Below are 56411 nucleotides of genomic sequence, written 5' to 3'. Positions count from 1 at the left end.
GTCGGCCGGCGCCCCGGCGATGGCCGCGCCCAGCAGCAGCGGACGCTCGACCGTGTATTTGGCCGACTTGAAGCGGGCCACCTTGCCCGCCCGCTCGAGCGACGTGTCCGCCGTGGCCTGGGTCAGCACGTCCAGGTATTGCCCCACGGTGACCTCGGTGCGCATCTCGTCGAAGATCGGCCGCCCCCGGGTCAGCTCGGCCGCGCCGACCCCGGAGGTGTGCAGCAGCTCGTCCGACCAGACCAGGGCCAGGTCGCCCAGCAGCACCGCGGCGCTGTCGCCGAACGCCGCCGAGCCGCCCCGCCAGCCGGCCTCCGTGTGCCGGGCCTCGAACCGGCGGTGCACCGACGGCTCGCCGCGCCGGGTGTCCGAGCGGTCCATCAGGTCGTCGTGGATGAGCGCGCTGGCCTGCACCAGCTCCAGCGCCGACACGGCGGCCACGATCTGGTCGGTGTCCGCGCCGCCCGCCCCGCGGTAACCCCAGTAGGCGAAGGCCGGTCGCAGCCGCTTGCCGCCACCCAGCACGAAGTCCTCCAGCGCCTCGGCCACGGCGGCCAGCGCGGGGTCGATGCCGGTGAGCCGGGCCCGCTGCCCGGACAGGAAGGCGGCGAGCGCCTTGTCGACGCGGGCGCGCAGGTCAGCGGCTTCCAGAGGGGAGGTCACGGCACGACGCTAGCGGACGTCCTCGGTACAGTCTTGTTGTGGCTCTCGGACTTCCTTCCCGTCTTCCCGCGACTCCGGCGATCGGCGAGCTCGTCCGGGGGTCCGCGCCCACGTTCTCGTTCGAGTTCTTCCCGCCCAAGACGGCCGAGGGCGAGCGGCTGCTGTGGCGGGCGATCCGCGAGCTCGAGTCGCTGCAGCCCAGCTTCGTCTCGATCACCTACGGCGCGGGCGGCACCACCCGCGACACGACGGTCCAGGTCACCGAGCGGGTCGCGACCGAGACGACGCTGCTGCCGATGGCCCACCTGACAGCGGTCAACCACTCGGTCGCCGAGCTGCGCAACGTGATCGGCCGGCTGGCCGGGGCGGGCATCCGCAACGTGCTGGCGGTGCGGGGCGACCCGCCCGGTGACCCGATGGGCGACTGGGTGCGGCACCCCGAGGGCGTGCTCTACGCCGAGGACCTGGTGCGCCTGCTCAAGGAGTCGGGCGACTTCAACGTCGGGGTGGCCGCGTTCCCCTACAAGCACCCCCGGTCGGCGGACATCGAGACCGACACCGCCCATTTCGTCAGCAAATGCCGCGCGGGCGCCGACTTCGCGATCACCCAGATGTTCTTCGACGCCGACGACTACCTGCGGCTGCGCGACCGGGTCGCGGCGGCCGGGTGTGACACCCCGATCGTGCCCGGCGTCATGCCGGTGACCCGGATGGCCACCATCGAGCGGTCGTCGCAGCTCTCCGGCGCGCCGTTCCCGCCGGCGCTGCTGGCCCGCTTCGACCGGGTGGCCCACGACGAGGCCGCGGTTCGGGACCTCGGGGTCGAGCTGTGCGCCGAGATGTGTGCCCGTCTGCTCGAGGAGGGTGTCCCCGGCATCCACTTCATCACGCTCAACCGCTCGACCGCGACGCGCGAGGTGTGGCAGCTGCTGGCCCCGCCGGACGTGGCCGCGGCCGCCTGACCCCGTGCTCTGGGACGACTACGCCGCGACCTGGTCCGGGCTGCACGGCGGCTTCGACCCCCGGCGGGCCAATGTCCTCGTCCGGGGCTGGGTCCGGATCGCCTACGGCGCCGGCTCCTGGCTGGCCCGGCACCGCATCGGCCCGATGGCCGTGACCACCGCGGGTCTGCTGGTCTGCGCCGCGGTGCCGGTGTCGGTGTGGCTGCTCGACCGGCCCGGCATCTTCCTGGCCGCCGTCCTGGTGCTGGTGGCCGCCCTGGCCGACGGCCTGGACGGCGCCGTCGCGGTGCTCACCGGCAAGACCAGCCGTCTCGGCTACGTCTACGACTCGGTGGCCGACCGCCTGGGCGAGCTGGCCTGGCTGGCCGCGTTCTGGCTGGCCGGCGCCCCCGGCTGGCTGGTGGTCACCGCGGGCGCGGCGAGCTGGCTCCAGGAGTACGCCCGGGCCCGGGCCACCGCGGCCGGCATGTCGGAGATCGGCGTCGTCACGGTCGCCGAGCGCCCCACCCGCGTCCTGACCGCCATCTTCGGCCTGCTGGCGGCGTTCGCCTTCGCGCCGTTGATCACGGCCGCCACCGCCGTCTGGCTGGCCCTGGCCGTGATCGCCGGCGCCCAGCTGACCATCGCCATCCGCCGCGCCCTGCGATGATCGTTAATCGGTTGTGAGCGGGGCGCGACGGATCGTACGGTTGTCCACATCGGAGCCGCCGGGTCGGGCGGCGGGCGGGCACGGGGGCAGGCCCGCCGACCGTCCCGGCCCCGGATCATCCGGTTGCGGATAGTCCGGAGTTAGGCTGGATCGGTGTCCGCCCCCGAACGCACCGAACGTGACGTCACCGGCCTGCTCAACATGGCCGGCCACGCCCTCTCCAACCGGCTGTCGGCCGCCCTGGCCGACGTCGGCCTCACCGCTCGCATGCAGTGTGTGCTGGTGCACGCGCTCGAGCGGGAGCGCACCCAGATCCAGCTGGCCGCCCTGGCCGACCTCGACAAGACCACCATGGTCAGCACGGTCGACGACCTGGAGCGCCGCGGCTTCGCCGAACGCCGTCCCTCGGCCACCGACCGCCGGGCGCGCGTCATCGCGGTCACCGAGAAGGGCCGCCTCGCCGCCGAGGAGGGTCAGCGGATCGTCGACCGGGTCCACGCGGACGCGCTCAGCAGCCTGCCCGACGACGCCCGGGCGGCCTTCGTGCGGGCGCTGAGCCAGCTCGCGGACACCACCCGCGACCCCGGCCCGCAGCCCGTCCGCCGAGCCCGCGGCCGCTGACGTCCCGATCCCCCCGTCGAACAGAAGCCGATCACCCGTCGACACCGACGACGGCCGCGTCCGCCCCGCCCACCAGGTCGCCCGCGGCGTCGCGCCGGGCATGCCGCTGTGAATGCTGAAGCAGGAACAACGTCCGGCACCTTCGATCCGGCCATAGCGGATAGTCCGGTAGCGGATTATCTGTTACGGTCGGGCCATGAGCGCTCCCTGGAACAAGCGCGCGGGTGCCCTGGCGGTTCTCTGCGCGATGTCCTTGATGATCGTCCTGGACAGCACGATCGTGGCCGTCGCGGTGCCGGACATCCAGCGCGACCTCGGCTTCTCCGACGCCGGCATCTCGTGGGTGGTCAACGGCTACCTGATCGCCTTCGCCGGGCTGCTGCTGCTCGCCGGGCGCCTCGGTGATTTGGTCGGGGCATGGCGGGTCTTCCTCGCCGGACTCGCCGTCTTTACCGTGGCCAGCGTGCTGTGCGGGCTCGCGCCGACGGCCGGCGCCCTGATCGCCGGGCGCTTCCTGCAGGGCGCGGGCGGGGCACTGGCCGCGGCCGTCGTGCTCGGCATGATCGTGCGGCTCTTCCCGGAGCCCGCCGAGCAGGCCCGCGCGATGGGCATCTACAGCTTCACGCAGGCCGGCGGGGCCGCGGCCGGATTCGTGCTCGGCGGCCTGCTCACCGACGCGCTCGGCTGGCCGGTGATCTTCCTGATCAACGTGCCGATCGGCCTGGCCGTGGGGCTGGCCGGCCGCCGCCTGCTCCCCCGCGAGGCCGGCCCGGGGCTGAGCCAGGGTCTCGACGTACCCGGTGCTCTGCTGATCACGGCGGGGCTCTCGCTCGGCGTGTACGCGATCGTGCGTACCGCCGAGCCCGAAGCCGGACCCACCGCCGCCGCGACCGGCGCGGCCGCCGCACTCCTGATCCTCGGCTTCCTCCTGCGTCAGCGCCTGGCCCGCCGTCCGCTCATCCCGCTCGGCATCCTCGGGCGCCGCCGGCTGCTGATCACCCATGCCGCGGTGGTCCTGGTCTTCGCGACCGGGATGGGCTTCCAGTTCATCAACGCGCTGTTCGTGCAGCGCGTCATGGGCTACGACGCGCTCGGCACCGGCCTGGCCTTCCTGCCCACACCCATCGTGATCGGCCTGGTCTCACTCTTCGTGGCGCCCCGCCTGACCGGCCGTCTCGGTCCGCGACCGGTGCTCATCACCGGCCTGTCGCTGCTCCTGGCCGGTCTGCTGCTGCTCGGCCGCCTGCCCGCGACCCCGTCCTACTGGTCCGACATGCTGCCCGCCCTGACCGTGATGGGCCTCGGAGTCGGTGTCACCGTCCCGTCGATCATCATGCTGGCCATGGCCGGCGCCGCCCCGGCCGACACTGGCCTGGTCTCGGGCTTCACCAACACCGCCCAGCAGGCCGGCGGCGCCCTCGGCCTCTCCGTGCTGGCCGCCGCGGCCGCCGGCCACACCGCCGCGCAGACCGGCGTCCCCGAGGCGGTGGCTCTGCACGCCGGCTACACCCGGGCATTCCTGGTCGCGGCCGGCTTCGTGCTCACCGCCCTGCTGATCACCGGGCTGGCCCTGCGCAAGCGACCCCGAGCGACTCCGCCGACACCGGCCCCGAGCCCGGGCCGCCGGCCCGGTCCGCTGACCGACCTTCCGGGCTCACTCGTTGCCGAACAACTTCTCGGCAGTTTCCCGGCATTCACGGGAAACGAAGAACTCGTACCGCAAGGTCACCACGATGTCGCCGGAAGAGAGGCGGAGACTCTCGCGGGTCGACACGTCGAAGAAGACAGTGGTGCCGTCGGCCTTGCCGAGATAGAGCAGACACGAACGACCCTTTAGTCCCACCGCCTTCTCGCTGTCGGCGTCCTTCCAGGCGACCGAGGCCGGCACAGCTTGAACAGCCAAAACCGGCAGATACGGAACGCCGATGAAGTAGACGTTCCGCACGGTCTGCCCGGCCTGCGCGAGACCACCCTGCCACCAGGCCAACGAGGGCAGGCTGACGAACACAACAATCGCGGCGGCCACGACGCTCCGGCCGACGATGCGGCGTAGAGTGCGTCTCCCGACGGCTTGGCGCAGGTCGCGAAGGGCTGGTCGCTTCCGCCGCCGCAGAGTGGGCAGCACGATCCGAGCCACTGTGTAGACGGCCGTGGCGGCGGCGATCAGTGCGGCCCCGATGACAATCAGCTCCACCGCACCGACGACCGACTCGGAGATGATGCGGGTGTACGTGTAACCGACCTCTTCCGGTGTCGTCCTCAAACGGAGATAAAAGAAGAGATAGGCCAGCCGGAACAGTCCGTAGAGCACAACGCCCACGGCCCCGATAGCCGGCAGGTAATCTCTGATGAAAAGCGTCAACTTCTTATGCGTTTCATTTTCGCCGGCCGGCGCGGAACTCATTTCGTGAACTCGACGCAGGCGGATCCACCGTCGTCCCGTACGGCGCAGGGCGCCTTCAACCAGATGCCGTAGAGACCGGGCAGGTCTTTCGGGCGAAGAGCCACCGAGTATCTCGCCTCGCCGTGCTTGTCGGCGGCAGCCACCGGCAGTGCCCGCACGAATCGCAACGATGCTCGGGCGTCGGCCCGGGGCCCGTAAAGGAAGATGTTGACCGGCTTGCCGCCAGGAAACCCGGCCAGCTCGAGGACCGTCCCGGCCGTCGCCGACGGACCACGGTCGGACACCTGGTGGACGGTCGGAGTGGTGGGCCGGGTGACCCGGATCGTCGCGGTGGCCGGCTCCACTCCGGGCCCGGAGACCCGGACGGCCCACCGCCCGAGCGGCATGCCAAGGCGGAAGATCAACGGGAGGTTCGACTCGGTGGTGCGATGAGTGCGGACCTCGCCCCCGGGGCCGCTCAGTCGCACCGTCACGGTCTCGCCGTCCGGGAAATCGAGGAAGCAGATCGTCATCGGTTCGAGTCGCTGCGCCTCGATGGGCGTCGTCAGATGAAGCCCGGGCCTCAGGATGCTGTCGAACCGGCAGTTGTGGCCCGGCGTCGACCTGAAGAGACCACCGGGATGATCGCCCGTCGACAACGGAGTGCCCGCGGGGACGGCACTCGTCGTGGGCGATCCGGCCGGGGTGTCGGGTTCGGCGTCCCCTCGTCCGGGCTCCGTACCGTCCGGGGTTTCACCCGGCTCGGACGCGGACGTTTCCTCGGTCCGCCGGGCCGGGGACACCGACGGAACTCCGGTCGGCTTCGCACTGAGCTCAGGTTGCGGGCTCCCAGGAGCGCTCGGCGTCGCCGCGGGCGCCTCCCTGTCCGGGGGAGCTTCGCCGGCACCGGACGTCCGAGTGCACCCGGCGCCGACGCACAGGACGCCGGCCAGCACGCCACTCAGAACTGCGGCAGCCGAATTCCGGCCGCCTCTTCTCACAATGTTGATCATAGGATTGTTTTCCGCGAAGAGGAGCAGCCGGAGGGGCTGAAGATCGAATAGGATCGAACTGATCGCCACATCGTGAACTACGCGGTCAAGAGCGGCAACTCCGACCGCGCGCATTGGCACGCGGTATTCACTGAAGCGCCGGACGGCTCCCACCCGAAGCACAATGAGGAAAAGAAACAGCGTCGATCACGTCTCATTTGCAGAATTCGATCTTCAAATACCGTAGCCGCCGGGCCGGGGCCTTCCGACCGGATGCCATATCCGGACCTTCCGGCCCATGGCAGCCACCGCGTCCCACCCCGTGATCCTCTTCATCGAGAGGTCACCGGCTATCCTTCTCCGGCTCGCGGCTTCGCGATGGCGTGTGTGTCGCACCGTCCAGGCCGCGGCACGGACGGCGAGGAGAGGCGGAGATCGCGGTGGCCCAGCTGCACTTCCGGTACGCGGCGATGAACAGTGGCAAAAGCACGATGGTGCTGCAATACCGGCACACCTACGCCGCGTGTGGGCGGAACGGGCTGCTCATGACCCGGCTCGACCGGGCCGGTGAAGGCATCGTCTCGTCGCGCATCGGGATCAGCGCCGACGCCATCGAGTTCGGCGCGGAGACCGACCTCGGCCACGTCGTGCTGGCCCACCCCGGCGCCCGGGTCGACCACGTCATCCTCGACGAGGCCCAGTTCCTCTCGGCCGAGCAGGTCGATCAGCTGGCCTGGCTGGTCGACGACCACGACATCGACGTGTTCACCTTCGGCCTGCTGTCGGATTTCCGCGGCGAGCAGTTCCCCGGCTCGGCCCGGCTGGTCGTGCTGGCCGACGTCGTCGAGTCGCTCCAGGTCTATCCGATGTGCTGGTGCGGCCAGCCGGCCCGGATGAACGCCCGGGTCGCCGACGGCGTCATGGTCCGCGACGGCGACACCGTCGTGGTGGGCAACACCGACGCCGACGCCGAGGTGCGTTACGTCGTCCTGTGCCGTCGCCATCACCGCGCCGGCCGGCCCTATGCCCCGGCGCCGGTGGTCAGCTTGGCGGCATGATCAGGGGCACCTCGGGTGGGCCGTCGCGCAGCAACGCCGGCAGGAGCGCGGGCAGGTCGCGTGGCCCGAACAGGTCCCTCGACGCGGCCATTTCCGGAGCGCTCCACCAGCGGAACTCGCCGACGTTCTCGGCGGCCAGCTGCTCGGCGGTCAGCGTGCCCCGCGCGGCGAAGGCGGGCACCCGCACCAGGAAGTAGTCGTTGATGGCACCGTCGTAGCCGGGCAGGTAGCCGACCCCGTGCGTCTCCCGATGCCAGACGTGCGGCGGCGTGCCGGTCAGCTCCAGGCCCGTCTCCTCGGCCAGCTCCCGCCGCAACGCGTCCAGCAGCGTCTCGCCCGCCTCGATCCCGCCGCCGGGCGGCACCCAGAGGGTGGCCTCGCCCAGCGGCGTCGCATAGAGCAGCAGCCGGTCGTCCGGGTCGAGAACCAGCCCGCGGACGGAATGACGCAGCCTCATGCCGTGCGCAGCCTCATGCCGTGCGCAGCAGCCCGCCGAGCACGTCGATCGCCTGGTCCACCCCGGCGTCGTCCACGTCCAGGTGGATGATCACCCGGGCGATCGACGGCAGCATCGGCGAGATCAGCACGCCCTGCTCGGCGGCCCGGGCGGTCAGGGCGGGCGCGTCGAGCCCGGTCTTGGACAGGTCGAGCAGCACGATGTTGGTGCGGACGGCGGCCGGGTCGACCACGCCGAACGGGGCGAGTGCCTCGGCCAGCCGGCGAGCGCGGGCGTGGTCGTCGGCCAGCCGGTCGATGTGGTTCTCGAGCGCGTGCAGCCCGGCCGCGGCCAGGATGCCGACCTGCCGCATGCCGCCGCCCAGCCGCTTGCGCAGCACCCGGGCCCGCGCCATGTTGTCGCGGCTGCCGATGATCAGCGAGCCGACCGGGGCGCCGAGCCCCTTGGACAGGCACACCGACAAGGTGTCGAACAACGCACCGTACGAGGAAAGGGGAACCCCGTCGGCCACGGCCGCGTGCCAGATCCGCGCGCCGTCACAGTGCAGACCGACGCCCGCTTCCTCCGACGCCTCCCGCAGCGCCCGCAGCACCGGCAGCGGCACCACCGTGCCACCACCGAGATTGTGCGTCTGCTCGACGGCGATCGCCCGCGTCGCCACCGACGGGTAGCCGGCCGGCCGGATCATCGCGGCGATCTGCTCGACGTCGAGCTCGGCCCCGACCGAGGGCCACGTCCGCGTCGAGATGCCACCGAGCGCGGCGGCCCCGCCCAGCTCGTAGGTAACGACGTGCGCGTCCGCTCCGGCCAGCAGCTCACCGCCGACCGGCACGTGCAGCTGCAGCGCGATCTGGTTGGCCATCGTGCCCGAGGGGGCGAACAGCGCCGCCTCGTGCCCGAACATCTCGGCCGCGCGCGCCTCGAGCCGCAGCACTGTCGGGTCGTCCCCGAAGACGTCATCGCCCACCTCGGCGTACGCCATGGCCTCGCGCATCGAAGGCGTCGGCCGGGTGACGGTGTCGGAGCGTAGATCAACCACGAAGCATCTCCGCGACGAGGAACGCGAGCTCGAGGCTCTGCTGGGTGTTGAGCCGGGGGTCGCAGGCCGTCTCGTAACGGCCGGGCAGGTCGAGATCCTCGATGCCCTGCGCGCCGCCCAGGCACTCGGTCACATCCTCGCCGGTCAGCTCGATGTGGATGCCGCCCGGGTGGGTGCCGAGACCGCGGTGCACCTCGAAGTAGCCGAGCACCTCGTCGACGATGCGGTCGAAGTGGCGGGTCTTGTAGCCGTTGGACGACTCGTGCGTGTTGCCGTGCATCGGGTCGCACTGCCAGACGACCTTGGCGCCGGCCGCGGTGACCTTCTCGACGATCGGCGGCAGCGCGTCGCGCACCTTGCCGTTGCCCATCCGGCTGATCAGCGTGAGCCGGCCCGGGATGTTGTGCGGGTTGAGTTTCTCGCACAGCTCGATGGCCGTCTCGGGCGACGTGCCGGGGCCGAGCTTGACCCCGATCGGGTTGGCGATCCGGCTGATGAAGTCGATGTGCGCGTGGTCGAGCTGGCGGGTGCGCTCGCCGATCCACAGGAAGTGCCCGCTCAACCCGTACGCCTTGCCGTCGCTCACCCGGGTGAGGGCGCGGTCGTACTCGAGCGCCAGCGCCTCGTGCGAGCAGTAGAGGCTGACCGTCCGCAGGGCCTCGTTGTCGGTCATGCCGCAGGCGCGGATGAAGTCGAGGGCGCGGTCGATCTCGCGGGCGATGGCGTCGTAGCGCTCGCCGGCCGGCGAGGCCCGCACGAAGTCCTTGTTCCAGTCGTGCAGCCCGTGCAGGTCGGCCAGGCCGCCGGCCAGATAGGCCCGGAGCATGTTCATCGCCGCGGCCGAGTTCGCGTACGCCCGGATCATGCGCTGCGGGTCGGCCACGCGGGCCGCCTCGTCGGCGTCCAGCGAGTTGATCAGGTCGCCGCGGTAGGCCGGGAGGCCGAGCGAGTCGGTCGGCGCGGAGCGCGGCTTGGTGTACTGCCCGGCGACGCGGGCGACCTTGACGACGGGCATCGAGGCCCCGTACGTCAGCACGACCGCCATCTGCAGCAGCGTGCGCGCGTTGGCCAGCAGGTGGCTCTCGGTGTTGTCGGCGAACGTCTCGGCGCAGTCACCGCCCTGGAGCAGGAACGCCCGCCCCTCGCACACGTCGGCCAGCTTGACCCGCAGCTGGTCGACCTCGTAGGGCGCGACGATCGACGGCACGTTGTCGAGGACCTGGCAGACCGAGGCCACCTCGTCCAGGTCGGCCCACGGCGGCATCTGCACCCGGGGCAGGTCGCGCCACCGGTCGAGGCCGAGCGCCTCGTCCTCGGCCGAGTCGGTCGACGGGCGGGAGGTCTGCAGGGCCGGGTTGCCCACCCCCGGGTAGCTGAGCTGATGCCACTCTCGCTGCATGGGGAAAGCGTACGGAAGCGGGGCACCGAGCTTGCGCCCGGTGCCCCGCTTCACTGAGGAGAAGAAGGATCAGAGGTTGTTCTTGATGGCCGAGATCAGCTCGCCGTTGCTGGTGTCACCGGAGAACTCCCAGAAGAAGGCTCCGCCGAGACCCTGCTGCTTCACGTAGGACATCTTCCCGGCGATGGTCGACGGGGTGTCGTAGCTCCACCAGTTGCTGCCGCACTTGGCGTACGCGGTGCCCGCGATCGTGCCCGTGGCCGGGCAGCTGTTCTTGAGCACCTTGTAGTCCTCGATGCCGGCCTCGTAGGTGCCCGGCGCCGCACCGCTGGCCGAGCCGCCCGGGGTGGCCTGGGTGACGCCGGTCCAGCCGCGGCCGTAGAAGCCGATGCCCAGGAGCATCTTGCTGGCCGGGACGCCCTTGCTCTTGAGCTTCTGGATCGCCGCGTCGGACCAGAACCCCTGGTTCGGGATGCCGGCGTACGAGGTGAGCGGCGAGTGCGGGGCGGTCGGGCCCTGCGCGGCGAAGGCGCCGTAGTAGTCGTAGGTCATCGGGAAGACCAGGTTCAGCTTCGAGATGCCGGAGGCGTAGTCGGCCGCGTCGAGCTTGCCGCCGTTCGAGCCGTCGGCCGAGATGGCCGAGGTGACCAGGAAGTTCTGGCCGAACTTGGTGCGCAGCGCGCTGATCACCTTGTTGTACGAGTCGGGGCCGGACGCGTCGCAGCTCAGGCCGCAGGCGTTCGGGTACTCCCAGTCGACGTCGATGCCGTCGAAGACGTCGGCCCAGCGGGAGTCCTTGACCAGGTTGTAGCAGGAGTTGGCGAACGCGGTCGGGTTGGCCGCGGCCTGGGTGAAGCCGCCGGACCAGGTCCAGCCGCCGAACGACCAGATCACCTTGATGTTGGGGTACTGCTTCTTGAGCTTGCGCAGCTGGTTGAACGAGCCGCGCAGCGCGCCGGCGTCCCAGGTGTCGGCCACGCCGTCCACACTGTTGGCCGCGGTGTAGGCCTGGTCGTAGTCGGCGTAGGCGTCACCGATGGAGCACTGGCCGCCGGTGGTGTTGCCGAACGCGTACAGGATGTGCGTCAGCTTGGCCGCGGAACCCGAGGTGACCAGGTTCTTCACGAAGTACTGCCGGCCGTAGACGCCCCACTCGGCGAAGTAGCCGACGACGTTCTTGCCACTGGCGCCCGGCGGAGTCGTCGTCGGAGGCGTGGTGGTGGGGGGCGTGGTGGTGGGGGGCGTGGTGGTCGGGGGTGTCGTGGGCGGTGTGGTCGGCGGGGTGGTGGGGCCACCGCCGCAGACGCCGTTGTCGATCCAGACGGCCCACTGGCTGCTGTTCGTGGCCGGCGACTCGTTCTGAGTCCACCACTTGGCGGTGTAGTTGTGGCCGCTCTGCGATGCGACGTTGTCCTTGACGTAAACGGCGCTGGAGGACCACGCGGGGGCACAGGCCGCAGCTGCCGAGGCCTGTGTCGCCGGGATCGCGGCGGTGGCGGCCACCAGCACGATCGCCGACGCCCAGGTGGCGCGGCGGAGGGATTTCTGCACTGGGTCTCCTCATGGAACAGTTAGGAAACTTTCCAAAAAGTTCGTTGAGGGTGACGGTAGTCATAGGGATTCACGGACGTCAAGATGTCCAGCTGGGAATACGCAAACGCTTTACTTTGCCACCCGGTCCGCTACGGGGTGCACACTTACGGACACAGCGCGTAGTCTGCGAACATGACCATCTCCAACGCTGTAGTCACTGAGGCCACACGCTGCCGATGAGCATCCGGGTGATTGGAGTCGATGCGTACGCGCTCGGCTGGGTCGGAGTGGAGCTGCGGGACGGCTCGTTCGGCCGGGCCGTGCTGGCCTCCACGTTGTACGAGATCGTGGCCGGCAGTTCGGGCGCCTCGGTCATCGGGGTGGACATCCCGCTGGGCATGCTCCCCGACCGATGGCGGGCCGCCGACACCCTCGCCGCCGACCAGCTGGGTCCCCGTCGCGGCAGCGTCTTCCGGGTGCCGCCCCGCGCGGTCTGGCAGGAGGCCGATTTCACCACGGCCAACCGGCTCTGCCGCGAGCTGACCGGGGCCGGGCTGAGCCGGCAGTCCTGGGCCCTGCGGCCCAAGCTGCTCGAGGCCAACGCGATCTGGGAACGACATCCCGGTCTGCTCTTCGAGGCCCACCCCGAGGTCTCCTTCCGCACGATGGCGGGCGAGCCCCTGCAGTACGCCAAGAAGACCTGGACCGGTCAGGCCCGGCGCCGCGAGCTGCTGGCCCGCAACGGCATCGTGCTGCCCGACCAGCTCGGTCCGGCCGGCCAGGCCCCGCCCGACGACATCCTGGACGCGGCCGCCGTGGCCTGGTCGGCCCACCGGATGGCGACCGGGACGGCGCTCAGCCACCCCAGCCCGCCGGAGGAGAACAACGGCTCGAAGATCGCTATCTGGTACTAGCAGCGATCTCCCGGGCGCGGTCGCGGGCGGCCTCCAGCGCGTTGAGGAAGGACGCCCGCACGCCACCGGCCTCCAGTTCCCGCAGGGCCGCGGCGGTGGTGCCGGCCGGCGAGGTGACCGACTCGCGCAGCTTGGCCGGGTGCTCCCCCGAGTCGCGCAGCATGACCGCCGAGCCGACCGCGGTCTGCACGGCCAGGTCGTGGGCCACCGTGCGGGGCAGCCCGAGCAGGACGCCGGCCTCGATCATCGCCTCGACCACCAGATAGAGATACGCCGGGCCGGAGCCGGAGAGCGCGGTGACCGCGTCCTGCTGGTGTTCCGGGACGCGCAGCGTGCGGCCGATCGGCCGGAAGATCTCCTCGGCCGCGGTCAGGTGCTCCTCGCCGGCGTGCGCCCCCGGGGAGAGCACCGACATCGCCTGGTCGACCAGGGCCGGGGTATTGGTCATGACCCGGACGACCGGGACGCCGGCCGGCAGCCGCTCGGCGAAGAAGCTGGTGGGCAGCCCGGCGCAGAGCGACACGACGAGCTTGTCGGCCGTCACCTTGGCCCCCACCTCGTCGAGCAGCTTGCCCGCGTCCTGCGGCTTCACGCCGACGACGAGCACGTCGGCCCGGGCCACGGCGGCCTCGTTGGACACCGGGCGGATGCCGTAGCGCTCGGCCAGCTCGGCCGCGCGCTCGGGACGCCGCGCGGTGGCCAGCACCTGCTCGACCGGCCGGCCCGAGCGCAGCAGTCCGGCCAGGACCAGCTCGCCGAGCTTGCCCGCCCCCATCACGGCGACGTTCATGTCCGCCCCTTTCGACCAGTAAGGGGCGACCATCGTGGTCGCCCCTTACAGCACGCAGATGACAGATCAGCTGCCGAAGAAGACCTCAGCCTCTTCGTACCGCGACAGCGGCACGGTCTTGAGCTCGCCGGTGCCCTCGAGCAGCGGCACGCGCACGATGTCGGTGCCCCGCAGCGCCATCATCTTACCGAAGTCGCCCTCGTGGACGGCGTCGATCGCCTGCAGGCCGAACCGGGTGGCGAGCACCCGGTCGAACGCGGTCGGGGTGCCACCGCGCTGGATGTGGCCCAGGACGACCGTCCGGGCCTCCTTGCCGGTCTTCTCCTCGAGCTGCTCGGCCAGCCACTGGCCGATGCCGCCCAGCCGGACGTGGCCGAACGAGTCGAGCTCCTTGCTCTGCAGCGACATCTGGCCGTCGAGCGGCTGCGCGCCCTCGGAGACCACGACGATCGGCGCGTACTCGACCTGGAAGCGCTTGGTCACATAAGTCGCGACCTGCTCGACGTCGAACGGGCGCTCGGGCAGCAGGATCACGTTGGCGCCACCGGCCAGGCCGGCGTGCAGGGCGATCCAGCCCGCGTGGCGGCCCATGACCTCGACGACCAGCGTGCGGTGGTGCGACTCGGCCGTGGTGTGCAGCCGGTCGATGGCCTCCATCGCGATGTTGACCGCGGTGTCGAAACCGAACGTGTAGTCGGTCGCGTTCAGGTCGTTGTCGATCGTCTTGGGCACGCCGACCACGTTGACGCCGAGGTCGTTGAGCTTGGTGGCGACGCCGAGGGTGTCCTCGCCGCCGATCGCCACCAGCGCGTCGACGCCCTGCTCGGCCAGGTTGGCCTTGATCTTCTCGACGCCACCCTCGATCTTGAAGGGGTTGGTGCGCGAGGAGCCCAGGATGGTGCCGCCACGGGGCAGGATGCCGCGGACCTCGGCGATGCCGAGCGGCTTCGTCAGACCCTCGAGCGGGCCCTTCCAGCCGTCCCGGAAGCCGACGAACTCGTGACCGTAAGCGGCGACGCCCTTGCGGACCACCGCCCGGATCACCGCGTTGAGACCGGGGCAGTCGCCGCCGCCGGTGAGCACGCCGATACGCATGTTGCTCGTCCTCCCTGTACCGGGTTTGCGAGAAGCTGTTGAGCCCGTCGAGCCCCAGGGAGAATCAGAGTCGGCATCTTTGCCGGGCCCGGGGCGGGCGCGACCCGAACTTTAGTCGCCGCCCGCCGCCCGGACGCAGCCGCCCCGCTAAAGCTTCACGGTTTCGTTCTCGCCCGCGTCCGGGGTCTTACCGGTCACCGCCGCCTTGGCCGCGCCGAGCAGCGTGATGACCTTCGAACTGTGCGCGGCCTCCCAGTACTCGGCCGTGTCGGCGTGCACCTTGACCAGGGTGAGGTTGGGCGTCTCGAGGCCCTCCGGGAACCAGGCCTTGAGGAGGGGGTTCCACAGCTCCTTGGCCTTGGCCGGGTTGTCCGTGCGCACCGCCTGACCGGCGATGGAGATCCAGTTGTTCTGCTTCTGGTCGCTGAACGACACGTTCACCTCGGGGTGCACGGCGATCTGCTCGACCAGGTCGGAGTCGGAATACGTGAAGAACCACAGGTCGCCGTCGAACTCGACGTCCTGCAGGGCCATCGGCCGGCTCACGTGCTTCCCGTCCGCCGTCATCGTGGTCAGCATGCTGATCCGAGCATCCTTGACCATTTCCTTGACCTTGTCGCGGCGTTCCTGCTCGGTGTTCGTCATGCCTGGTCAACTTCCCGGGAAACGACCGGCCAAACCGGGGCCTCAGCCGCCCATGGCACGCCAGCGGGCCAGGTTGTGCCGGGCGTCGACCAGCGCGTCGTGCCGGCCCGACATGGTCGGCAGCGTGGGGCGGCCCTTGTCGTCCCAGAGCTGGCGCAGATCCTTGGTGAAGCGCGGGATGTCGCGCGGCAGGGCCGGCATCGCCCCCCACAGCTGAGCCAGCGCCACGTGGTCGTAGGCGGCGAACCAGGCCCACAGCTCGATCTGCTCGTCGCGGCCGGTGACCGGCTCCTTCAGGAACGCGTAGAGGTCGTCGCGGATGCGCTCGCGGGAGCGCCACGCCGGGTCGGACGGCGACGGCAGCTTGTCGAGCACGTTGCGGCGCACCCAGGGAATCGCCCGGGAGTCGTCGAACTCGGTGCTGACCGCGTAGAACTCACGACCGAACTCGTCGACCACGCCGATCGAGACCAGGTCGACCAGGCGCCCGTCCTCGATGAACTCGCAGTCATAAAAATATCTGTATGCCATCGGGGTCTATTCTTCCAGGGCCGCCCGGGCCAGCTGCAGCCCCTCCGCGGATCCGTGGCGGGCGGCGCGGTCGGCCTGCACGGCCCAGCGCAGCCGCAGCAGCACCGGCAGCACGGCGTGCAGCTCGTCGGCCCCGACCGGACCCGCCGCCAGGTAGCCGTCGATCAGCTCGCCCGACCGCGGCACTCCCCCGGCATAGAGCACGGCCGCGGCCACGTCGTAGACCAGCGGACCGACCCCGCTCGCCCCGCAGTCGAGCAGGCCCGCCCGCCCGGTGCCCGGGTCGACGACGAAGCCGCCCGGGGCGGGGTCACCGTGCAGCACCCCGTAGGTCAGCCGGTCGGTGACCATGAGCCGCGTGGCGGCGGCGGACGCCTCGGCGACGGCCCCGCGCAACCACGGCTCGGCGTCCAGGTGACCGGCCCCCGGGTCGAGCGGCTGCCACGAGCGCAGGCCGGGGTGATGGAAGCCCTGCAGGGCGCGGTGCACCGCGCCCAGGCGGTCGCCCCACCACTGCTGGTCGACCGGGTCGCCGCCGTCGAGCCGGCGGCCGGGCAGCCGGCGCAGCACGGCGAAGGCGCCGGCGCCGGTCTGGGCGGTGAGGCCGCCGGAGAGCGTGCGCACCGGCTCGCCGGCCGGGATGTCACGGCCGCGCAGGTGATCGGCAGCGGCCAAGCCGGCCTCGACCGGCAGCCGGGACTCGGGGTCGCTCAGCCGGACCACGTAGCGGTCGGTGGAGGTGGTCACCTCCCATCCGTACGACAGCAGCACGTCGTCCAGGGCGGTGATCTCGGTCGGGACGAGATGCCACTCGTCCCTCAGCGTCGATCGAAGCAGCTCGGCATCCGGCACGGCGGGATTGTCCGGGCGCAAGAGGCAAATCCGACGGACAACGAGGGCGTCACCCGACCGTATATCACTCAAGGCATTCAGAGGTTTACAGATAGCAACAGGAGCGGAATGATCCTATGAGGCGCTCGCGGTGCAGGCGCGCAGAAATGGCGCCGGCGGGTTGCCGTGTGCTAAGAGTGATCGTTCGCGTCGTGGGGCCCGACGCGGCCCATTTGCCGCCACGGCTCCCACCGGGGGAGGGAAGACGCCGTGGACCATCGCATGCCGGACAATGGCGACGCGCTGACCGGAGTGGACATGTTCGCCGGTCTGGAGCCGGATGTCCGCCAACGGGTCATCGGCCTCGCCGTCCCACGCACGTACCGCAAAGGACAGATCATCTTCGTCGAGCACGATCCCGGCGAATCACTGATCATTTTGAGACGCGGGGCGGTCGCGATCTTCCGCACCGCGCCGACCGGTGAGCGCGCCGTGCTGACCGTGGTGCGCCCGCCCGACGTGATCGGCGAGGTGTCCCTTCTGGACGCTTCGGCCCGCAGCGCGTCGGCCGAGGCGATCGAGGACTGCCAGGCGCTCAGCCTGTCCCGCTCGGCGTTCATCGACCTGGTGCACGCCAACCCGCGGATCCTCGACGCGGTGATGCGCTCGGTCGGCGCGCTGATCCGCCGGCTGACCGAGCAGAACACCGACCACGTCTTCCTCGACCTGCCCGGGCGGGTGGCCAAGACCCTCGTACGGCTGGCCGGCGAGAGCCAGGCGCCGATGATCACGATCGAGCTCAACCAGAGCCAGCTCGCCGAGATGGCGGGTGGCTCACGGCAGAGCGTCAACCAGGCGATCGGCTCGTTCGCCAGCCGCGGCTGGCTGCGCACCGAGGGCCGCCGCATCGTGGTCACCGACCTGCCGGCGCTCCGCCGCCGAGCGGGAATGGTGGGTTGAGCTGTACTTACGGCCTCGCTCCGCTCGGCGGGCACTGCACCCCTTGAGGTCCGTGTCGAGGCCACCGAAAAAGGCCTCGGCTTCGCCTAACCTTTTTCGGCGCCCTCGACACCGACGGGCGCAGTGCGACTCTGGTCGCGGTGGGCGGGGGATTCGATCGTGGTTTTGAGCTTGCTGGCGTAGATGTCCACGTACTCGCGGCCGGACATCGCCATCAGCTCGAACATGATCTCGTCGGTGATCGCGCGCTCGACGAAGCGGTCACCCTTGGCGTGCTCGTAGCGGGAGAAGTCGAGGGGGGCGCCGAACCTCATGCGTACCCTCTTGATCTTGGGAATCAGTTTGCCGGTCGGCTGGATCTCGTCGGTGTTGAGCAGCGCGACCGGGACCACGGTGGCGCCGCTCTCCAACACGAGGCGGGCCACGCCCGTCTTGCCGCGGTAGAGCCGGCCGTCGGGCGAGCGGGTGCCCTCGGGATAGATGCCCGCGACGCCGCCGTCCCGCAGCACCCGCAGCAGTGTGTCCAGAGCCGCCTGGGCAGCCCGGCCGCCCGAACGGTCGACCGGGATCGTCCCGGTTCCGCTGAAGAACTGGCGCATGAGCCAGCCTTTGATGCCCTTACCGGTGAAGTACTCCGCTTTGGCGACGAAGGTCACTCGGCGGTCCACGATCAGGGGTGTGAAGATCGAGTCGGAGAACGACAGGTGGTTGCAAGCCAGGATCACCGGCCCGCTCCGGGGCAGGTGGGACAGTCCGCGCACATCGGGGCGGAAGAGAAGCTTGAGCAGTGGACCGAGGGCCACATACTTGAGCAGCCAGTAGAACACGATGTCCTTTCCTCCGGTGGCCGGGCGTGCAGGAAGCGTACGAAGCGGGGCGGCGCGCCACAACGCACTCCCGCAACCTGTCCATGTCGTGTCACCATTCAAGGCACGGTCGGCGAGGGAGTGTGCAGGGGTGACAGCGGGTGGTGCCCGCCGCGGGCGGCGGGACAACGGGCTCGACGCGGCCGATTACGCGGTCGCGGGCGACGTGGATCCGCGCGTCGGAGAACACCTCCTCGACGTGCTGGCAGCCGGTGGCATTGCCGCGTATCTGCAGCCCACGGCCGATCTCAATCCCATTCTGCGGGCCACCACTCTGCCCGCGCGGCCGATCGACCGGCTCTATGTCGACCGGGTCCACCTGGCGGTCGCCCGCGAGCAGCTGCACAAAGTCACCGGCGGTGAGCCGCCCACCCCGCCCCCGGCCGACCCGACCGCCGCGCCGAGCAGCAACGTCGATGTCGAGGCCGAGTGGGCCAAGATCGTCGCTGGTTTCCACACCTCGGTCGACCCGACCGCCGCGCCCTGGCCGGCCTCCGAGGGCATGCCGGCCCCCGAGCCGCCCCGCACGGGCGGGCTGTCGAACGCGGCCGACTTCTCCGGCGTCTCGCTCAACCGGCGCCGCACCGACCAGCCGGCCTCCCCCGAGCAGGACCCGTCACTGCTCGACGGTCTCGACTCCTTCGGCGCCGGGTTGCCCGACGACGGCGAGGACGACGAGGACGAGCGCTACGTCCCGCCGCCTCCCCCGCCGCTGCCCCGCTTCTCGAAGTACACGGTCATCGGCGTGCTCGGCGTGATCGTCGGCTTCCTGCTGTTCCTGTTCCCGTGGCTGCTGCCGATCGACCGCGACTACGTGACGTTGCTGGGCTTCGCGGCGATCGTCTCGGGTGCGGTCATGCTGGTCTGGCGGCTGCGCTCCGGTGACGACGAGGACGACTACGACGACGGCGCGGTCGTCTGACGGCTCGCCCGACACATTGGTCGAAAATTAAAACCATGTTTAATCGATGACCGTCGGTCTTCTGGGGAGTAGTCATCCGATAACCTTCGGTGATGCGCCAGAGCTCGCTGGTCGTCGTGGCCAACCGCCTTCCGCTCGATGACAACGTCGCGCCGGACGGAGCGTGCGAGTGGCGCCGCAGCCCCGGCGGCCTGGCCGGGGCTTTGCACGCGATCCTCGAGCAGACCCCGGCGACCTGGGTCGGCTGGGACGGGTCGATCGGCGAGGCCCGGCGGCTGCCCGACATCGGCACCCTGCGGTTACGACCGGTGGCGCTCACCGACGACGAGCTGCGCGGCTACTACGAGGGATTCGCCAACTCGACGTTGTGGCCGCTCTATCACGACGCGGTCGAGCAGCCCGTGTTCGACCGGGGCTGGTGGGAGACGTACCGCTCGGTCAACCGGCGCTTCGCCGAGGCCGCCGCCGAGGTGGCCGAGCCGGGCGCCACGGTCTGGATCCAGGACTATCACCTGCAGCTCGTCCCGCAGCTGCTGCGCGAGCTGCGACCGGACGTGATGATCGGCTTCTTCCTGCACGTGCCGTTCCCGCCGCCCGAGCTCTTCATGCAGCTCCCCCGCCGGGTCGAGTTGCTGCGCGGCATGCTCGGGGCCGACCTGGTCGGTTTCCAGCGCCCCCAGGCGGCCCACAACGTCGCCCAGCTCGCGGCCAAACTGCTCGACGTGCACGGCGCCGACGACGCCATCCACCTGGACGGCCGGATAGTCCGGACGGGCGCGTTCCCGGTGTCGATCGACGTGGCCGAGATGCGGTCGCTGTCGGCCCGGCCCTACGTGCTCAACCAGGCCCGGCAGGTGCGGCACGACCTCGGCTCGCACAAGCGGATGCTGCTCAGCGTCGACCGGCTCGACTACACCAAGGGCATCGAGCACCGGCTGACGGCCTACTCGGAGTTGCTGCGCGACGGCAAGGTCAAGGTCCGCGACACGGTGATGGTGCAGGTCGCCGTGCCGAGCCGGGAGCGGGTGGAGAACTACCGGGGGCTGCGCGACCGCATCGAACGCGAGGTGGGCCGGATCAACGGTGAGTACGGGCGGGTCGGCGAGCCGGCCATCCACTACCTCAACCAGCCGTTCGACCGGGCCGACCTGGCCGCGCTCTATCAGGCGGCCGACGTCATGGTGGTGACCCCGCTGCGCGACGGCATGAACCTGGTGGCCAAGGAGTTCGTGGCCGCCCGGCGCGACAACAGCGGCGCGCTGGTGCTCAGCGAGTTCGCCGGGGCGGCGGCCGAGCTCGGGGACGCCTTCCTGGTCAACCCGCACGATGTGGACGGTCTCAAGGAGACACTGCTGCAGGCGCTGGCGGCCACGCCCCGCGACCTGGCCACCCGCATGAAGTCCATGCGCGGCTACCTCACCACCCACGACATCCACGCGTGGGCCCGGGCCTACCTCACCGAGCTCGAGCCGGCCCACTCACTGTTCCGATAGCTCCTTGGCCAGCCAGTCGAGGACGGCCTCGATCGGCTCGGACCACGTCACGTCGAGCATCAGGTCGTGACCCATGCCGGGGAAGAGCAGCGGGGCCCCGCCGTAGAGCGCGGCGATGCGGTCGAGCGAGGTCCGCGGCACGATCCGGTCGTCCGGGCTGCCGACCACGAGCACCGGTGGGTCGCCGACCGGCCGCGGCGCGGGATCGTGGGTCACCAGCTCGCGGCGCGGCCGGGCGACGATCCGGTCGAGCCAGGGCTGGGCCTGCTCGGCGGGCATGCCGGGGCCGAACAACTGCTTGCGGTTCAGCCTCAGCCGGCCGCCGAACAGGGCCGGGAGCGTGCCGACCGGGTTGGTGCGCAGCGCGGCCCACAGCGTCGGCCAGCCGTCCATCACGGGTGCGGCCAGCACCGCCGCCCGGGCCGGATAACGACCCATCGCGTACGCGGTCACGAGCGCGCCGGCGCCATGGCCGACCAGCACGACCTGCCGGGGCAGCGACGCCGCGACCTGCACCACGTCGTGCACCTGGGCCCGCAGGTCGCCACCCGGCCTCGGGGTGAGCGCGTGCGCCGCGAAACCCCGCTCCGCGGCCCGCGGCAGCCAGTGCTCGGCGAACGCCCAGGCGCCGTGCCCCAGCCCGGGCACGAACAGCAGCGGCGGCAGGTCGTCCCGGGCGTCCTCGGTGAGCGAGACGACCTCGCGCGCGGCCGCCGGCACCGGATCGGTCCAGTCCGCGAAGCGCAACAGCTCCGACCTCATGACTCGTCCACCTTTGGCATGCCCTCCCGGCCCTCGCCTGCGAGGCCGTCCGTCAGTCCGGCTGGGTGCCGCTCGGTGCAGTCGGTCATGCCGTTGGCTCCATCTCGCGCAGCAGGCCTTCGACGGCTCGCAGGTAGTCGGCGTGGTCGACCTCGAACCAGTGGCGGGCGGTGGGGACCACCCGGCGCCGCGACCAGCCGGCGACCGGCCGGGTCGACTCCTTCTGCTGGACGGCGGCGGCCCGTTCGGGGTCGGTCACCCGCAGTCGCAGCCAGCGCGCGACCGCCACGCTCTGCCAGTGCGCCAGCGGGAACAGTCCGAAGTCGGCCTGCACCAGCCCCACCACGGCCAGCGTCGGGTGCTGCCGCGCGAACGCGTGCAGGTGCAGGTCCGGGCGGCCGTCCTCGGCGGTGCCGAGCAGCTCGGGGGCCAGGAACTCGAAGCGCGGACGGTAACCGGTTGCGGTGATCACCAGGTCGGGTTCGACGCGCCGGCCGTCGGCGAGCACGGCCGAGGCACCGTCGAAGCCCGTCACGTCGGGGACCGGTGTGATCCGGCCGTGGCCCAGATAGAACGGGAGCTGGCTGTTGACGATGGGATGACTCTCGTACGGCTGGTGGTCGGGCACCGGGAGGCCGTAACGGGTGAGATCACCGGTGGTCAGCGCGAGCACCCGGCGATAGAGCCACTGCCGCAGGCGCAGCGGCAGCCGCAGCGCGAGCAGGCGGTCGTTGACCTGGTCGGCGGGGCGGCCGAAGACGTACTTCGGGGCGTACCAGTAACCGCGCCGGGTCGAGTGCCACACCGAGCTCGCCTGCTGGGCCGCCTCGACGGCGATGTCGCAGCCGGTGTTGCCACCCCCGATCACCAGCACCTTGCGGCCGCGCAGCTGGGTGGGGTCCTTGTACTGCGCCGAGTGGATGACCTGGCCGCGGAAGTCGCCGGGGATCTCGGGACGGGACGGCGACCAGTTGTGCCCGTTGGCCACCACCACCCCGGCGTACCGCTGCACCCGCGACGAGCCGCCGCCGGTGCTCTGCGTCGTCACGTCCCAGCGACCGTCGCCCACCGGTTCGACCGAGACCACCTCGGTGCCGAACCAGACGTCCCGCTCGAGCCCGAAATGGGCCGAGTACCGCTCCAGATAGGACAGCACCTGCTGGTGGCCGGGATAGTCGGGCCACGTGTCCGGCATCGGGAAATCGGGGAACTCGGTCAGCGGCCGCGAGGAGATCAGGTGGGTGCCGGCGGAGACCGGGCTGCGGTCGTGCCGCCAGTTCCAGGCGCCGCCGACGGAGGTCTCCCGCTCGTAGCAGTCCACCTCGAAACCGTGTTCGCGCAGGTTCTTGATCGCGGCGAGACCGCTGGCCCCGGCCCCGATGACGCAGACGGCGTCTCGACGGTCGGCGATGTCGGGAGTGTCGGGCACCCGGCGATATTGCCAGACTCGGCGCCCTACTCGGAAGAGAGCTTCACGTCCGCGACGACCGGAAGATGATCACTGGCGCGGCGGGCCTGCTCGGACTCCACCACCCCGTATCTCTCGATCGTGATGCCGGGGCTCACGAAGATGCCGTCGATGCGCCGGTTGGGCAGCGTGGCCGGGAAGGTCGCCGGGGCATCGGCCGACGAGATCAGGCCGTCCCCGACCGTACGCCAGGCTCCGCCGCCGGGACCCTCGTTGAGGTCGGCGGCCGCGATCACCGGGCCGTCGATCCGGCTCAGCTCCTGCTTCCAGAGCGCCGCCTGGGTGGGGCGCTCGGCCGGGTCGGTGGCCAGGTGTGAACCCGAGACGGTGAACTGACCGCCGCGGACCGAGCCGCGGGCGAACGCGGCGCCGCGCAGATGACGGCCGGGCGTGAGCGGGTACCGCATGCACCACGTCTCGTGCACGGCGACCCGCAGGCTGACCAGCAGCAGGTTGCCCAGCGAGGGCAGGCCGCCGGCCGCCACCACCATGCCCAGGTCGTCGGCCAGCGCCGCGCTCTTGTGCCGCCAGCGGAACCGGCGCGGCGCCTCCTGCACAACCAGGACGTCCGGCTCCAGCTCGCGGATCAGTGCGATCAGGGCGGCCCGGTCGTCCTTGAGGCCGTGGACGTTGTAGCTGACCACCCGCAGCCGTGCGCCCGCCATCACAGGCGCCGCGCGAGGTCGGCCGCTCCCACCACACCGGCGGTGTTGCCGGTCTCGGCCGCCCGGACCTCGGCCACCGGGAACCGGCCGCGCTGCTCGAGCTGGTCGCGGTAGGTCGTCCGGGTCGGGACCATCAGCAGGTCACCGGCGTCGACCACGCCGCCGCCGACCACCAGGATCTGCGGGTCGAAGCTCTGGGCCAGGTCGGCCATCGCCACGCCGAGCCAGTAACCGATCTGGGCGAACGCGTCGCGGGCCACCCCGTCACCGGCCCGGGCGGCCTCGGTGATCTGGCGGCCGGCGATCGCCAGCGGGTCGCCCCCCGGCCAGCTCGAGCAGCTTCGCGGCGCGCTCGGGCTCCTGCCGGGCCCCGGCCCGGGCGAACCGGACCAGCGCGTTGCCGCTCGCGTACTGCTCGAGGCAGCCGAGCCGGCCGCAGCCGCAGGGGTGGCCGTCGGGGACCGACTGGATGTGGCCGAGCTCGCCCGCGATGCCGTTGGCGCCCCGCCAGAGCTTGCCGTTGAGCACGATGCCGCCGCCGATGCCGGTGCCCACGGTGATCATGAGCATCGAGTCGTCGGCGTGCCGGGCCACGCCGTACCGGAACTCGGCCCAGGCGGCGACGTTGGCGTCGTTCTCGAGGACGGTCGGCAGGCCGACGGCTTTGGTCACGTAGTCGCGCAACGGCTCGTCGCGCCAGGCCAGGTTGGGGGCGAACAGCACGGTCGCCCCGGGCGCGTCGATCCAGGCGGCGGCACCGATGCCGACGGCGGTGACCTGCGGGAACTCACGCGCCAGCTCGGCCGCGACCTCGACGATCGTGTCGCGGGTGCCGGCCGGGTCCTCGGCGGGGGTGTCCCGGCGGTTCGAAGCCAGCACCGTGCCGTGCTCGTCGACCACTCCACCGGCCACCTTGGTGCCGCCGACGTCGACTCCGATGGTCAGCGTCACGCTGCCCGTCCCCTCATCTGTCGCTCATGCCGCGCCGCCGTCACGGGCCTCGTCGCCCGCCCCGCCGGCACCCGAGGCGTCCGTGTCCCCGGACGCCGCGTCGCTCTTCCTGCCCGGCACATCATGATCCACCGATTCGCCGGGCGCCACGGTGCCAACACCCGCATCGGAGGTGGCCGCCGCCCATACATCCAACCTTCGAGGGGTACGGAGGTCTCGGGCCACCTGCCCGGCAGTGTCGCCGGTCTCGCCCGCGGCCGCCGCGGCCTCACGACGCGCCTTGGCCAGGGCCGCCGCCTCGGCCACCCGGCGCTCGGCGTCGGCTGCCGCCTGCAACGCCACCGCGCGCCGCTCGGCCAGCTCGGCCGCATGGTCGGCTGCCGCGCTGGCGGCGCTGGCCGTCGTCGCGGCCGACCACGGGTCGGCCGACTCGGCCTGCTGCTCGGTGCCGGTGGACGCGTTCGTCGCCGCCGCCCACGCCCCGCCGGCGTTGTTGCGGCCGGCCCGGGTGACGGTCGACCAGGTCTGGTCGGCGTTGGGCACGGGGGCCGGCGCCGACGGCGGGGCCGGCCGGGGCCGCTCGCCCACGATCGCCGACACGGAGCGCAGCAGGCCCGCGACCGACCCCGCGAGGTCGCCCGCGCTGCCGGCCAGCCGGGCCGCGGTCTGCGGGCTCGGGTCGCGCATCGCCGCGATGGCCTTGCACACCGGGCACACGCAGCACTCGGGCTCACCGGTCGCCCACCGCTCACCGAACGCCTGACCGGTGACGGCCCGCGCCAGCACCGACGCGACGAGCCGCTCGGCCTCTTCCCGTGCTGATCCGGCCATCGGAACCTCCCCCGCCCTCAGCTCACTGCGCCGGGCTCTCGACCCGGTGCTTGAGCTGCTTCAACGCCATGTCCATGATCATTTTTTCGGCCTTGCGCCGGAACATGCCCAGCATGCCGATGGAGAGCTCGACCTCGAGCGTGTAGGTCACCGTGGTGATGCCGCCGGCCTCGGCCAGATCGTACGAGCCGCGCTGGGACTTCTGCGTCTTCGAGGGCTCGACCAGGTGCCACTCGATGCGGGAGAGGTCGTCGGCATACGCGTACTCGAGCGTGTAGTCGTCGGCCATGACCCCGGCGTCGATCACGAAGCGCACACGGAAGGCATAACCGTCCTCGTACTCCTCGAGGACCTCCACCCGCTTCATCGCCTCGGCCCACTCGGGATAGCGCGGGAAGTCGCTGATCACCGCGGCCACGCGGTCGAGGGGCGCATGGACCTGGATCGACTGCGTCGAGGTATCCGCCATGCACGGAGGCTACCTCCCATCACCCGGATTCCCGGCGGCCGGGCCGAACGCGTACGGAGGCCGCCCCACGCGGACCCCGCGGGACATTCCCGGCGGCGGGCCGGGCGGGATGAGCCAGATCGTCGGGGGACGGCTACCATCCGTCAAGTGCCGGTCCTAGCCAGCTTCACCGCGCGCGTCCAACCGCTCGCGGTGGCCGCGCGCATCGTCATGCTCGCGCTGGTCGCGGCGCTCACGCTGATCGCCACCGGCGACCCCGCCCACCTGGGGTGGGTCGCCCTGCTGGCGGTGGCCGCACTGCCCGCGGTGATCGCTCCCGACCACCATCTCTTCGCCCCGCTGGGCCGCTTCGCCGAGGTCCTCGTCACCGGTCTCGCGGCCGGGTCGATCGCCGTCGCCAGCGACCTCAACAACACATTGGACGCCGGCTTCGGCGCCGAGGCGATTTTGCCCTATCTCGCGGTCCCGCTGCTCACCGCCGCGCTGCGCCGCCGCCCGACCGAGGGCACGGCCCTGCTCGGGGTGGCCGCGGTCTCGCTGGTGGTCGGCGGCACCCTGGTCGGTGAGGTCAGCCCGATCACCCAGCCCGGGTTCCTGGCGGCGTCCGGGCAGTGGCTGGTCCTCGGCGCGATCATCACGTTCGCGGCCGATACGATGCGCCAGTTCATGCAGCCCGCCGAGCCCACCCCCCAGCCGTACGCCGAAGCCACCCGCCTGCTCACGCAGCTGCGCAGTGTGGCCCGGTCGCTGCCGGGCGCCACCCTCGACCCGGGCGGCATCTCCGAGCACCTGCTCGAGGAGTTGCGCCTCGTCAAGCCGTCCGACCGGGCGGCGGTGCTGTCGGCCAGCGGAGGCGGCCGGCTCGTCGTGCTCGCCCAGACCGGCGTCGAGCGCGTCGACTGGGAGGTCACGCTCGACGCCGACTCGGCGATCGCCGACGCCTGGGCCAGCCAGCAGCCGCAGACCGCCAGCCGCTCGCAGGCCCGGTCGAGCCGCCGGGGCGACGTCTCGTCGCTGGTTGTGCCGCTGGTCGCCGGTGTGCGCACGATCGGCCTGGTCATCCTCGAAAGTGATGTCGCCAACGCGTACCCGAAGGAAACCGTCAACGAGGTGACCTGGGTGACCGAGGCCGCCGCCCTGCGGCTGGAAGCCGCCCTGCTCTTCGACGACGTGCGGTCGCTGGCCACCAATGAGGAACGCCAGCGACTCGCCCGCGAGATCCACGACGGGGTCGCGCAGGAGCTGGTGATGGTCGGCTACGGCATCGACAACGCCCAGGCCACCCTGCCCGAGGGCGCCGAGGAGACGGCCGAGGAGCTGCGGTCCCTGCGCGCCGAGGTGACCCGGGTGATCACCGAGCTGCGCCTGAGCCTGTTCGAGCTGCGCTCCGAGGTGGATCGCAACGGCGGTCTGGCCGCCGCGATCGCCGAGTACGCGCGGACGCTGGGCACCTCGGCCGGCCTGCGCGTGCACTTCACGTTCGACGAGTCCACGGCCCGGCTGCCCGCGGCCACCGAGGCCGAGCTGCTGCGCATCGCCCAGGAGGCGATCACCAACGCGCGCAAGCACGCCGGAGCCTCTAATCTGTGGGTTACCTGCACCATCGACCCGCCGTACGCCGAGATCGAGGTCTCCGACGACGGCCGGGGTTTCGCCGACGACCGCCCGGACGGTCGATACGGTTTGACCATCATGGCCGAGCGGGCCGAACGGATCCGGGGCCGACTGAAGATCACGCCGCGACACCCCAGCGGGACAACCGTTGCCGTAGTGCTGGGATCTTCCGCCAGGCGCGATAGCGTGCGGAATAGCGTTTCCGCTCCAGAAGGGGAGTAACCCGAGCATGTCGACCAGTCCGGCGCCGACAACGCGCACCAAGGTCCTCCTTGTTGACGATCATGACTTGATTCGTAAGGGGCTGCGACACGCATTCGAGCGCGACCGTCAGTTCGAGGTCGTCGGCGAGGCGGCCACGGCCGCCGAGGCTGTCCGCCAGGCCGGCGCTCTGCAGCCCGATGTTGTGATCATGGATCTCCGCCTGCCCGACGGCAGTGGCCTCGAGGCCACCAAGGCGCTCCGTAAGAACAACGCCAACATGGGCATCGTCGTCCTCACCATGTACGCCGGTGACGACCAGCTCTTCGGCGCTCTGGAGGCCGGAGCCAGCGCCTTCGTGCCCAAGACGGCCCCGGCCGACGAGGTCGTCGCGGCCGCCCGGCACGCCGCCTCGGCGCCCAGCGCCTTCACCGCGGCCGACCTGGCCGAGGCCATGAAACGGCGGCTCGCCCCGTCCGGGCCCCAGCTCTCGCCGCGCGAGGGCCAGGTGCTGCGCCTGCTGGCCGACGGCATGAGCGTGGCCGGCATCGCCAAGCAGCTCTTCGTGTCGGAGTCGACGGCCAAGACCCACATCTCCAAGCTCTACGAGAAGCTGGGTGCGGCCAACCGGGCGCAGGCGCTGATGACGGCGCTCCGGCTCGGCCTGCTCGAGGCACCGGACGCCCCGAAGTTCTGATCGACTCCGCACTCACGACGTCAGCGCCCGGTCCCCCGACCGGGCGTGTCGTGTGTCGGGGCGGTCAGGCGCTTCGTGCGCCGCTCAACCGCTTGACGGCCAGGTAGGCCTCGCAACCCAGGCACAAGCTGAAGGCGGCGTTGAGGAATGCCGCCAGCAGACCGAACGCGGCGAAGACGACACCGACCGCGGTCAGGCCCGTGAGGTAGCCGACACTCGCGACAGCCAGAAAGCCAAAACCGACCAACTGTGCGAAACGCACGGGCGGGGCCGGCTCCCTCTCAGCCGGCGGACCGAGCCGCGGCAGCAGCAGGGCCCGGAAGACGTACGCGTAGGGGCCGCGCCGCGGGTCGGCGGCGGTGACCGCGAAGACGGCCGCCTGCCCGAGCGCCAGCCATCCCCAGCCCGTCGCCAGCACCACGACGAGGACGACGCTGGTCAGCGTCGCGGCGAACCGCTGCCCGCGGGGATCCAGTTCCATGCCCCCAGCGTCGCACCCACGCCCGGCGAAAGCCCTGGTGAGAGGCATCACCGGCGCCCTGGTCAACTTTCCAGGTCGAGCACGACCTTGCGCAGCAGGACGTTGAGCTGGATCAGCTCCTCGTGCGAGAGGGCCCGCAGCAGGCGCTGATCACGAGCCATGCCTTCGAAGATGTATTTGCTCCACATGGCCCGCCCGGCCGAGGTCGGCCGGATCAGCACCCGGCGGCGGTCGGTCTCGTCGTTCTCGCGGGTCACCAGCTCGGCCGCGACCAGCCGATCGAGCCGGCTCGTCATGGCGGCCCGGGTGACCTTGGCCGCCTCGGCCAGCTGGGCGGGGGTCGCCTCGATCGGCCACGGCTGGATCATCAGGACGTGCAACGTCTTGTAGTCCTCGGACGTCAGCTCGCGCGACTCGGCGAAGGCGACGGCGTCGGCCCGGCGGGCTTCGCGCTGAATGAAGTTCATGCGCACCAGGGCGCCCTCGACCTCGGGGGCGAAGGCCGGCTCGTTCTTCCAGAAGGCCGCCCACCGCGCGACATGGTGGTCGACGCTGTCCTGCTCCTCATCCTGAGCCATGGCCGCCATTATGCCATCGTCTGATTTTTCGATTGCTAATAGTTAGACGGTGAACTAGTTTCCTGGCCATGCGGATCCCCGATTTCCAGCTGCTCGCCACCGGGCAGACCCTCTCCTGGGTGGGCAACGGCTTCCAGACGGTGGCGCTGGCCGTGGCCGTGGTCCAGGCCGGCGGCGGCCCCGGCGACCTCGGTCTGGTCCTGGCCTCGTCGATCGTCGCCCGGCTGGCCTGCACCCTGTTCGGCGGTGTCTGGGCCGATCGCCTCCAGCCGCAGCGGGTCATGGTCGCCTCCGACCTGGTCCGCCTGTTCGCGGCCGCGGCAATGGCGCTGATGTTCTTCCAGGACAGCTATCACTTGCCGCTGCTCTGCGCCCTCGCCGCCGTCTCGACCGGCGCCGCGAGCTTCTTCGACCCCGCCTTCGGCGCGCTGAAGCCCCTGCTGGTGCCGATGGAGAAGCGCCAGTCGGCCAACGCCACGCTCAGTCTGCTCCAGACCGGCAGCCAGGTCGCCGGGCCGGCTCTGGGCGGGGTGACGGTCGCGGCCTTCGGCGCCTCGGCCGGTTTCAGCGTCAACGCGCTCAGCTTCCTGGCCTCGATGATCGCCGCGCTGCTGCTGCGCGTCCGGGCCGAGCGCGGCCCGCGCACCTCGATGCTCAGCGAACTGGCCGACGGCTGGCGCGAGATCGCCCGGCGCGACTGGCTGCTGGGCGGCCTGTTCGGCGCGACGGTCTACCACATCGCCAACGGCGTGATCCTGGTGCTGGTGCAGGTGGTGGCCATCGAGCGCCTGGGCGGTCCCTCGGCCGCCGGCTTCATCGCCGCAGCCGAAGGCCTGGGTGGCGTCGCCGGCGCGGCGATCGCCCTGCGTTTCAAGCCCCGCCGCCTGCTGCGGGCAGGCTGGCTGACCCTGCTGCTGATGCCGTTGTGGGCCCTGGCCTACGTGTGGCCGGCCGAACTGATCGCCGTGATAGCCGGCGCCATCATCGGCTACGCCGGCCTGATCTTCTTCGACGTGGCCTGGGAAACCGCCATCCAGGACCATGTCCCCCAGCGCATGCTGGGCCGCGTCGCCTCCTGGGACTACCTGACCTCGTTCCTGGCCATGCCCATCGGCAACGTCCTGGCCGGCCCCCTGGCCGCCGCCTACGGCACCGACAAGGTCCTCACCGCGTGCGCCGCCGTCCTGTTCCTGTCGGCCCTCTCCCAGCTCCTCATCCCCGGCGCCCGCACCCTGACCCGGGCCACCCCCACCCCCAGCTCAGCCAACCGCCCACCCGAACTCCTCGAAACGACCGGCTCCTGACGACCCGACCAACAAGCGACACCTTCGCCCGCAAGCGCTCGCCGCTCCCCAGCTTCCCGGCCGGACAACGGCGAGATTCAATCGCCAGAAGTCGTCAAAGAACGTCGCCGAGGGCCGCGATCAGCTGAGGCTTGCCCGGGACGCCGGTGGCACGCTTGGCGACGCGGCCTTCGGCGTCGAGCACGAGAAGCGTCGGCGTGCGCCAGATTCCCAGCGCCCGGACCGCATCGAGGTGGCTCTCGGCATCAACCTCGACGTGTTGCACACCCGGCACCAGGGCAGCCACCTCGGAACTGACCCGGCGCACCGCCCGGCACGGCGCACAGAACGCCGACGAGAACTGCAACAGGGTCGCCTTGGCTTCACCCACACCAAGCTCGCGCAGCAGCCCGGCGTCCAGCCGTTGCCCAGCCGCACTCGGGTCCGCACCGGTCTCGATCACGCCCGGCTCCTCCCGCACATCCGCCACCACCGCAGCCGCACCGACCGCACCGGAGCCGGCTCGATCGACCCCGGCCGCACTCGACGTTATCTCGGCGCCGGCTCCGTCCGCTCGCGGGCCGTCTCCCACCGAAACCGATGCCATTCCGCCCGATCGCGTTGAAGCGGGCGCGGACCGGACGCCCGTAACGCGACCATCTCCAGCCGACGCCGGTATGGGCCAGACTCCGATACGACTGCCGTCAGCGGGCGCCGGCGTGGGGCTGACGTCACGGAGGCGACCGTCCGTGCGGCGGCGCCACAGTCCGACGACAACCCCGACGACCAGCACGGCGACCGCTACCGCCAACCCCACCAGATCCATAGGACTACTCTGACACGGCGCGGACCGGCCGGCGACTGCCCGCCCCTGGTCACGCCGACTGGTAGGCGCTCGCCTGCAGTGTGAACATCTGGGCGTAGATGCCGCCCGCCGCCATCAGCTCCTCATGATCACCCTGCTCCGCCACCGCGCCGTGGTCCAGCACATAGATGCGGTCCGCCTCTCGCACGCTCGCCATGCGATGGGTGATCAAGACCACCGTACGGCCGGCCGCCAGCTCGCGCAGGCGCTGGTAGACGTCGTGCTCGGCGCGGGCGTCGAGGTTGGCGGTCGGCTCGTCGCAGATCAGCAGCGGGGCGTCGCGATAGAAGGCGCGGCTCACCGCCAAGCGCTGCCATTGACCGCCCGACAGGTCGGCGCCGTCGGTGAAGTGGCGCGACAGCAACGTCTCGTACTGCCGGGCCAGCTCCATCACAAACCCGTGCGCGTCGCCCGCACGGGCGGCGGCATGCACCGCGGGCATCGCCGGCGGGCGGTCGTGACGGCCGATCGTGATGTTGGCGCGGGCGGAGAACGGCCAGCGGGTCGGTTCCTGCATCACCACCGCGACCCGCTCGCGCACGGTGTCCGGATCGAAGAGGCCCGCGTCCTGCCCGTCCCACAGCACCTGACCGTGCTGCGGCCGGTGCAACCCGGCGAGCAGCGCGGCCAGCGTCGATTTGCCGGAGCCGTTCTCCCCCACCAGCGCGATCACCTCGCCGTGGCGAAGGACCAGGCTCACGTCGCGGACGGCCGGGCGGTCCGCGTCCGGATAGCTGAACGTGACTCCGTGCAGCCGGATCTCGGCGAAGCTGAGCGGGGCCACGCCACCCGGCGCCGGCTCCGCCCGGGCCTGGGACAGCTCGCAGAAACCCTGGAAGTCCGCGAAGTAGAGACCCTGTTCGAAGAGCCAGTTGGCCGTGAGCGCAATCTCCCTCAGCTTCCCGATGCCCAGGCTGATCGCGTACGCGGCCGCGCCGCCCGCCGCGAGCTCCATGCGCCCGGTCCAGAGCAGCCAGAGCAGCACCGCGTACGTCAAACCGGTCACCGACGCGCTGAGCACCGTGCCCATCAGGGTGGTCCGCACCTGCCGGACGACGACCCGGATCTCCTCCCGGGTCGAGATGGCCAGCAACCGCCGTACCTCGTCGAGAAGGAACGACCGCAACGTGAAGGCCCGCAGCTCGGGTGCGGGTTCGCGAGCCGCGAGAAGCTCGGCGAGCATGCGCTGCCGGCGCCACACGGCGATGAGGCGCAGCACCCGCCGGTGGCCGAGACGGGCCGAGCGCACCGCGGCCCAGCCCACCGGCAGCACGGCGAGCACCAGCAACGGAAGGAGCACGGGGTGCAGCACGGCGAGGACGCCGGCCGCGGCGATGAGGCCGACCAGGTTGGTGGCCAGTTCGATCGCCCGGTCGACGAGCATCTGCGCGGCCGAGATCCACCGGTCGCGGGCCCGTTCCATCGCGTCGCGCCATTGCGGGTCGTCGAAGGTGGACAGGTCGACGCGCGTGGTCAGAGTCAGGAGTCGCATCTCGGCGGCCTGATAGACCTTGGGTGACAACCGTCCGTTGGCCGCCGCGGCCGCCGATTCGAGGGCGCCCCGCACGGTCGCGGCCCCGACCACCAGGAGCAGCGAGGGCACGGCGGCCCGTACGCGTTCGGGCGTCGGCGCGTCCCGCAGCAGCCCCTCGAGCACGCCGACCACGCTGATCATCCCGACGGCGCTGGCGACGCCGGCCGCGATCTGGAAGAGCACGACCGCCATGGTGGTGCGCCGGTCGGCGTGCCAGGCCAGGAGCCAGGCGTCGCGCAGCAGCCGCGGCAGCCGGCTCACCATCCGCACGAAGCGGGTGTTGGCGGCCTCCTCGGTGCTGGTCAGCCAGTAGGGCAGCGACAGCTCGCCGTCCTCGAACTCGGGCCGCACGTCCTGATCGGCGAGCGGCGGTTCGGCGAGCGGCGGTTCGGCGAGCGGCGGTTCGGCGTGTTCGGCATCGGGCATCGGATGCTCCGCTCGGCGTCACAGACGTCCACGACCGGGCACACACGGCCAACGGCTCCGTCCGCGACGCACCGGAAGCTCTCTCGCTCCTTCCTACGCCCCGGCCCTTTCCGCGTCCACGCCACCACCCCGGGTGTCTTTTTCACTCACGGGCGACGATCCCCCGGTTCTCAGCCCCCGCCCGGGGCGAGCAGGCGGGTCAGTCGGGCGGCCTGGGTCTCCCAGCGCCATTCCTGTTCGACCCAGGCCCGGCCGGCGGCGCCCATGGCCTTGGCTTTCGCCTGGTCGGTGAGCAGCTCGGTGAGGCGGGCGGCCAGAGCCTCGACGTCGGTGCCGCCGACCACGTAGCCGGTCTCGCCCTGGCGGACCGCGTCCGGGGCGCCACCGGAGTCGCCGCCGACGACCGGCAGGCCGGTGGCCGACGCCTCCAGGTAGACGATGCCCAGCCCCTCGACGTCGAGGCCGGCGGCCCGCGTGCGGCAGGGCATGGCATAGACGTCGCCCGCCGCGTAGTGGGCCGGCAGCTCGGCCCACGGGACCGAGCCGGTGAAGACCACGTCCTGCTCCACGTCGTGCTCGCGGGCCAGGCGGGCCAGCGTCTTACGGTAGGGGCCGCCGCTGACCAGCAGCAACGCCGCGCCGGGGACGCGGCGGCGGATCGTGGGCAGGGCCCGGATCAGCATGTCCTGGCCCTTGCGCGGGACCAGGCGCGAGACGCAGACGATCACCGGGCGGCCGGCCAGGCCGTGGCGCGCGCGGACCTCGCTGCCGTCGACGCCGGGGTGGAAGGCGTCGACGTCGACCCCCGGGGCCAGGCGCTCGAGCGACGTGAGGCCGTGCAGCGCCCGGTCGAGCCGGGTGCGCTGGTAGTCGCCGAGGTAGGTGATGACGTCGTTGCCCCGGGCGATGCGGCGCAACAGTGTGCGCGCACCGGGGAGGGCGGCCCAGCCGATCTCGTGGCCGTGGGTCAGGGCGACGGCGCGCTCGATGCCGGCCCGGCGGCGCAGTCCCTCGGCCAGCAGGCCCAGGGGCGCGGCGGCGCCGAACCAGACCCGGTCGCAGTCGTGGGCGCGGGCCACCTCGGCCGCCCGGCGCGCCACCGCGGGCGTGGGCAGCAGCACGCCGGTCGGCTCGCGGACGACCTCGAACGGCTGCTCGGCGTCGAACGGGCCGGTCTCGCGCCAGGTGGAGGCATAGACGACCACCGAGCCGGCCGGCTGGCGCACGGCCAGGTTGTGCACGAACTGCTGGATGCCGCCGGGACGCGGCGGGAAGTCGTTCGTGACCAGCAGGGTGCGGCCCATCAGCGCGCACCCCGGGCGTAGGCACGGGCGGCGGCCATCCGTTCCACCGTGGACGGGTGTGAGGCGAACAAGAGGTGCTCCCAGGCCGGCGGATCGGGGTCGGACAGGTTGACCGTGCCGAGTCGGCGCTGCATGGCCTCGAACGTCGAGGGATCGCCGGTGAGGTCGAGCGCGTGCTGGTCGGCGCGGGCCTCGATCCGCCGCGAGACGAACGCCTGGGCCGGCCCGGCGGCCAGACCGGCCAGCGTGACCAGCGCGATCAGCAGACCGATGGCCCGGGGCTCGCCGATCGAGCCGACCCCGGCCCGGGCGAGCAGCCAGCCCCACGAGCCGAGCAGGAACAGCGCGATGACCGCCGCGGCCGTGCCCAGCGCACCGAGGATCGTGCCGGTGAGGACATCGCCGTCCTTGGCGTGGCCGAGCTCGTGGGCGGCGACCGAGACGACCTCGGCCGGCTCGGCCTCGGTCAGCATCGTGTCGTAGACGACGATGCGGCGGGTCGGCCCGAGACCGGAGACATAGGCGTTGACGGCCCGGGTGCGGCGGGACGCGTCGGCCACCAGCACGTCCTTCACGGGGACGCCGTCGCGGGCCGCGAGCTCGATCAACTCCGTCCGCAAGGGGCCGTCGGGCATCGGCGTGAACTTGTTGAAGACCGGCTCGACCAGCACCGGCAGCACGAACGAGAGCAGCACCACCAGGCCGGCCGCCCCGGCCGCACCGAACGCCCACCACCAGCGCGGCGCGAAGTGGGTCACCGCGAAGAAGCCGGCCAGGGCCAGACCACCGATGACCGCGCCGACCGCGTAGGACTTCAGCAGGTCGACCGTCCAGGCTCCCCACGACTGCGTCGAGATGCCGTAACGGACGACGATCGTGTGCCGCCACGCGGACAGGGGCAGCGTGACCACCTCGGCCACCAGCACGACCGCGAAGCCGCCGAGCACGGCCTGGGCCAGCCAGTGCCCGCCGAACGGGCGGCCGGCCTGGGTGACCAGCCACGCGCCGACCGGGGTGAGGCCGATGACCAGGGCGATGACCAGGCCCAGGACCATCGACACGTAGCTGCCGGGACGGAGCTCGGAGCGGAACTCCCGGGCGCGGGCCACCTTGTCGGCCGGCAGCTGGCCGAGGGCGTCGATCTGGTCGGGGCGCGGAGCCGGTGGGCGGTGCCACGGGATCACGAAATAGGCCACCACGGCGAGCGCGGCGAGGAGCACGACCAGCGTGCCGGCCGCCCAGAGCCGATTCATGCCGAACCTCCCCACCCACAGTGACTGCCCATCCTAGAGAGTCGTGATCACGCCACGTGACGCCCTCGGGGATACATCGGGACGACCACGGGCGGCTCGGGGGTCTCGAGAAGCTCGACCTCGAAGCCGGCCAGCTCGAAGACCTCGATCGCCCGCATCTCGCCCGGGGTCAGATCCTCGATGCCGTCGGGTGTGCTCATCAGGGTGCCGACCAGGCAGCCCTGGCAGTCCAGGGACTCCTTGTCGCAGCGACCGCAGTCGATGATCATCATTCCTCCTCCCCGGGTGGCGGCGCGACGTCGTATCGGGGGAAGCCTCGTCGCGGGCCGAACACCATCGGTGACCATCACGCTAGGGGTGGGGTATGACAAAAACCGGAAACCGCAGGTCAGGAGCGGGACAGACGACGCAGCAGGGAGTCCGCCCCCATCGGGTACGCACCGTGCCGGCGTACGCCGTCGGCCACCTCCCGATCGGAGGAGATGACCACGATCGGACGCCCGGCCGGCTCGGCCCGCACCAGCTGGCGGATCAACTCGTCGGCCGTGTCGCCCTTGCGTGAGAAGAGGACCCGCACCCCCCGGGGCGCCGGCGGCAGCCCGTGCACCCGCTCGGCCCCGTCGAAGACCACGGTGACCTCGTCGCCGGTCTGGGCCGCGATGCCGCCCAGCCCGGTGATCAGGCGTTTGCGCTGCTGCTCGAGCGACATCTCGGCGAAGCCCCGCTTGGTCACGTTGTAACCGTCGACGATCAGGTGTGCCCGGGGCAGGGCCAGCAGCTGGTCGAGCCGGCCAGGGTCGTCGGTGTCCTGAGCCCGCGCCTGGGAGCGCTCGGGCGAGCCGGGACGGTCGGCCGACGCGTCGGCGACCAGATCGGCGGGCATCCGGTCGGCCGGATTGAGCGCCAGCTCACGGCGCAGCCCGGAGGCGGCCTGGCCGATCGTCTCGATCAGCAGCCAGAGCCGGGCGTCGTCGGCCGCCCGGGCGTCCTTGGCCGCCTGCTTGCCGGTGGCGGCCAGCGCCTCGGCCTCGGCCAGGCGGGTCTTGAGACGGCGGACCTCGGAGTCGTGGTCGGCCGCGACGCGCGACGCACGTCCCTTCTCCGTGGCCAGCAGGTCGCTCGCGCGCTTCTGCGCGGCCTGCGACTCGCGCAGGGCCCGGCTGGTGGCTCGGGACTCCTCGCGCAGCTGGCCGAGCTCCTCGCGGACCCGGGCCAGCTCGTCGCGCAGCTTGTCGGCCTCGACCTTGGCCACCGCCCGGTCGTGCTCGGCGCGGGCGGCCCGCTGCTCGGCGTCGCGCACCTGGGCGGCGATCGCGGCGCTGTCGGCCTCGGCCTGCACCGCGTGGCCGGCCCCCTCGACGAGCTCGCGCCAGCCCTCGGGCCGGGTCAGATAGGCCAGCGCGGCGACCTCGACCGGGTCGGCCGCGGCGGGCGCCATGCCGGACGCCACGGCGGCGCCCAGATCACCGGCCTCGGTCGCCACCCGGCCGCTGATCCGCTGGCGGAACAACGGGTCGGAGGCGAGCTGAGCGGCGATCTCGCGGCCACCGAGACGAGCGCGACGATTGGGGGCGAAACGGGCGACCTTCCGCATCTGCGGCGGCATCTCGTCGGCGGGCAGGCCGGGCAGTGCCGCCGCCGCGAGAGCGGTGATGCGCAACCGGACCGGCTCGGGAAGAACCGGCTCGGGGGCGAACTCCGCGTCCTGGACAGCCGCCTCCCCCTCGGGGCGGTCGCCGGACGGCAGGAGCTCTGACATCTCCCTATTCTCCCACCGCCGACTGCGGAAAAGCTTGTCGAAGCAAGTGATCTTTTCAGGGGGCCGGGCCAGTTTCTGTCGTACCCCCTCTCTAATCTCCCCGCCGTGGCACAACCGGCATATGTCCAGGGCACTCTGGACACGCTTCTCAGCGCCGACGGGTCGGTCGACCCGGCGGCGCTCTCCCTGGCCGACACCACTTTCGTGGTGCTCGACCTCGAGACGACCGGCGGTGCGGCCGACGGTGGCGGCATCACCGAGATCGGCGCGGTCAAGGTGCGCGCCGGGGAGGAGCTCGGCGTCTTCGCGACCCTGGTCAACCCGGGTGAGCGGCTGCCGCCCTTCATCACCGTGCTGACCGGCATCACCGAGGCCATGCTGGCTCCGGCCCCGCCGATCGAGTCCGTGCTGCCCAGCCTGCTCGAGTTCCTGCGTGGCTCGGTGCTGGTGGCGCACAACGCGCCCTACGACGTGGGCTTCCTCAAGGCAGCGTGCGCCCGGCACGGTTACCCCTGGCCCAACCCGCGGGTGCTCGACACCGCCGCGGTCGCCCGCCGGGCGCTGACCCGCGACGAGGTGCCCAACCGCAAGCTCGGCACGCTCGCCCAGTTCTTCCACGCCGCCGTCCAGCCGACCCACCGCGCGCTCGACGACGCCCGGGCCACGGTCGACGTGCTGCACGGCCTGATCGAGCGGCTGGGCAGCTTCCGGGTGCACACCCTGGGTGATGCCATCGAGTTCGCCAAGGCGGTGACGCCGACCCAGCGCCGCCAGCGCCATCTGGCCGACGGCCTGCCCCACGTTCCGGGGGTCTACGTGTTCCGCGCCGGCGACGGCCGGGCGCTCTATGTGGGCAAGTCCAAGGACATCGCCACCCGCGTCCGCAGCTACTTCACGGCGAGTGAGAAAAGGGCACGCATCTCGGAGATGCTGGGCGCCGCCACCCGGGTCGAGGCGGTCGAGTGCGCCCACCCGCTCGAGGCCGAGGTGCGCGAGCTCCGGTTGATCGCCGCGCACTCCCCGCCCTACAACCGCCGCTCGAAATATCCGGAGCGGGTGGTCTGGCTCAAGCTGACGTCCGAGGCCTATCCGCGGCTCTCCGTGGTCCGGGCGCTGGCCGACGACGACGCGGCCTACCTCGGGCCGTTCTCGTCGCGCCGGACGGCCGAGCTGGCCGCGGCCGGGGTCTACGACGCGGTCCCGATGCGCCAGTGCAGCCACAAGCTCTCGGTCCGCACCCCGACGCCGGCGTGCGCCCTGGCCGAGCTCGGCCGCTGCCCCGCGCCCTGCGAACACAAGATCACCCCGGAGGCGTACGAGGAGACCGCCGCCCTGCCGTTCCGGACGGCCCTCCACGGTGATCCGTCGCAGGTGGTCGAGGCCCTGATGGCTCGCATCGACACACTCTCCGACAAGCGCCGTTACGAGGAGGCCGCCGTCCTGAGGTCCCGCCTGATCGCGCTCCTTCGAGCCACCGTACGCATGCAGAAACTGACCGCCCTGACCCGGCTGACCGAGATCGTCGCCGCCCGTCGCGACACCGTCGGCGGCTGGGAGATCTCCGTCGTCCGGCACGGCCGGTTGGCCGCCGCGGCCACCTCGCCACCGCGCGAGCATCCCCGGCCGACCCTCGACGCCATCCGCCTGACCGCCGAGACAGTCCTCCCCGGACGCGGTCCGGTGCCGGCCGCGTCGGCCGAGGAGACCGAGCGGATCCTGGCCTGGCTCGAGCAGCCCGACACCCGGCTGGTGGAAACTTCCGGCGACTGGGTGTCACCGGTTCGTGGCGCGGCGCGCTTCACCTCCCTGCTCACCAGGGCCGAGGCGGCCGCATCGGGTAAAGACTCGTCCGTTCGCTCATCGGTAACTGACCGTTCGGATGACGCTCGCTCGCTTAGGCTGTAAGGCAAGTGGATTCCCGGGCCTGGTTCGCGGGGCTTCACGACGTTTTGGTCGCCTGCTCCCGCGGTCCCCCGCGCGATCCCCGGCGACCCAGTGGTGAGGGGGTGTCCAGTGGACGTCGACGCCGGCCACGGCGCCGCCCTTGGACGTGCCCTGCCGACTTCCCAGCGCGAGATGTCGCTCACGCAGCGTCTGCGCTCGTTCCTGAGTCTCCCCGGCAACGATGACGATCCTGTGACGACGCTGACCCGCGCCCACCGCCATGTGCACCCGGCGGCCGACGCGGGCGTTCTGCGCCGCAGCTATGCGATCGCGGAAAACATGCACCGGGGTCAGATGCGCAAGTCGGGTGAGCCCTACATCACCCATCCGCTCGCCGTCGCCCAGATCTGCGCCGAGCTCGGCATGGATACGACCACCCTGGTCGCCGCCCTGCTGCACGACACGGTGGAGGACACGAGCTACACGCTCGAGGCGCTGCACGGCGACTTCGGTCCCGAGGTGACCCACCTGGTCGACGGGGTGACCAAGTTCGACAAGGCTTTCTACGGCAAGGCGGCCGAGGCCGAGACGATCCGCAAGATGATCGTGGCCGCGGGCAAGGACGTCCGGGTGCTGGTGATCAAGCTGGCCGACCGCCTGCACAACATGCGCACGCTGGACGCCCGCTCCCCCGCCTCGCGGGCCCGCATCGCCACCGCCACCCTCGACGTGCTGGTCCCGCTGTGTGACCGGCTCGGCATCCAGGCCCTCAAACGCGACCTCGACGACGTGGTGCTCTTCCACCTCGAGCCCGACTCGTACGCGCGGATCGACGAGCACGTGCGCAACCGTCCCGGCTGGTCCGAGTATCTCGACGACGTGACGGCCAAGGCGCGGACGTCGCTCCGCCGCCAGCGGGTGACCGCCGAGGTGACCCCCCGGCCGCGGCACTATTACTCGATCTGGAAGGACACGGTCGCCGGCGGCCACAGCGTCCCGTTCGACCTGCCGCGCATCGCGGTGATCGTCGATGGCCCCGAGACCGACTGTTACGCCGCGCTCGGCGCGATCCACGGCCAGTGGCGCCCGGTGGCCGGCCGGTTCAAGGACTTCATCGCCTCCCCCAAGAACAACCTCTACCGCTCGCTGCACACCACTGTCACCGGTCCCGACGGCCGCCTGGTCGAGGTGCTGATCCGCACCCAGGCGATGCACCGCTACTCGGAGTACGGCGTCGCCACGACCTACCGCTACCCGAAATACGCGGAGACCGCCGAGGCCTCGGGCGCCGACCAGCTGACCTGGCTCAAGCGCGTGCTCGACTGGCAGCAGGACACCACCGACGCCGCCCAGTTCCTGGCCTCACTGCGCTGTGACCTGGCCGAGGCCCAGATCACCGTCTTCGCCCACGGCCACGCGTGTGAGCTGCCCAGCGGCTCCACCCCGGTCGACCTGGCCTATGAGCTGAGCCCGCAGAAGGGCGACCAGTGCCTGGCCGCGACGATCAACGGCCGGCTGGCCCCGCTGAGCTCGCAGCTGCGCGACGGCGATGTGGTCGAGATCTTCTCCGAGACCGACGGCCAGGTGGAGGCGGAACCGAACGCTCCCCGCGGCCCGCGCCGCGAGTGGCTCGGCTTCGTGAAATCGAGCCAGGCCCAGATGCAGATCAACAAATACTTCGACGAGAAGAACGAACCGGGCATCAGCATCGCCGACAAGGTCCGCCTGGGCCGCGCGACGATCGGCTTGACACTCCGGAAACACGACCGGGGCCTGGCCAGTGAGGTCCCGCTGCGCCGGCTGGCCGAGGAGCTCGGCTATCCCGACCTCGAGACGATGCTGGTCGCGGTCTGTGAGCGCACCCTCGAGCCCGACACGGTGGTCGAGCAGCTCATCGCCCTGGTCGACCATCCGGACTGAGCCACGTCGCCGGGCGCCTGCGGCACCCCGCTAGCCTTGCGCTTGTGAGTTTTCCTCGGCGCTTGCGGGCGTACGCATATCAGGCGTTCTATCGCATGCCCGGCCCCCTGCGCCGGGCCGTCGTCATCCTGGTCGCCCCGAAATATCTGGTCGGCGCCGTCGCCGTGATCCGCGACTCCGAGACCGGCGACCTCCTGTTGCTGCGCCAGCCCTCCAAGGCCGGCTGGAGCCTGCCCGCGGGTCTGCTGAAGCGTCACGAGCCCCCCGCCGACGGCGCCGCCCGTGAGCTCTTCGAGGAGACCGGCGTCCGCGTGGCCGCCGACGACCTGACCCCCGGCATCCCCAACGCGATCGTCCACCCCGTCGGCGTGGTCGACACCGTCTTCTTCGGCACCGTCCCCGCCTCGGCCACCACCCTGCACATCGACGGCGGCGAAATCGTCGACATCGGCTGGTTCCCGATCGACGCCCTCCCCCGCCTGACGTCGAACACCACCAAGCTCCTCGCCCGCTACAACCTGGCCGAGTCACCGCCCCCCACCGACCCGGGCCCGAAGCCGCCGGCCACCACAGCTGCGCCGACGGTGACGGAGAGCAAAGCCGCATCAGACAGCTCCACCGCGGCCGACCACCCCGCCGTGCCGTCGGGCGACGCCGAGGAACGACCGTGACCGCCGTCGCCGGCGTGATCCTCGCCGCCGGGGAGGGCCAACGTCTGCGCCCACTGACCGAGCTGCTGCCCAAGGCTCTCTGCCCCGTCGGCAACGTCCCCCTGCTCGACCGCGCGCTCACCCGCCTGACCGGCCTGGGCTTGTCCGGCCCCGACGACGTGGCAGTCAACGCCGCCTACCTGGCCGACCAGGTGGTCCGCCACGTCGGCGACCGCGCCCACCTCTCCGTCGAACCCGACGGCCCGGTCGGCACCTCCGGCGGCGTCGGCCGCCTGAAGTCCTGGATCGACGGCCGCGGCGCCCTGGTCGGCAACGCTGACGCCTATTTGGCCGACCCCACCCGCGACCCCGGCAAGGACATCGCCGCCCTGCTGGACGGCTGGGACGGCGAAACAGTCCGCATGCTCTCCAAGCCGACTCTCCCCGGCACCACAGGCGGCTTCAGCGGCCGCCGTTTCACCGGCTTCTCCCTGCTGCCCTGGCGCTACATCCAGCACCTTTCCCCAGAACAGAGCGACCTCGTACGCACAGTCTGGCGCCCCGCCGAAGCCGAAGACTCCCTGGAACTCATCAACTTCGACGGCGTCTACATCGACACCGGCACCCCCGCCGACTACTTGCTGGCCAACCTGCACTCCACCCAGGGCGCATCCCTCATACATCCCACCGCCACCATCACCGGCACCGTGACCAACTCCGTAGTAGGCGCCCACGCCACAGTCCACGGCACCGTAACCCGCAGCGTCCTCTGGCCCACCGCCCACGTCCCCGCCCCCGAGTCCCTGACAAGCTCCATCCGAGCCCCCGGCCCCCTGACCGTCCCCGTCTGACCCCCACAGCGCTTCGCGCGGAACACTCCACCAGCCCTCCCGGCCCCGGCCAGACAGACGCCGCCCGTCCCTGACGCCCGTCGCCACGCGACCGCAATCGTCAGAGGTCTGACGCCCGCCGCCACCCGACCACCACGTCAGAGACCGCCGCCAGCCTTCCCCCACATCAGGCGAGGTCCAGAGGCCCACAGCATGGTCACCAGCAACATCACCACCGAGTTGGCCCACACTGACCGACCAACGATGGAGCCGAAGGCGGACGCAACCGGCGCGGACCGTCCCAGCACCCCACCACCCAGCCCGGCCTGCCCGACGTCATCCCCAGCTCCGACCACAGCGCGGCAGCCAGACCACCCACCCGCCAGGGGACCACTCAGCTCAGCCGCCCCATCACCAGCGAGCAAGCAGAGTCCTGCCCGTCACCGTCTCCCCCACGAGGATGGGGCCGAGGGTGACCACGCAGGGCATAAATGCTCCACAGCCCAGCGTGGTCACCCTCGGCCCCATCCGTCCCACCGCAAGAGAGCCACCCCCACAAAGCGATGATTCAGCGCCCTCCCGCCAGTCCTACTCAGGAGGAGGCACATATGACCACGCAAGAGCAGAACGAAAAGGCCATCACCGACCTGGTGACCCGATGGGCAGCCGCAATCCGAGCAGCCGACCTACCAGGCGTCCTGGCCGCCCACGCCAACGACATCGTGATGTTCGACGTACCCCCGCCACAAGACGGCGTACGCGGCATGGACGCCTACCGAGAGGTCTGGCCACCGTTCTTCCGGTGGATCGCCTCCGGTTCCACCTTCGAGATCGTCCACCTCGAGGTCACCGCCGGCACCGACGTAGCCTTCGCCCACGCACTCCTACGCTGCGGCGAACCCGAGGAGCTGAAAGCCCACCCCGATCGGCGCCTGCGCCTGACCTTGGGCCTGCGCAAGGAGGACGGCGAGTGGCTCGTGACCCACGAGCACCACTCGTTCCCCATAGAGCCCTAGTCGGCGTCCGGCAGCCCGATCGCGAACGCGTCCTCCAGGTCGTGCTTGGAATACGCCCGGAACGCAATGTGCGACTCGGTGTTCAGCACACCCGGAGTCTTGGAGATCTTGCCCGCGATGACCTCGGCGATGTCGTCGAACTTCGACACGCGGACGATCGCGATCAGGTCGACGTTCCCCGCCACCGAGTAGACCTCGCTGACCCCGTCGAGAGCCGCCAGGGCCTCCGCCACCTCGGGAATCGAGTCGGTGGCGCAGTCGATGTGCACGATCGCGGTGTTCACCTGCGAGCTCCTCGGCGGTCAACGGGACAGTGACGCCCATGCTATCCACAGCCACCCGGCACCGAACAGAAAAGGGGCCCGCCGATGAAGCGGGCCCCTTTTGTTGCCTGTCTTACTTCCGGCCGGAGGTGATCTCCTCGCGGGTGTCGCCGCTGATCGGCGGCATGCCGGGAGACACCGGCGCCTCGGACGGCTTCTCCACCGGGAAGAAGAATCCCTTCACCGCCGGCGCCAGGGCACCGACCCGGTTCATCTTCTTCGGGACCACCCAGCCGCCGTACTCGATCGGGAGCGGGTGCCCGTGGTCGTCCACCGGGCCGAGCGGCTGGTGGACCTCCATGAACTGCCCGTTCGGCAGGCGCCGGATGATGCCGGTCTCGACACCGTGGGCCAGCACTTCCCGGTCGTGCTGCTGGAGACCCAGGCAGACGCGGACCGCGATGAAGTAGGCCAGTGCCGGCAGAACGATCAGGCCGATGCGGCCCGCCCAGGTCATCGCGTTGAGGCTGATGTGGAACTTGTCGGCGATGACGTCGTTGGCGCCGGAGATCGTGGCCCACAGGAAGAACGTGACGGCCATCGAGCCGATGCCGACGCGCTCCGGGTTGTCGCGGGGTCGCTCCAGCAGGTTGTGGATGCGCTTGTCACCGGTCTTCCGCGCCTCCAGCCACGGCCAGGCCATCGGCGCCGTGGTGAAGAAGCCGAGACCCACGACGGCCGGCCAGAACAGCGGCGGGATGCTGTAGTCGCCGATGTAGATCTGCCAGTTCGGCATGAGCCGGACCAGGCCGTCCATGAACATGACGTACCAGTCGGGCTGCGACGCGGAGGAAACCTCAGCCGCCCGGTAGGGCCCGAACAGCCAGATCGGGTTGATCTGGAAGAGGCCCGCGAGCAGCGCCACCGTGCCGAAGACGGCCATGAAGAAGCCGCCCTGCTTGAGCGCGTAGCGCGGGAACATGCGCTCGCCGACCACGTTGGTGTTGGTCCGCATCGGGCCGGGCCACTGGGTGTGCTTCTGCTTGAAGACCAAACCCAGGTGGACGCTGATCAGCGCGAGCAGACCGCCCGGGATGAGCAGCACGTGGGCGATGTAGAACCGGCCGATGATCAGGTGGCCGGGGAACTCGCCGCCGAAGATCGAGGCCGAGACCCAGGTGCCGACGACCGGGATCGACAGCATGATCGCGGAGGCGATACGCAGGCCGGTGCCGGACAGACCGTCGTCGGGGAGCGAGTAGCCCGTGAAGCCGGCCAGGAAGCCCAGCAGGAACAGGGCCATGCCGATCACCCAGTTGGTCTCACGCGGCTTGCGGTATGCGCCGGTGAAGAAGATTCGCAGCATGTGCACGACGATCGACGCCATGAACAGCAGCGCCGCCCAGTGGTGCATCTGGCGCATGAACAGACCACCGCGCACCTCGAACGACAGGTGCAGCGAGGACGCGTAGGCCTGCGACATCTCCGTGCCGCGGAGGGCCGGATAGGCACCCTCGTAGGCGGTCTCCGTCATCGACGGATCGAAGAACAGCGTCAGGAAGACACCGGTCAGCAGCAGGATGATGAACGAGAAGAGGGCGATCTCGCCCAGCAAGAAGGACCAGTGGTCCGGGAAGACCTTGTTGAGCAGCGCCCGGAGGGGTGTGGACGCCTGGAACCGCTCGTCTACGCCTTTGGCGAAGGTGACCGGCGCCTGCTGGAGGTCGGCTTTACCTGTTCGGCGCTTCACGGCCGCTCCCAGAAGTCAGGTCCGACAGTGTCCTTGAAGTCGGACGTTGCCACGAAGTAGCCCTCCTCGTCCACCCCGAGCGGCAACATCGGCAGACGCCGGGTGGCGGGTCCGAAGATGGGCTGCGCGTTACGGGTGATCTGGAACTGCGACTGGTGGCAGGGGCACAGCAAACGGTTGGTCTGTTGCTCGTAAAGACTAGCCGGGCAACCGGCGTGGGTGCAGATCTTGGAGTACGCGACGTAGTCGCCCCACATCGATCCGCGGTTGCGCCGGTCGCCGTCGGCGTTGCGCCGGGTCTCCTCGGCGTCGTCGGACCGCAGGTGGATCAGCAGGGTCGGCGAGTCGGCGTACTCGTTGGTGGCCCCGTGCGGGACTCCGGGGTAGACGGTCATCTGGCCTCCGGTGCTGACGTCCTCGGGCCGGATCGGTGTGCCGTCGTCGCGGGTCAGCCGGACCTGGTTGCCGCCGTTCTTGACCGGGCTGAAGCCGGTCGTGAACAGGTCGGGCTGGTCGGCCTTGTGCGGGTTCTCGATGAGGCCACCGATCAGCGGCGCCGCGGCGACCAGACCGATCGGCGCCAGGCCGAAGCCGATCGCGCCCTTGAGCAGCGGCCGGCGCTGGACGCCCTGGTTGAGCTCGTCACCGACGAAGATCATCGTCTGACCGGTGATCTTCTGCTCGTCGGTCGGCGGCATGCCGTCGTGCCGGGCCTGGATCGACACCTCGTGCGGCAGCAGTTTCTTGGCCCAGGCGAGGATCGCGAAGCCGACCGCGAACAGCGAGATGCCGAGCGTGATGCCGAGCAGCGGCGTGAAGTAGTCACCCGCGGTGTGGCCGAGCTGGAACCGCCACGGCCAGAAGATGTAGAAGGCAAGGAAGGCGAACGCCGCCAGGCCCGCGATGATGAACAGGAGGGCGATGTTGCGCACGACGCGCTTCTCGGCCTTCGAGTTCGTGCCCTGGAACTGCGATTCGTAGGTGACGAGCTCGATCTCGTCGCGGCGCAGGCCCTCCTTGACGACGTCGAGGCGGGTGAGCCTCGGGTCGTGGACGTCGACCGGCTCGGGAGCGTCGGGCGCGTCGTGGTGCAGCGTGGTCATGACTTCCCCGCAATCCACAGCGACGTGAAGACCAGGATGGTGATGCCGACGGCAAAGATGGCAATGCCCTCGGTCGACGGTCCGTAACGCCCCAGGTTGAACAGACCACCCGGGTCCTTGTCGTCCTGCAGCTGCAGCGAGATGTAAGTGATGATCTCGCGCTTCTCGTCCGGCGTGAGCTGGTTGTCACCGAAGACCGGCATGTTCTGCGGGCCGCTCAGCATCGCGGCGTAGATCTCCTGCGGCGTCGCGTCGTGCAGCGCGGGAGCGTACTTACCCGAGGACAACGCACCGCCGCCGCCGCCGAAGCCGTGGCACGAGGTGCAGTTGACCCGGAAGAGCTCACCGCCGCGGGCGATCGCCTCGGGGTTGTCCTCGAGGTTCTCGACCAGCTCACCGGCGGGCAGCTGGGGGCCTCCGCCCAGCTCCTGGATGTACTGGCCGAGCTGCTTGGTCTGGTTCTTGTCGAAGAGCGGCTTCTTCTCCTCGGCCTGAGCCTCCTGGCGGGTCATCGGCATGCGGCCGGTGCCCACCTGGAACTCCACCGACGCCGAGCCGACGCCGATCAGGCTCGGACCGCGGTCCTCGACGCCCTGGCCGTCGCGCCCGTGGCAGGTGATGCAGCTGTTGTCGTAGAGCTGCTTGCCCTCGAGGGCAGTGGCCGACAGCTGTCGCGGGTCGTCAGCGAACGCGCCCGGCGCGAAAGCGGTGTAGACGCCACCAGCCAGCGCGAGCGCGGCGAGCATACGCAGCGCTGCGCCGATGCGGCGGCGTGCCCGGCTCGGCGCGCCACGCCGCCGGGAGAACACCCGGAAGCGCCGGGCGGGCGAGTCAGAACTCATGGGTTAGTTATCCCTCTGCATGTAGACCTGAAGCTCATGGACGGGACCGCGTGGCTCTACTGCAGCCAATAGATCATGGCGAACAGCGCGATCCACACGATGTCCACGAAGTGCCAGTAGTACGACACGACGATCGCCGAGGTGGCCTGCGCCGGGGTGAACCTACCCATGGTCGTACGGATCATGTAGACGATGAAGGCGATCAGACCGCCCGTGACGTGCAGGCCGTGGAAGCCCGTGGTCAGGTAGAACATCGAGCCGTAACCGTCGCCGTTGAGCTTGATGCCCTCGTGGACGAGGTTGCGGTACTCGTTCGCCTGCCCGAGCACGAAGATCAGGCCCATCACGAAGGTGATCGTGAACCAGCGCCGCAGCGCGAACACATCACCCTTCTCCGCCGCGAACACGCCGAGCTGACACGTGACCGAGGAGAGCACCAGGATCACGGTGAACGTCGTCGCATACGGGATCTCGAGATGCTGCGTGTGTTCCGCCCACATCTCGGGCGCCGCCGCGCGGATCGAGAAGTACATCGCGAACAGTGCCGCGAAGAACATGAGCTCGCTGGAAAGCCACACGATCGTCCCGACGCTCACCATGTTCGGTCGCGTCAGCGAGTGGATCCTGCTCTTGTCGATGGCTGAGGCCGCTGTCACGAGGCTCATTATTGCCCCGCGATCAGTGCAACGTGCTGCGGGGGGTCGAATTCAGGCACGAGTTGCGGTGGGTAATTTTCGGCCGGCACCTGATAGGCCTAGCCTCGGGTGGTGCACCTTGCCGAAATGCCCACCCTCGCCGCGCCGGGCGGGGATACTGTTCTTCCGCCGTTCACCCCGGGCGTGATCTTCACTCAGATCCACCTGGGCAGCCTGGTCGCCCTGTTCCTGCTGGTGGCGGCCGCGCTCTACGGCTACGGCGTCTATCGCCTGCGGCAGCGGGGCGACGCCTGGCCGGTCGGGCGCACGGTGGCCTTCGTCGTGGGTGGACTCGGCTCGATCGCGGCCGTCACGGTCACCGGCATCGAGGCGTACGACACAACGCTGCTCTCCGTGCACATGGTGCAGCACATGGTGCTGTCCATGGTGGGCCCGATCTTCCTGGCGCTGGGTGCGCCGGTCACGCTGGCCTTGCGTACGCTGCCCGCCGCACCCCGTCGCACGGTGCTCGCCGTCCTGCACAGCCGGGTCGCCCGGGTCCTGACGTTCCCGCTGGTCGCCTTCGGCATCTTCGTGGCCAACCCGTTCGTCCTCTACTTCACCGACCTCTACCGGCAGACGCTGCTGCACTCGTGGCTGCACGAGTTCATCCACGTCCACTTCATCATCACCGGCTGCCTGTTCTTCTGGCCGCTGCTGGGCCTGGACCCGCTGCCCAACCGCTGGCCCTACCCGGGCCGCGCGCTGCTGATGGTGCTGTCGGTGCCGTTCCACACGGTGCTCGGACTGACGATCATGCAGAGCCCGACGCTGCTGGCCGGCGCCTACTACACGAGCCTCGGCCTGAGCTGGACCGATCCGAAGAGCGACCAGGTCACCGCGGGCGGCATCCTGTGGGCCGGCGGCGAGATCGTCAGCGTCACGATGCTCGGCATCCTGGTGCTGCAGTGGGTGCGCCAATCCGAGCGCGAGGCCCGCCGGATCGACCGCGCCCTGGACCGGCAGGAGGCCGAGGAGGCCGCCGCGCAGGCCCGCGACAATGCCGTGAAGATCACAAACGGGACCCCCGACGGCACGCGCGTACCGGGGTCGGACACCCCGTAGTCCGTTCCGTTACGATCGGCGGGCACCTACGACGTGAGCCGAGGCACAAAAATGAGCGACGCGCAGATCACTCAGTACACGGTCCTGCTCTACAGCAACAATCCCGCTGTGCGCGACCGGATCCGGCTCGCGATCGGCACCCGACCGGCGGCCGACCTCCAGGTCGAGTTCGCCGACGCCTCCACCTGGGAGGACTGCCGCGACCTGCTCGACAAGTACGACATCGACCTGATGGTGCTCGACGGTGAGGCCTCGCCCGCCGGCGGCATGGGCATCGCCCGCCAGACCAAGGACGAGTATGCGACTCCCCCGCCGGTCTGCGTGGTCCTGGCCCGCGCGGCCGACCGCTGGCTGGCGGCGTTCGCCCAGGTCGACCAGACCCTGATCATGCCGCTCGACCCGGTCACCACCGGGCAGACGGTCGCCGCGATGCTCCGGGCCCGCCGCAACGGCGCGATCCCGCTGGGCACCCTCGGCACGCTGGGCTGAAGCCGACCGGCGAAAACACGCTGGGCTGACCCTGACCGGCGAAGACCCGCTGGGCTGACCCTGACCGGCGAAGACAAGACCGCTGACCGGTGAAGTGAAAACCACGGAGGGGCCCCGGCATGGCCGCACGCACCTGGCCGAACCTGACGAGCGCGCTGCTCCGCGGCGAGGAGCTCGGATCGGCCGACACCGCCTGGGCCATGGGCGAGATCATGACGGGCAACGCGACCCCGGCCCAGATCGCCGGGTTCGCGATCGCGCTGCGGGCCAAGGGTGAGACACCGGCCGAGCTGGCCGGCCTGGTCGAGGCCATGCTGGCCAACGCCGCCCTGGTCGAGCTGCCCGAGGCGGTCCGCACCACCGCGGTCGACGTGGTCGGGACGGGTGGCGACCGGGCCAACACAGTCAACATCTCGACGATGGCGGCGATCATCACAGCCGCCTCCGGTGTGACAGTGGTCAAACACGGCAACCGGTCGGCCTCGTCGACCACCGGCACAGCCGATCTGCTCGAGCACTTCGGCATCCCGCTCGACCTCGGCCCCGAGGGGGTCGTGAGCACGGTGACCGGTGCCGGCATCGGGTTCTGCTTCGCCGCCCGCTACCACCCCGGCATGCGGCACGCCGCGGTGACCCGGCGCGAGCTGGGCGTCCCCACGTTCTTCAACGTGCTGGGCCCGCTGACCAACCCGGCCCGCCCCACGGCGGCGGCGGTCGGTTGCTTCGACACGCGCATGGCGCCGGTGATGGCGGCCGTCTTCGCCCGGCGTGGCGACTCGGCGCTGGTGATGCGGGGCGAGGACGGGCTCGACGAGTTCACGACGGCGGCGCCGACCCGGGTCTGGCAGGCCAAGGACGGCGAGGTCGTCGAGCACCTGATCGACTCGGTCGAGCTCGGGCTGCCCCGCAGTGAGCCGGCTGCCCTGCGCGGCGGCGACGTGGCCTTCAACGCCGACGTGGCCCACCGCACCTTCGCCGGCGAGCCCGGCGCGGTGCGGGACGCGGTGGTTCTCAACGTGGCAGCGGCCCTGGCGGCTCAGGACGGCTTCCCCGGCGACCTCAGGGACACGCTGCGGGCCGGAATAGCGCGGGCCCAGGAAACGATCGACTCCGGCGCCGCGACGGCTCAGCTGGCTCGCTGGGTGGAAGCCGCCCAGAAAGCCAAAGCGGCCGAGTAAGCAAGCTCACCGCCGAATAAGCAAGCTCACAGCGGACACGCCGCACCACATACTCCCAAATGCCCGATATACGTGGCAGCGTCGGAATCAGTTTCGGGTATCCACCTTCCGGCGAAGAGAGGAGCCACCCGTGTCCGACCGCGATCCACGCTGCATCATCTGCGACGGCGACATGATGTTCGAGGTGCCGCCCCCCACAGACGGCCCCGCCGAAGAACTCGTCTGCACCCGCTGCGGCGCAGCCGAGGTAGTAACCCCCGTAGTAGCCCACCTTTGGCCAGGCCTCTACACCCCTGCCCGCCGCACACCCCCCAAACAACGCCAGGCAGCTGCCTGACCCCCACCCCGGCCACCCTCGCTCACCCCGCAAGAACCCAGCGGCGCCGCCCGCACCGGTCGACGCGCCGACGAGGTTGCGGGCGCGCAGCAGGCGGGCGCCTCGCACGAGCTCTTGTTGACGGGAGCCTCCGGCGCGCAGCCTCCTCAGCGGCCACAAGATCCCGCACCCCGGCGAGCCCGGCACCCTCGGCCGTGTCGCAAGAGCCCCGCGCCCGGCGCAGCACGCGAGAACCCACCACCCACAGCCGGCCCGCGAAAGCAGGATGTGGCCCGCGAGAAGCCCGCGTCTCCAGGCAGCGCGAAAAGCCCGAGTCTCCAGGCAGCGCAAGAAGCCCGCGTCTTTGGTCCAAGCGCAAGAGGCCCACCCCCCTTGAGGAGCACCGCCCACCCTTTTTTGTAGAGGAGCCCCTTCCTCACTGAGCAACCCGGGTGGTCGCCGTCAATGAGTTGGGCCCCGTTTTTCAACGTCGTCGCTCTTTGCGGCGTTGAAAAACGGGGCCCAACTCATTGACCTAAAAGGCGACCGCCCACGCGGAGCGAAGCGGAGCCAGCAAACTCAGCAGCCCATCCCGCGAAGCCCAGCCAGCTCCCTTAACCCATCACGCAAAACCCAGCCACCTCAGTGCTCAGCAGGATGCCGAGTACCCGTGTAGTACTCAAAGATCATCGCGCACGACGAAACAATCACCAGGATCATCCCGAACGCAACGAGCCACCACATCCAGAACACCAGCCCCAGCCCAGCCACAGAAGCCGAAAGCGCAATCCCGAACGGCCAGTAACTACCAGGACTGAAGAACCCGATCTCCCCCGCACCCTCGGCGATCTCGCCATCCTCCCGGTCCTCCGGACGCAGGTCGATACGCCGCGCCACGAACCAGAAGAACCCACCGCACATGGAGCACAACAACCCGGAAAGAATCAGCGCAACCGTGCCGACCCATTCCACGTGCTCCCCGGTGCCCCGGGTGTAGAAGCCATAGACGGTAGCCGCGCCGAAGAGGAAGACGGCGACGCCGGCAAAGATCTTGTATTCGGTGCGCACGTCTCCTACTTCCCGGCCGTCACGGCCGCGCCGGTGCCCGCGGACACCGCGTCGCGCTGGTTCCAGCTGTTCTTCTGCCGCCGCGTGTTGAACGGCTCGGTGGTCGTCGCGTACGCCTTGTCGCCGGTGTAGCCGATCGCCGCCATCGCCTCCTGCGTGGTGGCACCGTCCTCCTTGGCCTGGAGGAACGTGTCGAACCGCTCGGGCGTGACCGTGACCAGCTCGAACTGCATGAAGGCGTGGTAGGTGCCGCACAGCTCGGCGCATCGGCCGACGTAGCGGCCCTCCTTGTCGAGGGTGACCTCGAAGACGTTGCGCACGTTGCCCGGGAAGACATCCCGCTTGAACAGCATCTCGGGCACCCAGAACGAGTGGATGACGTCCTTGCTCGTCTCCTCGAACCGGATCTTCTGCCCCGTGGGCAGGACCAGGATCGGGATGACGTCGGACGAGCCGACCGTCGAGGCGACCGTGTTGGCCTCCGCGCCGATGCCGTCGCGGTAGTTGAACTGCCAGTTCCATTTGAACGCCACGACCTCGACGACCTGGTCGGGGTTCTTGGAGAGCTTGTCCACGTCGGTCTGCACGATGGCCGTGTAGTAGAAGAGCACCGCCACGATCAGCACCGGGGTGACCGTGTAGAGCACCTCCATCGGCATGTTGAACCGCGTCTGCACGGGCAGCTCGTCACCACGCTTGCGGTAACGGATGACGCACCAGAAGATCAGGCCCCACACGAAGACGCCGACGATCAGCGCGGCGATCACCGAGGCGATCCACAAGTCGTACATCTTGTGGGCCTGCAAGGTGATGCCCTTGCCCGGCCAGCCGAAGTGGCCGAAGGCCTTGCCGACGCCATCGACGGAACATCCCGAGAGCACCAGCAGCAGCAACGACCCGCTGAGGCCGAGCCCGGTGACCCGGACTGCCGCTCGCGGCCGTGCGGCCGAACCTTTTGCGCTCACCTGCTCTTGCCTCCTTAGCAGCGCCGCCTCCCGCCCGAAACGGACACGAGTGGCCAGGCGTTACCGACGGTCGCACATTACTCGACCAGGCCCTGTCCTACCGTTGCGGGGTCCGATCTTCAGCCGTGCACGTATACCCGCCGACAAACGGACGATACCGTTCCCGGGGTGGAATACACGGGCGATCCCGCCGGTCCGGTCTACCTCGATGCCGCGACGGCTGTTCCGCTGCATCCGGTGGCCCGCGAGGCGCTGCTGGCGGCGCTGGACGACGGCTGGGCCGACCCGGCCCGGCTCTATTCCGCGGGCCGGCGGGCCCAGCAGCTCTCCGACGCGGCCCGGGCCGCGCTGGCCGAGGCCCTGGGCGTACGGGTTGACGAGGTGTCCTTCTGGCCGTCGGGCACGGCCGCCGCGCAGGCCGCTGTGCTGGGCGGGCTGGCCGGACGCGCCCGGCAGGGCGACACGCTGGTGCATTCGGCGATCGAGCATTCGGCGGTGCTGCACGCGGCCGCCCGGGGCAAGGCCGTCGAGGTCGGTGTCGACCGGCTCGGCCGCCTCGATCTCGACGCCTGGGATCAGGCGGTGTCGGCGCCCGGCGTGGCCCTGGCCTCGCTGATCAGCGCGAGTCACGAGGTGGGCACGCGGCAACCGGTCGCGGCGGCGGCGAGCTACTGCGACGAGGCGGGGGTGCCGCTCTTCGTCGATGCCGCCCAGTCGGTGGGCCGGGTCGACGTACCGCCGGGTTGGTCGCTGCTCAGTGCGAGCTCGCACAAATGGGGCGGCCCGCCGGGTGTCGGGGTGCTGGTGGTCCGCAAGGGTGTGCGCTGGATCTCACCGTACCCGCAGGATGATCTTTATCGCCCCGGGACGCCCGGCGGCATCGATCTGCCGGCGGTGGTCGCGGCCGCGGCGAGCCTGCGGGCCGTGCGCCAGGAGGCCCAGGCCGAGGGCGTACGGCTGAGCGCGCTGGTCGAGCGCATCCGGACCCGCGTGGCGGCCACCGTGCCCGACGTCGAGGTGGTCGGGGATCCGGATCAGCGGCTGCCCCACCTGGTGACGTTCTCGTGCCTCTACGTCGACGGGGAGGCGCTGCTGCACGCGCTCGACCGGGCCGGTTTCGCGGTCTCGTCGGGTTCGTCGTGCACGGCGTCGACCTTGCGCCCGAGCCACGTGCTGGAGGCGATGGGTGTGCTCAGCCACGGCAACGTCCGGGTCTCGCTGCACCGGGGGACGACCGAGGCCGACGTCGAGCGCTTCCTGGCCGTGCTGCCCGGTCTCGTCGAGGGCATCCGCCGCGAGGCGGGCCTGTGATGGATCTGCTGCTCGACTGCCGGGGTCTGAAGTGCCCGCTGCCGATCATCCGGCTGGCCCAGCGGATCGGCGAGGTGCCGGTGGGCGGGGTGGTGCGGGTGCTGGCCGACGACCCGGCCGCGGCGAACGACATCGCGGCGTGGTGCCGGATGAAGCACCAGGAGCTCGTCGGCTCGCCTGGCCCGGACACCTTCGACGTGCGCCGGCTCAGCTGAGGTAGTCGACCACGGGTCCGATCGGATCCTTCGCGAGGTGGGTGTCCACGACCAGGCGCGGGCCCAGGTAGGGCTCGTACTCGGCCTGGCGCTCGAGGACGCGGACCCAGTCGGGGACGCCGTCGTGGTCGCGGGCCTGGTAACGCTGCTCGACCCGGCGGCGGTGCTCGGTGTCGTCACCGACCACCACCTCGACCACCCGCAGCGGCACCCCGGCCCGCTCGGCGACCTCGACCCACAGCTGGCGGGCCGCCTTCACCGGGCTCACCGCGTCGATGATCACGTGATGACCCATGCCGAGCTGGACCTCGGCCAGCGCGGCCACCGCCCCGTACGCGGCGAAGCCCGGTCTCGGCTCGACGACCTCGTAGCGCTGGAGGGCGAAATCGACGGTGTCGACCGCGAGCACGCACGCGGGCAGCTCGGTGGCCACCCGCGCGGCGAGCGTGCTCTTCCCGACGCCGGGCAACCCGGCGAAGACGGCCAGCACCATTTTTCCCCCGACGTCAGGCAGGCAGGAACGGCTTGATCTCGGCGGCCGCGGCGTCGCCGTACGAGTCGGCGAAGCGCTTGGCGAAGTCGTCACCACGCACCTCGTACTCCTGGCCACCGGCCGACTCGAGGACGAGCGCGGCCAGCAGCGATCCCACCTGAGCCGACCGCTCCAGGCCCAGGCCCCAGGAGATCGCGGCGAAGAAGCCGCCCCGGAAGCCGTCGCCGACCCCGGTCGGGTCCTGCGGGATGACGTCACGGGCCACCGGCACGTGGATCCGCTCGATGCCGTGGCCGGTGATCTCGACGCCGTCCTTGCCGAGCGTGGTGACCCGGATGCGCACCTGGTCGAGCACCTGGTCGGAGGTGAGGCCGGCCTTGGTCTCGAGCAGCGAGCGCTCGTAATCGTTGGTCA

At 70.8% G+C, this 56411-nt stretch carries 54 protein-coding genes and 3 pseudogenes (2 of these 57 running past the window's edge); 22 read left to right on the top strand and 35 right to left on the bottom strand.

Annotated elements, in window-relative coordinates:
* Positions 1-651 carry the 5' portion of a polyprenyl synthetase family protein gene (locus NAG42_RS12655; protein ID WP_250030871.1) on the bottom strand. It extends 405 nt beyond the left edge of the window, so 651 of the gene's 1056 nt are visible here — the first part of the coding sequence; it begins with the start codon at positions 649-651; the stop codon falls past the left edge of the window.
* 50 nt (positions 652-701) lie between these two features.
* Here NAG42_RS12655 and metF point away from each other — a divergent pair, with 50 nt between their 5' ends.
* The 4 genes from metF to NAG42_RS12635 all read left to right on the top strand — a co-directional run bounded on the left by metF (position 702) and on the right by NAG42_RS12635 (position 4732).
* Positions 702-1625 (top strand): methylenetetrahydrofolate reductase [NAD(P)H], encoded by a 924-nt coding sequence (gene metF / locus NAG42_RS12650; protein WP_250030426.1) that lies wholly within the window; start codon positions 702-704, stop codon positions 1623-1625.
* Between the two features lie 4 nt (positions 1626-1629).
* A complete protein-coding gene (locus NAG42_RS12645; RefSeq protein WP_250030425.1) occupies positions 1630-2274 on the top strand; it encodes a CDP-alcohol phosphatidyltransferase family protein in 645 nt (214 codons plus the stop codon).
* Positions 2275-2427: 153 nt separating this feature from the next.
* Positions 2428-2895, top strand: coding sequence for a MarR family winged helix-turn-helix transcriptional regulator (locus NAG42_RS12640; RefSeq protein ID WP_250030424.1), 468 nt, complete (start codon positions 2428-2430; stop codon positions 2893-2895).
* A 196-nt stretch (positions 2896-3091) separates the two neighbouring features.
* Entirely contained in the window at positions 3092-4732 is a 1641-nt protein-coding gene (locus NAG42_RS12635; protein ID WP_250030423.1) for an MFS transporter, read from the top strand.
* Between the two features lie 563 nt (positions 4733-5295).
* Here NAG42_RS12635 and NAG42_RS12630 read toward each other — a convergent pair.
* Positions 5296-5811, bottom strand: a complete 516-nt coding sequence (locus NAG42_RS12630) for a hypothetical protein (protein WP_250030422.1) — start codon at positions 5809-5811, stop codon at positions 5296-5298.
* Positions 5812-6710: 899 nt separating this feature from the next.
* Between NAG42_RS12630 and NAG42_RS12625 the strand changes: the two genes are divergently transcribed.
* The gene (locus tag NAG42_RS12625) at positions 6711-7328 is read left to right on the top strand and encodes a thymidine kinase (protein ID WP_250030421.1); all 618 of its coding nucleotides are present in this window, start codon (positions 6711-6713) and stop codon (positions 7326-7328) included.
* On the opposite strand, the gene NAG42_RS12620 is transcribed toward NAG42_RS12625, so the two are convergent.
* The 4 genes from NAG42_RS12620 to NAG42_RS12605 all read right to left on the bottom strand — a co-directional run bounded on the left by NAG42_RS12620 (position 7312) and on the right by NAG42_RS12605 (position 11774).
* Complete coding sequence (locus NAG42_RS12620) at positions 7312-7785, bottom strand: NUDIX domain-containing protein (RefSeq protein ID WP_250030420.1); 474 nt, start codon at positions 7783-7785, stop codon at positions 7312-7314. The genes NAG42_RS12625 and NAG42_RS12620 overlap by 17 nt on opposite strands.
* A 13-nt stretch (positions 7786-7798) precedes the next feature.
* Positions 7799-8824, bottom strand: a complete 1026-nt coding sequence (locus NAG42_RS12615) for a threonine aldolase family protein (RefSeq protein WP_308201145.1) — start codon at positions 8822-8824, stop codon at positions 7799-7801.
* Positions 8817-10223, bottom strand: coding sequence for a class II 3-deoxy-7-phosphoheptulonate synthase (locus NAG42_RS12610; protein ID WP_250030419.1), 1407 nt, complete (start codon positions 10221-10223; stop codon positions 8817-8819). The genes NAG42_RS12615 and NAG42_RS12610 overlap by 8 nt, the downstream gene beginning before the upstream one ends.
* A gap of 69 nt (positions 10224-10292) precedes the next feature.
* A complete protein-coding gene (locus tag NAG42_RS12605; RefSeq protein ID WP_250030418.1) occupies positions 10293-11774 on the bottom strand; it encodes a glycosyl hydrolase family 18 protein in 1482 nt (493 codons plus the stop codon).
* Positions 11775-12004: 230 nt separating this feature from the next.
* Here NAG42_RS12605 and NAG42_RS12600 point away from each other — a divergent pair, with 230 nt between their 5' ends.
* On the top strand, positions 12005-12670 hold the full coding sequence (locus tag NAG42_RS12600; RefSeq protein WP_250030417.1) for a DUF429 domain-containing protein: 666 nt from the start codon (positions 12005-12007) through the stop codon (positions 12668-12670).
* On the opposite strand, the gene proC is transcribed toward NAG42_RS12600, so the two are convergent.
* From proC to NAG42_RS12575, 5 genes are all read right to left on the bottom strand, one after another.
* Positions 12657-13460: a pyrroline-5-carboxylate reductase gene (proC, locus tag NAG42_RS12595; RefSeq protein WP_250030416.1), complete on the bottom strand. Its 804-nt coding sequence runs from the start codon at positions 13458-13460 to the stop codon at positions 12657-12659. The genes NAG42_RS12600 and proC overlap by 14 nt on opposite strands.
* A gap of 66 nt (positions 13461-13526) precedes the next feature.
* Positions 13527-14555 (bottom strand): 6-phosphofructokinase, encoded by a 1029-nt coding sequence (locus tag NAG42_RS12590; RefSeq protein ID WP_250030415.1) that lies wholly within the window; start codon positions 14553-14555, stop codon positions 13527-13529.
* A gap of 147 nt (positions 14556-14702) precedes the next feature.
* The gene (locus tag NAG42_RS12585) at positions 14703-15200 is read right to left on the bottom strand and encodes a pyridoxamine 5'-phosphate oxidase family protein (RefSeq protein ID WP_250030414.1); all 498 of its coding nucleotides are present in this window, start codon (positions 15198-15200) and stop codon (positions 14703-14705) included.
* A 42-nt stretch (positions 15201-15242) separates the two neighbouring features.
* Complete coding sequence (locus NAG42_RS12580) at positions 15243-15731, bottom strand: polyadenylate-specific 3'-exoribonuclease AS (protein ID WP_250030413.1); 489 nt, start codon at positions 15729-15731, stop codon at positions 15243-15245.
* A gap of 6 nt (positions 15732-15737) precedes the next feature.
* Positions 15738-16583, bottom strand: a complete 846-nt coding sequence (locus NAG42_RS12575) for a phosphotransferase enzyme family protein (RefSeq protein WP_250030412.1) — start codon at positions 16581-16583, stop codon at positions 15738-15740.
* 261 nt (positions 16584-16844) lie between these two features.
* Between NAG42_RS12575 and NAG42_RS12570 the strand changes: the two genes are divergently transcribed.
* Entirely contained in the window at positions 16845-17522 is a 678-nt protein-coding gene (locus NAG42_RS12570) for a Crp/Fnr family transcriptional regulator (RefSeq protein WP_284045262.1), read from the top strand.
* 86 nt (positions 17523-17608) lie between these two features.
* Here NAG42_RS12570 and NAG42_RS12565 read toward each other — a convergent pair whose 3' ends face one another.
* The gene (locus tag NAG42_RS12565; protein WP_250030410.1) at positions 17609-18349 is read right to left on the bottom strand and encodes a lysophospholipid acyltransferase family protein; all 741 of its coding nucleotides are present in this window, start codon (positions 18347-18349) and stop codon (positions 17609-17611) included.
* A gap of 130 nt (positions 18350-18479) precedes the next feature.
* On the opposite strand from NAG42_RS12565, the gene NAG42_RS12560 reads away from it, so the two are divergent.
* The gene (locus NAG42_RS12560) at positions 18480-19310 is read left to right on the top strand and encodes a DUF308 domain-containing protein (RefSeq protein ID WP_250030409.1); all 831 of its coding nucleotides are present in this window, start codon (positions 18480-18482) and stop codon (positions 19308-19310) included.
* Between the two features lie 92 nt (positions 19311-19402).
* Positions 19403-20803 carry an alpha,alpha-trehalose-phosphate synthase (UDP-forming) gene (locus NAG42_RS12555; RefSeq protein WP_250030408.1) on the top strand — a complete coding sequence of 467 codons (1401 nt, stop codon included), beginning with the start codon at positions 19403-19405 and terminating at the stop codon, positions 20801-20803.
* Here the strand turns inward: NAG42_RS12555 and NAG42_RS12550 are convergent.
* The 6 genes and pseudogenes from NAG42_RS12550 to NAG42_RS12525 all read right to left on the bottom strand — a co-directional run bounded on the left by NAG42_RS12550 (position 20789) and on the right by NAG42_RS12525 (position 25949).
* Positions 20789-21565 (bottom strand): alpha/beta hydrolase, encoded by a 777-nt coding sequence (locus NAG42_RS12550; protein ID WP_250030407.1) that lies wholly within the window; start codon positions 21563-21565, stop codon positions 20789-20791. The two genes, NAG42_RS12555 and NAG42_RS12550, sit on opposite strands and share 15 nt — an antisense overlap.
* Positions 21566-21650: 85 nt before the next feature.
* Positions 21651-22994, bottom strand: a complete 1344-nt coding sequence (locus NAG42_RS12545; protein WP_250030406.1) for a flavin-containing monooxygenase — start codon at positions 22992-22994, stop codon at positions 21651-21653.
* A 26-nt stretch (positions 22995-23020) separates the two neighbouring features.
* On the bottom strand, positions 23021-23698 hold the full coding sequence (locus tag NAG42_RS12540) for an endonuclease/exonuclease/phosphatase family protein (RefSeq protein ID WP_250030405.1): 678 nt from the start codon (positions 23696-23698) through the stop codon (positions 23021-23023).
* Positions 23698-24649: pseudogene (locus NAG42_RS12535) on the bottom strand (ROK family glucokinase). The gene NAG42_RS12540 and the pseudogene NAG42_RS12535 overlap by 1 nt, the downstream one beginning before the upstream one ends.
* A gap of 24 nt (positions 24650-24673) precedes the next feature.
* On the bottom strand, positions 24674-25480 hold the full coding sequence (locus tag NAG42_RS45490; protein WP_438872399.1) for a hypothetical protein: 807 nt from the start codon (positions 25478-25480) through the stop codon (positions 24674-24676).
* 22 nt (positions 25481-25502) lie between these two features.
* Positions 25503-25949 carry an SRPBCC family protein gene (locus NAG42_RS12525; RefSeq protein WP_250030404.1) on the bottom strand — a complete coding sequence of 149 codons (447 nt, stop codon included), beginning with the start codon at positions 25947-25949 and terminating at the stop codon, positions 25503-25505.
* Positions 25950-26096: 147 nt separating this feature from the next.
* Here NAG42_RS12525 and NAG42_RS12520 point away from each other — a divergent pair, with 147 nt between their 5' ends.
* Positions 26097-27785, top strand: a complete 1689-nt coding sequence (locus tag NAG42_RS12520; protein ID WP_438872398.1) for a GAF domain-containing sensor histidine kinase — start codon at positions 26097-26099, stop codon at positions 27783-27785.
* 7 nt (positions 27786-27792) lie between these two features.
* On the top strand, positions 27793-28461 hold the full coding sequence (locus NAG42_RS12515; protein ID WP_020512124.1) for a response regulator transcription factor: 669 nt from the start codon (positions 27793-27795) through the stop codon (positions 28459-28461).
* Positions 28462-28525: 64 nt separating this feature from the next.
* Here NAG42_RS12515 and NAG42_RS12510 read toward each other — a convergent pair whose 3' ends face one another.
* Positions 28526-28942: a DUF4395 domain-containing protein gene (locus NAG42_RS12510; RefSeq protein WP_250030403.1), complete on the bottom strand. Its 417-nt coding sequence runs from the start codon at positions 28940-28942 to the stop codon at positions 28526-28528.
* Between the two features lie 62 nt (positions 28943-29004).
* On the bottom strand, positions 29005-29520 hold the full coding sequence (locus tag NAG42_RS12505; protein ID WP_250030402.1) for a MarR family winged helix-turn-helix transcriptional regulator: 516 nt from the start codon (positions 29518-29520) through the stop codon (positions 29005-29007).
* Positions 29521-29588: 68 nt separating this feature from the next.
* Between NAG42_RS12505 and NAG42_RS12500 the strand changes: the two genes are divergently transcribed.
* On the top strand, positions 29589-30824 hold the full coding sequence (locus NAG42_RS12500; protein WP_250030401.1) for an MFS transporter: 1236 nt from the start codon (positions 29589-29591) through the stop codon (positions 30822-30824).
* Between the two features lie 94 nt (positions 30825-30918).
* Here NAG42_RS12500 and NAG42_RS12495 read toward each other — a convergent pair whose 3' ends face one another.
* The 6 genes from NAG42_RS12495 to NAG42_RS12470 all read right to left on the bottom strand — a co-directional run bounded on the left by NAG42_RS12495 (position 30919) and on the right by NAG42_RS12470 (position 37944).
* On the bottom strand, positions 30919-31266 hold the full coding sequence (locus tag NAG42_RS12495) for a TlpA family protein disulfide reductase (RefSeq protein WP_250030400.1): 348 nt from the start codon (positions 31264-31266) through the stop codon (positions 30919-30921).
* A 412-nt stretch (positions 31267-31678) separates the two neighbouring features.
* The gene (locus NAG42_RS44055) at positions 31679-33628 is read right to left on the bottom strand and encodes an ABC transporter ATP-binding protein (RefSeq protein ID WP_284045261.1); all 1950 of its coding nucleotides are present in this window, start codon (positions 33626-33628) and stop codon (positions 31679-31681) included.
* Positions 33629-33798: 170 nt separating this feature from the next.
* On the bottom strand, positions 33799-34932 hold the full coding sequence (locus NAG42_RS12485; RefSeq protein WP_250030399.1) for a glycosyltransferase family 4 protein: 1134 nt from the start codon (positions 34930-34932) through the stop codon (positions 33799-33801).
* Positions 34932-36185: a M48 family metallopeptidase gene (locus NAG42_RS12480; RefSeq protein WP_250030398.1), complete on the bottom strand. Its 1254-nt coding sequence runs from the start codon at positions 36183-36185 to the stop codon at positions 34932-34934. The genes NAG42_RS12485 and NAG42_RS12480 overlap by 1 nt, the downstream gene beginning before the upstream one ends.
* 47 nt (positions 36186-36232) lie before the next feature.
* The gene (locus NAG42_RS12475) at positions 36233-36457 is read right to left on the bottom strand and encodes a hypothetical protein (protein WP_250030397.1); all 225 of its coding nucleotides are present in this window, start codon (positions 36455-36457) and stop codon (positions 36233-36235) included.
* Between the two features lie 116 nt (positions 36458-36573).
* The gene (locus NAG42_RS12470) at positions 36574-37944 is read right to left on the bottom strand and encodes an NYN domain-containing protein (RefSeq protein WP_250030396.1); all 1371 of its coding nucleotides are present in this window, start codon (positions 37942-37944) and stop codon (positions 36574-36576) included.
* Between the two features lie 105 nt (positions 37945-38049).
* On the opposite strand from NAG42_RS12470, the gene NAG42_RS12465 reads away from it, so the two are divergent.
* The 5 genes and pseudogenes from NAG42_RS12465 to NAG42_RS12445 all read left to right on the top strand — a co-directional run.
* Entirely contained in the window at positions 38050-39849 is a 1800-nt protein-coding gene (locus NAG42_RS12465; RefSeq protein ID WP_250030395.1) for a DEDD exonuclease domain-containing protein, read from the top strand.
* 108 nt (positions 39850-39957) lie between these two features.
* Positions 39958-41748 (top strand): RelA/SpoT family protein, encoded by a 1791-nt coding sequence (locus tag NAG42_RS12460; protein ID WP_250030394.1) that lies wholly within the window; start codon positions 39958-39960, stop codon positions 41746-41748.
* A gap of 95 nt (positions 41749-41843) precedes the next feature.
* A pseudogene (locus NAG42_RS12455) lies at positions 41844-42308 on the top strand (NUDIX hydrolase); the annotation flags it as partial.
* A gap of 107 nt (positions 42309-42415) precedes the next feature.
* Positions 42416-43249: a nucleotidyltransferase family protein gene (locus tag NAG42_RS12450; RefSeq protein ID WP_250030393.1), complete on the top strand. Its 834-nt coding sequence runs from the start codon at positions 42416-42418 to the stop codon at positions 43247-43249.
* A gap of 587 nt (positions 43250-43836) precedes the next feature.
* Positions 43837-44235 (top strand): annotated as a pseudogene (locus NAG42_RS12445) (YybH family protein); the annotation flags it as partial.
* Between the two features lie 5 nt (positions 44236-44240).
* Here NAG42_RS12445 and NAG42_RS12440 read toward each other — a convergent pair.
* From NAG42_RS12440 to ctaE, 5 genes are all read right to left on the bottom strand, one after another.
* Complete coding sequence (locus NAG42_RS12440; protein WP_250030392.1) at positions 44241-44528, bottom strand: Lrp/AsnC family transcriptional regulator; 288 nt, start codon at positions 44526-44528, stop codon at positions 44241-44243.
* A gap of 112 nt (positions 44529-44640) precedes the next feature.
* Positions 44641-46257: a cytochrome bc1 complex cytochrome b subunit gene (gene qcrB / locus NAG42_RS12435; protein ID WP_250030391.1), complete on the bottom strand. Its 1617-nt coding sequence runs from the start codon at positions 46255-46257 to the stop codon at positions 44641-44643.
* On the bottom strand, positions 46254-47360 hold the full coding sequence (gene qcrA, locus NAG42_RS12430) for a cytochrome bc1 complex Rieske iron-sulfur subunit (RefSeq protein WP_250030390.1): 1107 nt from the start codon (positions 47358-47360) through the stop codon (positions 46254-46256). The genes qcrB and qcrA overlap by 4 nt, the downstream gene beginning before the upstream one ends.
* Entirely contained in the window at positions 47357-48202 is an 846-nt protein-coding gene (gene qcrC, locus NAG42_RS12425; RefSeq protein WP_250030389.1) for a cytochrome bc1 complex diheme cytochrome c subunit, read from the bottom strand. The genes qcrA and qcrC overlap by 4 nt, the downstream gene beginning before the upstream one ends.
* A gap of 56 nt (positions 48203-48258) precedes the next feature.
* Positions 48259-48858, bottom strand: a complete 600-nt coding sequence (gene ctaE / locus NAG42_RS12420) for an aa3-type cytochrome oxidase subunit III (protein ID WP_250030388.1) — start codon at positions 48856-48858, stop codon at positions 48259-48261.
* A 126-nt stretch (positions 48859-48984) separates the two neighbouring features.
* On the opposite strand from ctaE, the gene NAG42_RS12415 reads away from it, so the two are divergent.
* The 3 genes from NAG42_RS12415 (at position 48985) to trpD (ending at position 51629) form a co-directional block, all read left to right on the top strand.
* Positions 48985-49962 (top strand): cytochrome c oxidase assembly protein, encoded by a 978-nt coding sequence (locus NAG42_RS12415; protein ID WP_250030387.1) that lies wholly within the window; start codon positions 48985-48987, stop codon positions 49960-49962.
* Positions 49963-50013: 51 nt separating this feature from the next.
* Positions 50014-50451: a hypothetical protein gene (locus tag NAG42_RS12410; RefSeq protein WP_250030386.1), complete on the top strand. Its 438-nt coding sequence runs from the start codon at positions 50014-50016 to the stop codon at positions 50449-50451.
* Between the two features lie 119 nt (positions 50452-50570).
* The gene (gene trpD, locus NAG42_RS12405) at positions 50571-51629 is read left to right on the top strand and encodes an anthranilate phosphoribosyltransferase (protein WP_250030385.1); all 1059 of its coding nucleotides are present in this window, start codon (positions 50571-50573) and stop codon (positions 51627-51629) included.
* Positions 51630-52587: 958 nt separating this feature from the next.
* On the opposite strand, the gene NAG42_RS12400 is transcribed toward trpD, so the two are convergent.
* Complete coding sequence (locus NAG42_RS12400) at positions 52588-53013, bottom strand: cytochrome c oxidase subunit 4 (protein ID WP_250030384.1); 426 nt, start codon at positions 53011-53013, stop codon at positions 52588-52590.
* A gap of 5 nt (positions 53014-53018) precedes the next feature.
* Complete coding sequence (ctaC, locus tag NAG42_RS12395; RefSeq protein ID WP_438872397.1) at positions 53019-53978, bottom strand: aa3-type cytochrome oxidase subunit II; 960 nt, start codon at positions 53976-53978, stop codon at positions 53019-53021.
* 168 nt (positions 53979-54146) lie between these two features.
* On the opposite strand from ctaC, the gene NAG42_RS12390 reads away from it, so the two are divergent.
* Together NAG42_RS12390 and NAG42_RS12385 are read left to right on the top strand one after the other, a co-directional pair.
* Positions 54147-55289, top strand: coding sequence for a cysteine desulfurase family protein (locus tag NAG42_RS12390; protein ID WP_250030383.1), 1143 nt, complete (start codon positions 54147-54149; stop codon positions 55287-55289).
* Positions 55289-55504 (top strand): sulfurtransferase TusA family protein, encoded by a 216-nt coding sequence (locus NAG42_RS12385; RefSeq protein ID WP_250030382.1) that lies wholly within the window; start codon positions 55289-55291, stop codon positions 55502-55504. The genes NAG42_RS12390 and NAG42_RS12385 overlap by 1 nt, the downstream gene beginning before the upstream one ends.
* On the opposite strand, the gene NAG42_RS12380 is transcribed toward NAG42_RS12385, so the two are convergent.
* Positions 55497-55997, bottom strand: a complete 501-nt coding sequence (locus NAG42_RS12380) for a P-loop nucleotide/nucleoside kinase family protein (RefSeq protein WP_250030381.1) — start codon at positions 55995-55997, stop codon at positions 55497-55499. The genes NAG42_RS12385 and NAG42_RS12380 overlap by 8 nt on opposite strands.
* 13 nt (positions 55998-56010) lie before the next feature.
* A protein-coding gene (locus tag NAG42_RS12375) for a carbohydrate kinase family protein (protein ID WP_250030380.1) crosses the window boundary here: on the bottom strand, positions 56011-56411 show its 3' end. Its footprint extends 577 nt past the window's final position; the window shows 401 of its 978 coding nt (coding positions 578-978); its start codon lies beyond the right edge, outside the window; the stop codon is at positions 56011-56013.

Origin of the sequence: Paractinoplanes maris (genome assembly GCF_023544465.1) — a bacterium.
In the GTDB taxonomy this organism is placed as follows: Bacteria; Actinomycetota; Actinomycetes; order Mycobacteriales; family Micromonosporaceae; genus Actinoplanes; species Actinoplanes maris.
The sequence above is the reverse complement of the archived record's forward strand: the minus strand, read 5'-3'. Positions and strand labels throughout refer to the sequence as shown.

Bases quoted from the DNA above. Each gene is read 5' to 3' on its own strand.
- NAG42_RS12580 (WP_250030413.1), bottom strand. From the start codon at position 15,731: ATGGCATACAGATATTTTTATGACTGCGAGTTCATCGAGGACGGGCGC.
- NAG42_RS12620 (WP_250030420.1), bottom strand. From the start codon at position 7,785: ATGAGGCTGCGTCATTCCGTCCGCGGGCTGGTTCTCGACCCGGACGAC.
- NAG42_RS12585 (WP_250030414.1), bottom strand. From the start codon at position 15,200: ATGACGAACACCGAGCAGGAACGCCGCGACAAGGTCAAGGAAATGGTC.
- NAG42_RS12510 (WP_250030403.1), bottom strand. From the start codon at position 28,942: ATGGAACTGGATCCCCGCGGGCAGCGGTTCGCCGCGACGCTGACCAGC.
- NAG42_RS12515 (WP_020512124.1), top strand. From the start codon at position 27,793: ATGTCGACCAGTCCGGCGCCGACAACGCGCACCAAGGTCCTCCTTGTT.
- NAG42_RS44055 (WP_284045261.1), bottom strand. From the start codon at position 33,628: ATGCCCGATGCCGAACACGCCGAACCGCCGCTCGCCGAACCGCCGCTC.
- NAG42_RS12485 (WP_250030399.1), bottom strand. From the start codon at position 34,932: ATGGGCCGCACCCTGCTGGTCACGAACGACTTCCCGCCGCGTCCCGGC.
- NAG42_RS12480 (WP_250030398.1), bottom strand. From the start codon at position 36,185: ATGAATCGGCTCTGGGCGGCCGGCACGCTGGTCGTGCTCCTCGCCGCG.
- NAG42_RS12385 (WP_250030382.1), top strand. From the start codon at position 55,289: ATGGATCTGCTGCTCGACTGCCGGGGTCTGAAGTGCCCGCTGCCGATC.
- NAG42_RS12635 (WP_250030423.1), top strand. From the start codon at position 3,092: ATGAGCGCTCCCTGGAACAAGCGCGCGGGTGCCCTGGCGGTTCTCTGC.
- NAG42_RS12550 (WP_250030407.1), bottom strand. From the start codon at position 21,565: ATGAGGTCGGAGCTGTTGCGCTTCGCGGACTGGACCGATCCGGTGCCG.
- NAG42_RS12610 (WP_250030419.1), bottom strand. From the start codon at position 10,223: ATGCAGCGAGAGTGGCATCAGCTCAGCTACCCGGGGGTGGGCAACCCG.
- qcrC (WP_250030389.1), bottom strand. From the start codon at position 48,202: ATGAGTTCTGACTCGCCCGCCCGGCGCTTCCGGGTGTTCTCCCGGCGG.
- NAG42_RS12505 (WP_250030402.1), bottom strand. From the start codon at position 29,520: ATGGCTCAGGATGAGGAGCAGGACAGCGTCGACCACCATGTCGCGCGG.
- trpD (WP_250030385.1), top strand. From the start codon at position 50,571: ATGGCCGCACGCACCTGGCCGAACCTGACGAGCGCGCTGCTCCGCGGC.
- NAG42_RS12415 (WP_250030387.1), top strand. From the start codon at position 48,985: ATGCCCACCCTCGCCGCGCCGGGCGGGGATACTGTTCTTCCGCCGTTC.
- NAG42_RS12525 (WP_250030404.1), bottom strand. From the start codon at position 25,949: ATGGCGGATACCTCGACGCAGTCGATCCAGGTCCATGCGCCCCTCGAC.
- NAG42_RS12380 (WP_250030381.1), bottom strand. From the start codon at position 55,997: ATGGTGCTGGCCGTCTTCGCCGGGTTGCCCGGCGTCGGGAAGAGCACG.
- NAG42_RS12540 (WP_250030405.1), bottom strand. From the start codon at position 23,698: ATGGCGGGCGCACGGCTGCGGGTGGTCAGCTACAACGTCCACGGCCTC.
- NAG42_RS12590 (WP_250030415.1), bottom strand. From the start codon at position 14,555: ATGCGTATCGGCGTGCTCACCGGCGGCGGCGACTGCCCCGGTCTCAAC.
- NAG42_RS12475 (WP_250030397.1), bottom strand. From the start codon at position 36,457: ATGATGATCATCGACTGCGGTCGCTGCGACAAGGAGTCCCTGGACTGC.
- NAG42_RS12410 (WP_250030386.1), top strand. From the start codon at position 50,014: ATGAGCGACGCGCAGATCACTCAGTACACGGTCCTGCTCTACAGCAAC.
- NAG42_RS12555 (WP_250030408.1), top strand. From the start codon at position 19,403: ATGCGCCAGAGCTCGCTGGTCGTCGTGGCCAACCGCCTTCCGCTCGAT.
- NAG42_RS12570 (WP_284045262.1), top strand. From the start codon at position 16,845: ATGCCGGACAATGGCGACGCGCTGACCGGAGTGGACATGTTCGCCGGT.
- NAG42_RS12470 (WP_250030396.1), bottom strand. From the start codon at position 37,944: ATGTCAGAGCTCCTGCCGTCCGGCGACCGCCCCGAGGGGGAGGCGGCT.
- NAG42_RS12630 (WP_250030422.1), bottom strand. From the start codon at position 5,811: ATGACGATCTGCTTCCTCGATTTCCCGGACGGCGAGACCGTGACGGTG.
- NAG42_RS45490 (WP_438872399.1), bottom strand. From the start codon at position 25,480: ATGGCCGGATCAGCACGGGAAGAGGCCGAGCGGCTCGTCGCGTCGGTG.
- NAG42_RS12500 (WP_250030401.1), top strand. From the start codon at position 29,589: ATGCGGATCCCCGATTTCCAGCTGCTCGCCACCGGGCAGACCCTCTCC.
- qcrA (WP_250030390.1), bottom strand. From the start codon at position 47,360: ATGACCACGCTGCACCACGACGCGCCCGACGCTCCCGAGCCGGTCGAC.
- proC (WP_250030416.1), bottom strand. From the start codon at position 13,460: ATGAACGTCGCCGTGATGGGGGCGGGCAAGCTCGGCGAGCTGGTCCTG.